At 55.1% G+C, this 57671-nt stretch carries 48 protein-coding genes and 1 pseudogene; 16 read left to right on the top strand and 33 right to left on the bottom strand.

Annotated features, from left to right (window positions below):
* Positions 1 to 217 precede the first annotated feature (217 nt).
* The 3 genes from O4H31_RS17640 to O4H31_RS17630 all read left to right on the top strand — a co-directional run bounded on the left by O4H31_RS17640 (position 218) and on the right by O4H31_RS17630 (position 6180).
* Positions 218 to 943, top strand: coding sequence for a helix-turn-helix transcriptional regulator (locus O4H31_RS17640; protein WP_269347910.1), 726 nt, complete (start codon positions 218 to 220; stop codon positions 941 to 943).
* 286 nt (positions 944 to 1229) lie between these two features.
* Positions 1230 to 2387, top strand: coding sequence for a helix-turn-helix transcriptional regulator (locus O4H31_RS17635; protein WP_269347909.1), 1158 nt, complete (start codon positions 1230 to 1232; stop codon positions 2385 to 2387).
* 760 nt (positions 2388 to 3147) lie between these two features.
* Positions 3148 to 6180, top strand: a complete 3033-nt coding sequence (locus O4H31_RS17630) for a DUF4214 domain-containing protein (protein WP_269347908.1) — start codon at positions 3148 to 3150, stop codon at positions 6178 to 6180.
* A 46-nt stretch (positions 6181 to 6226) separates the two neighbouring features.
* On the opposite strand, the gene O4H31_RS17625 is transcribed toward O4H31_RS17630, so the two are convergent.
* The 8 genes and pseudogenes from O4H31_RS17625 to O4H31_RS17590 form a co-directional block, all read right to left on the bottom strand.
* Entirely contained in the window at positions 6227 to 6799 is a 573-nt protein-coding gene (locus tag O4H31_RS17625) for a TadE/TadG family type IV pilus assembly protein (protein ID WP_269347907.1), read from the bottom strand.
* Positions 6796 to 7329 (bottom strand): TadE/TadG family type IV pilus assembly protein, encoded by a 534-nt coding sequence (locus tag O4H31_RS17620; RefSeq protein ID WP_269347906.1) that lies wholly within the window; start codon positions 7327 to 7329, stop codon positions 6796 to 6798. The genes O4H31_RS17625 and O4H31_RS17620 overlap by 4 nt, the downstream gene beginning before the upstream one ends.
* Entirely contained in the window at positions 7326 to 9077 is a 1752-nt protein-coding gene (locus tag O4H31_RS17615; protein ID WP_269347905.1) for a pilus assembly protein TadG-related protein, read from the bottom strand. Before O4H31_RS17615 ends, O4H31_RS17620 begins: the two co-directional genes overlap by 4 nt.
* 489 nt (positions 9078 to 9566) lie before the next feature.
* A pseudogene (locus tag O4H31_RS17610) lies at positions 9567 to 9808 on the bottom strand (transposase); the annotation flags it as partial.
* A gap of 104 nt (positions 9809 to 9912) precedes the next feature.
* Positions 9913 to 10233, bottom strand: coding sequence for a type II toxin-antitoxin system RelE/ParE family toxin (locus O4H31_RS17605; RefSeq protein WP_269347904.1), 321 nt, complete (start codon positions 10231 to 10233; stop codon positions 9913 to 9915).
* A gap of 6 nt (positions 10234 to 10239) precedes the next feature.
* Positions 10240 to 10500, bottom strand: a complete 261-nt coding sequence (locus O4H31_RS17600) for a type II toxin-antitoxin system ParD family antitoxin (RefSeq protein ID WP_269347903.1) — start codon at positions 10498 to 10500, stop codon at positions 10240 to 10242.
* Between the two features lie 237 nt (positions 10501 to 10737).
* On the bottom strand, positions 10738 to 11085 hold the full coding sequence (locus O4H31_RS17595; RefSeq protein ID WP_269347902.1) for a hypothetical protein: 348 nt from the start codon (positions 11083 to 11085) through the stop codon (positions 10738 to 10740).
* A gap of 98 nt (positions 11086 to 11183) precedes the next feature.
* Positions 11184 to 11378, bottom strand: coding sequence for a Flp family type IVb pilin (locus O4H31_RS17590; protein WP_269347901.1), 195 nt, complete (start codon positions 11376 to 11378; stop codon positions 11184 to 11186).
* Positions 11379 to 12112: 734 nt separating this feature from the next.
* Between O4H31_RS17590 and O4H31_RS17585 the strand changes: the two genes are divergently transcribed.
* Positions 12113 to 12526, top strand: coding sequence for a c-type cytochrome (locus O4H31_RS17585; protein ID WP_269347900.1), 414 nt, complete (start codon positions 12113 to 12115; stop codon positions 12524 to 12526).
* 1753 nt (positions 12527 to 14279) lie between these two features.
* On the opposite strand, the gene O4H31_RS17580 is transcribed toward O4H31_RS17585, so the two are convergent.
* Both O4H31_RS17580 and O4H31_RS17575 read right to left on the bottom strand, forming a co-directional pair.
* Entirely contained in the window at positions 14280 to 15725 is a 1446-nt protein-coding gene (locus O4H31_RS17580) for a mannose-1-phosphate guanylyltransferase/mannose-6-phosphate isomerase (RefSeq protein WP_269347899.1), read from the bottom strand.
* Positions 15726 to 16221: 496 nt separating this feature from the next.
* The gene (locus O4H31_RS17575) at positions 16222 to 17127 is read right to left on the bottom strand and encodes a hypothetical protein (protein ID WP_269347898.1); all 906 of its coding nucleotides are present in this window, start codon (positions 17125 to 17127) and stop codon (positions 16222 to 16224) included.
* Between the two features lie 917 nt (positions 17128 to 18044).
* Here O4H31_RS17575 and O4H31_RS17570 point away from each other — a divergent pair.
* Positions 18045 to 19187, top strand: coding sequence for a DUF4214 domain-containing protein (locus O4H31_RS17570; protein ID WP_269347897.1), 1143 nt, complete (start codon positions 18045 to 18047; stop codon positions 19185 to 19187).
* A gap of 109 nt (positions 19188 to 19296) precedes the next feature.
* Here O4H31_RS17570 and O4H31_RS17565 read toward each other — a convergent pair whose 3' ends face one another.
* From O4H31_RS17565 to rfbC, 10 genes are all read right to left on the bottom strand, one after another.
* Positions 19297 to 21210: an acyltransferase family protein gene (locus O4H31_RS17565; RefSeq protein ID WP_269347933.1), complete on the bottom strand. Its 1914-nt coding sequence runs from the start codon at positions 21208 to 21210 to the stop codon at positions 19297 to 19299.
* Between the two features lie 241 nt (positions 21211 to 21451).
* A complete protein-coding gene (gene asnB, locus O4H31_RS17560) occupies positions 21452 to 23407 on the bottom strand; it encodes an asparagine synthase (glutamine-hydrolyzing) (protein ID WP_269347896.1) in 1956 nt (651 codons plus the stop codon).
* A gap of 24 nt (positions 23408 to 23431) precedes the next feature.
* On the bottom strand, positions 23432 to 24382 hold the full coding sequence (locus O4H31_RS17555; RefSeq protein ID WP_269347895.1) for a glycosyltransferase: 951 nt from the start codon (positions 24380 to 24382) through the stop codon (positions 23432 to 23434).
* 324 nt (positions 24383 to 24706) lie between these two features.
* Positions 24707 to 25018, bottom strand: a complete 312-nt coding sequence (locus O4H31_RS17550) for a hypothetical protein (RefSeq protein ID WP_269347894.1) — start codon at positions 25016 to 25018, stop codon at positions 24707 to 24709.
* Between the two features lie 422 nt (positions 25019 to 25440).
* On the bottom strand, positions 25441 to 25764 hold the full coding sequence (locus O4H31_RS17545; protein ID WP_269347893.1) for a hypothetical protein: 324 nt from the start codon (positions 25762 to 25764) through the stop codon (positions 25441 to 25443).
* 1191 nt (positions 25765 to 26955) lie between these two features.
* Positions 26956 to 27297, bottom strand: coding sequence for a plasmid mobilization protein (locus O4H31_RS17540; RefSeq protein WP_269347892.1), 342 nt, complete (start codon positions 27295 to 27297; stop codon positions 26956 to 26958).
* A gap of 875 nt (positions 27298 to 28172) precedes the next feature.
* Complete coding sequence (gene rfbA / locus O4H31_RS17535; RefSeq protein ID WP_269347891.1) at positions 28173 to 29045, bottom strand: glucose-1-phosphate thymidylyltransferase RfbA; 873 nt, start codon at positions 29043 to 29045, stop codon at positions 28173 to 28175.
* A complete protein-coding gene (gene rfbD / locus O4H31_RS17530; protein ID WP_269347890.1) occupies positions 29042 to 29884 on the bottom strand; it encodes a dTDP-4-dehydrorhamnose reductase in 843 nt (280 codons plus the stop codon). The genes rfbA and rfbD overlap by 4 nt, the downstream gene beginning before the upstream one ends.
* The gene (rfbB, locus tag O4H31_RS17525) at positions 29881 to 30918 is read right to left on the bottom strand and encodes a dTDP-glucose 4,6-dehydratase (RefSeq protein ID WP_269347889.1); all 1038 of its coding nucleotides are present in this window, start codon (positions 30916 to 30918) and stop codon (positions 29881 to 29883) included. Before rfbB ends, rfbD begins: the two co-directional genes overlap by 4 nt.
* Complete coding sequence (gene rfbC, locus O4H31_RS17520) at positions 30915 to 31484, bottom strand: dTDP-4-dehydrorhamnose 3,5-epimerase (RefSeq protein WP_269347888.1); 570 nt, start codon at positions 31482 to 31484, stop codon at positions 30915 to 30917. Before rfbC ends, rfbB begins: the two co-directional genes overlap by 4 nt.
* A 729-nt stretch (positions 31485 to 32213) precedes the next feature.
* Between rfbC and O4H31_RS17515 the strand changes: the two genes are divergently transcribed.
* Both O4H31_RS17515 and O4H31_RS17510 read left to right on the top strand, forming a co-directional pair.
* Positions 32214 to 32663 (top strand): hypothetical protein, encoded by a 450-nt coding sequence (locus O4H31_RS17515; protein WP_269347886.1) that lies wholly within the window; start codon positions 32214 to 32216, stop codon positions 32661 to 32663.
* A 586-nt stretch (positions 32664 to 33249) separates the two neighbouring features.
* Positions 33250 to 35310, top strand: a complete 2061-nt coding sequence (locus tag O4H31_RS17510; RefSeq protein WP_269347885.1) for a PAS domain S-box protein — start codon at positions 33250 to 33252, stop codon at positions 35308 to 35310.
* A gap of 181 nt (positions 35311 to 35491) precedes the next feature.
* Here the strand turns inward: O4H31_RS17510 and O4H31_RS17505 are convergent, their stop codons facing one another.
* The 5 genes from O4H31_RS17505 to O4H31_RS17485 all read right to left on the bottom strand — a co-directional run bounded on the left by O4H31_RS17505 (position 35492) and on the right by O4H31_RS17485 (position 40035).
* Entirely contained in the window at positions 35492 to 35800 is a 309-nt protein-coding gene (locus O4H31_RS17505) for a hypothetical protein (protein ID WP_269347883.1), read from the bottom strand.
* Positions 35801 to 36121: 321 nt separating this feature from the next.
* Positions 36122 to 36736, bottom strand: coding sequence for a hypothetical protein (locus tag O4H31_RS17500; protein WP_269347882.1), 615 nt, complete (start codon positions 36734 to 36736; stop codon positions 36122 to 36124).
* Positions 36737 to 37434: 698 nt separating this feature from the next.
* Positions 37435 to 38019, bottom strand: a complete 585-nt coding sequence (locus O4H31_RS17495) for an isopropylmalate isomerase (RefSeq protein WP_269347881.1) — start codon at positions 38017 to 38019, stop codon at positions 37435 to 37437.
* 201 nt (positions 38020 to 38220) lie between these two features.
* Positions 38221 to 38706 (bottom strand): hypothetical protein, encoded by a 486-nt coding sequence (locus O4H31_RS17490; protein ID WP_269347880.1) that lies wholly within the window; start codon positions 38704 to 38706, stop codon positions 38221 to 38223.
* 39 nt (positions 38707 to 38745) lie between these two features.
* Entirely contained in the window at positions 38746 to 40035 is a 1290-nt protein-coding gene (locus tag O4H31_RS17485) for a WD40 repeat domain-containing protein (protein WP_269347879.1), read from the bottom strand.
* Between the two features lie 333 nt (positions 40036 to 40368).
* On the opposite strand from O4H31_RS17485, the gene O4H31_RS17480 reads away from it, so the two are divergent.
* Positions 40369 to 41307, top strand: a complete 939-nt coding sequence (locus tag O4H31_RS17480) for a hypothetical protein (RefSeq protein WP_269347878.1) — start codon at positions 40369 to 40371, stop codon at positions 41305 to 41307.
* A gap of 221 nt (positions 41308 to 41528) precedes the next feature.
* Positions 41529 to 41828, top strand: coding sequence for a hypothetical protein (locus O4H31_RS17475; RefSeq protein WP_269347877.1), 300 nt, complete (start codon positions 41529 to 41531; stop codon positions 41826 to 41828).
* Between the two features lie 637 nt (positions 41829 to 42465).
* On the opposite strand, the gene O4H31_RS17470 is transcribed toward O4H31_RS17475, so the two are convergent.
* The 3 genes from O4H31_RS17470 to O4H31_RS17460 all read right to left on the bottom strand — a co-directional run bounded on the left by O4H31_RS17470 (position 42466) and on the right by O4H31_RS17460 (position 44554).
* The gene (locus O4H31_RS17470) at positions 42466 to 43119 is read right to left on the bottom strand and encodes a 5-formyltetrahydrofolate cyclo-ligase (protein ID WP_269347876.1); all 654 of its coding nucleotides are present in this window, start codon (positions 43117 to 43119) and stop codon (positions 42466 to 42468) included.
* A 148-nt stretch (positions 43120 to 43267) separates the two neighbouring features.
* Positions 43268 to 43783 (bottom strand): thermonuclease family protein, encoded by a 516-nt coding sequence (locus O4H31_RS17465; RefSeq protein ID WP_269347875.1) that lies wholly within the window; start codon positions 43781 to 43783, stop codon positions 43268 to 43270.
* Positions 43784 to 44245: 462 nt separating this feature from the next.
* Positions 44246 to 44554, bottom strand: coding sequence for a hypothetical protein (locus O4H31_RS17460; protein WP_269347873.1), 309 nt, complete (start codon positions 44552 to 44554; stop codon positions 44246 to 44248).
* Between the two features lie 897 nt (positions 44555 to 45451).
* Between O4H31_RS17460 and O4H31_RS17455 the strand changes: the two genes are divergently transcribed.
* Positions 45452 to 45877, top strand: a complete 426-nt coding sequence (locus tag O4H31_RS17455; protein ID WP_269347871.1) for a hypothetical protein — start codon at positions 45452 to 45454, stop codon at positions 45875 to 45877.
* Positions 45878 to 46699: 822 nt separating this feature from the next.
* Here O4H31_RS17455 and O4H31_RS17450 read toward each other — a convergent pair.
* A complete protein-coding gene (locus tag O4H31_RS17450; protein WP_269347932.1) occupies positions 46700 to 46822 on the bottom strand; it encodes a ribbon-helix-helix protein, CopG family in 123 nt (40 codons plus the stop codon).
* 160 nt (positions 46823 to 46982) lie between these two features.
* Between O4H31_RS17450 and O4H31_RS17445 the strand changes: the two genes are divergently transcribed.
* Together O4H31_RS17445 and O4H31_RS17440 are read left to right on the top strand one after the other, a co-directional pair.
* Positions 46983 to 47468, top strand: coding sequence for a hypothetical protein (locus O4H31_RS17445; RefSeq protein WP_269347869.1), 486 nt, complete (start codon positions 46983 to 46985; stop codon positions 47466 to 47468).
* Between the two features lie 115 nt (positions 47469 to 47583).
* The gene (locus O4H31_RS17440; RefSeq protein ID WP_269347867.1) at positions 47584 to 48540 is read left to right on the top strand and encodes a hypothetical protein; all 957 of its coding nucleotides are present in this window, start codon (positions 47584 to 47586) and stop codon (positions 48538 to 48540) included.
* A 275-nt stretch (positions 48541 to 48815) separates the two neighbouring features.
* Here the strand turns inward: O4H31_RS17440 and O4H31_RS17435 are convergent, their stop codons facing one another.
* Complete coding sequence (locus O4H31_RS17435; protein WP_269347865.1) at positions 48816 to 49163, bottom strand: hypothetical protein; 348 nt, start codon at positions 49161 to 49163, stop codon at positions 48816 to 48818.
* Positions 49164 to 49763: 600 nt separating this feature from the next.
* Between O4H31_RS17435 and O4H31_RS17430 the strand changes: the two genes are divergently transcribed.
* The 4 genes from O4H31_RS17430 (at position 49764) to O4H31_RS17415 (ending at position 53002) form a co-directional block, all read left to right on the top strand.
* Complete coding sequence (locus tag O4H31_RS17430) at positions 49764 to 50072, top strand: hypothetical protein (RefSeq protein WP_269347863.1); 309 nt, start codon at positions 49764 to 49766, stop codon at positions 50070 to 50072.
* 657 nt (positions 50073 to 50729) lie between these two features.
* A complete protein-coding gene (locus tag O4H31_RS17425) occupies positions 50730 to 50918 on the top strand; it encodes an MbcA/ParS/Xre antitoxin family protein (RefSeq protein WP_269347861.1) in 189 nt (62 codons plus the stop codon).
* Complete coding sequence (locus O4H31_RS17420; protein WP_269347931.1) at positions 50918 to 51421, top strand: hypothetical protein; 504 nt, start codon at positions 50918 to 50920, stop codon at positions 51419 to 51421. The genes O4H31_RS17425 and O4H31_RS17420 overlap by 1 nt, the downstream gene beginning before the upstream one ends.
* A 369-nt stretch (positions 51422 to 51790) precedes the next feature.
* Positions 51791 to 53002: a Fic family protein gene (locus O4H31_RS17415; protein WP_269347859.1), complete on the top strand. Its 1212-nt coding sequence runs from the start codon at positions 51791 to 51793 to the stop codon at positions 53000 to 53002.
* A 576-nt stretch (positions 53003 to 53578) separates the two neighbouring features.
* Here O4H31_RS17415 and ggt read toward each other — a convergent pair.
* From ggt to O4H31_RS17400, 3 genes are all read right to left on the bottom strand, one after another.
* Positions 53579 to 55303, bottom strand: a complete 1725-nt coding sequence (ggt, locus tag O4H31_RS17410) for a gamma-glutamyltransferase (protein WP_269347857.1) — start codon at positions 55301 to 55303, stop codon at positions 53579 to 53581.
* A gap of 603 nt (positions 55304 to 55906) precedes the next feature.
* Positions 55907 to 56491, bottom strand: a complete 585-nt coding sequence (gene scpB / locus O4H31_RS17405) for an SMC-Scp complex subunit ScpB (RefSeq protein WP_269347855.1) — start codon at positions 56489 to 56491, stop codon at positions 55907 to 55909.
* Between the two features lie 2 nt (positions 56492 to 56493).
* Positions 56494 to 57399 carry a DUF1403 family protein gene (locus O4H31_RS17400; RefSeq protein ID WP_269347852.1) on the bottom strand — a complete coding sequence of 302 codons (906 nt, stop codon included), beginning with the start codon at positions 57397 to 57399 and terminating at the stop codon, positions 56494 to 56496.
* Between the last annotated feature and the right edge of the window lie 272 nt (positions 57400 to 57671).

Raw genomic sequence — 57671 nt, 5'->3', positions numbered from 1 at the left:
TTTTTACGCATACAGGCCGCAACGCGGCCTGTATGGGCCATCCACTCCCTCGTGAACGTTGATTTTCAAGCCTCATTATGGGCATAATGGCGCTACAGTCTTAGCCAATTTTCATCGCTATCTGATACTTTTTAACAGGCCCAGTAGATCTGATTACAATGGACAATGGCACTCGGCTACATTCCAGAACGCCTGCCTAGTCCAAAGGTATTGATACATGTCAGATCAAGAGCCCTTCATTATACTGCTCGATACACTGCCCTTCAGGCGGGCAGCATACGCCAATCAGCTGAGCGCTTGGGCTGCACCAAATGGCTTTGCTATCCGGGAATGCACCGAACTGAAAATGAATGCCTGCGCGCCCGCTCTCACACTCATCGTTTTAGGATCACAGCGCATTGGAAGCGTCGAGGGGCGCGCGCGTATTGACGCGGCAATGCGCATATCAAACAAGCCGGTGGCCGTGATTGTTGATACTCAATCCGCTGAATGTATCAATGTCGCTTTGGACGTGGGCTTGCATGGCGTGTTGAATGTCTCAGAGACACCTGAAGTTCTCTCCGCAGCGCTTGGCTTCATTATCGCAGGCGGGCGTTATGTCCCACATATGCGTGCCTCTGAGGCTGCTCCTTCAGAAATGTCCTATTTGCCGCAACCAGCGGATACGACTTTGACGCCGATCCAAGTGCTTGGCGAGGAAAGCTTCGACAATCCTGACCTCACCCGCCGTCAGTATGAAGTTCTCTATGGTCTTGCAAATGGCCACTCTAACAAAGAGATCGCCCGAGATTTGGCACTTTCTGAAGCCACGGTAAAAAGCCACGTACGTCAAGTCATGCGCAAACTGCATGTCGACAACCGGACCCAAGCCGCTTTGCTCGCTCGGGATCTCTTAAGTACGCCGAGCGCACAAAACTTCTATACACAAACGCCGCTGACCTGACCCCGTTAAAGCCGCAGACAGCTGCAGCGCGCAGCCTCAAAGAGTGACCAAACGATTTGTCCTGCTGCCCAAGCGGCGTGGCTGTTGGCTTCTGAGAGCAGCGTAAGCGGCGCGGTGCTATACTTGGGATCTGCTTGACGGTTGGAAGTTCCAGGAAAGCAATCATCTGCACCAAATCATTGGCATCACCTATCTCACCACAACTCCTTGGGGCGTATTCCAAGCCTAGCCAGGTCGTTCAGTATTCGGCAGTATAGAAGGACGGGAGAAATGGGGGAGTACCGGAATGCTGGAACCTTCGACAATCACGTCAATTTATGATGCATCATTTTCAGACGCGCATTGGCACAAGGCGCTTGATGTTTGCGGCAAGACGATCTCCGCAGAGGCTGTAATTCTCTACGAGTTTTCTGAGTTGAGGCAAGTAAGCTACGCTCTTCAAGCTACCAGCACTTCCATTCAATTGGCAGCAGAAACTTTGCAAAGATATAACAGGATCGCTGCAGAGGGCCGTGGCTCAAACTTCGACAACGAAGGTCTTGCCGCCGCCCACGGGGCAAACGCCTTCGAAGTTCTGTATGATAGCGATATCTGGAAAATTGATGCGAACTATCGGAATAGACCAGAAGTCAAAATGGTTCTTGAGGAGTTAGGCTGGTTCCGTCGAGCAACCGTGAATTTATCGGATGACCCGAGTGTCTACCGGGGGGCAATTTTTTTCTTCGGCGCCAAGTATGTTAGAAGAATGCCGGTACATACTAAAGCTCTCGCATGTCAAATAGGTCCTCATCTAGCGAAATCAATTGAACTCAACAGGTTAACTTCAGGTCTCCGAAGGAAATACAATGCCGCCCTTTCTGTGCTCGATAAGATTGAGACGGGGGTGTTTGTTGTATTAAAGAGCGGCGAGGTGATCCTTAAAAATAGGGTTGCGGCCGATTTGATCTCAGCGGACCGCGGATTGCGGTTGAAAGAAGATAACTACCTGACATGTGTAACGGAGTCCGCGCAGTTAAAATTGGCAAGCTCGATCAATGATATAAGCCTTACAGCTGAAGGGCAAAATGATGAGGTTTCTAGAATCCTCGAAATCCCCGGCGATAGGACCGACTCCACGCTCTTAGCTATTGTATCACCATTACGGGATGCAAATATCGAACTTGAAAGAGGGTTGACTGGAGCATTGCTTACGACAATCGATCCGCTCCAACCCATCAAAGTTAATACCGATGCGCTGGCACATGCCTACCGCTTGACGCGTGCAGAGAAACGATTGGCAAAGCTTTTAATAAAAGGACTTACCAACAAAGAAATTGCTTTGAACCTTGATGTAAGCCCAGAGACCGTCAAAACCCAACTAAGTTCAATTTATCAAAAATGCAATTGTAAAAATCGTCTTTCTTTTGTTTGGAGGATTTTTCAGTTTTCTCCGCCGATAATATAAGCCCATCTGTACTACCGGCCTGGCTGCGCCTGAATTTGAACAATCGCGCTTTTACTCTTAAAGCAACACGAGTCCGGCAGGTTACCAATTGCGGTATTTGCCAGACCGCCACTCCGGGCTTTGTGACCCTACCTAAACACAATGGCGGAGGCGCGATTCAGAGGGGGGCATAGCCACCGTCGCGCGTGTCCGGAGTGCTTCGGCCGAAAATGCTGCACAAGTGCTGCCAGCTACGCCTGTGGGCAAAGAACTCATCCAAATCTGTGCACCTGTTCGAGCAGCCATACTTCTTGCTCGGCCAGCCTGGGCGACGTTTCTTGGTCCGGAATAGGGCTTCGGTGAACGGGCTGTCATTGTTGCCACAGAAAGCCCCTCTCCGGTTCACCCTTGGAAAATGGGACACAACCGCAGCGCCCACCGCGAGAACCTTCTCCCGCCACGCCTGCTTCTTTATTAAATGACGGAGACCTGGAAAGGCAGGCTGCTTGAGCACCCGCGGAGTTTACCCATCCTGCCCACAAACCCAACCCCTTCCCCTCATTCGACAAGGTTTCCCAGATTTCCTTCGGAGCCTCTTTGAGAGTTTGGCCATCCCCCAGATGGGGGATGGATTTAAGGATACTTATCTTTCAGCATAATAAAGCGGCACTTTGGTGCTGCCAATTTGTTCTGCCTTCTTAAGAAGAGCTAAGGCGCGCAAAAATGCGTTTCTGTTCCTACGAAGGTCTTCCACAAAATCTCTCCAAAAGGGGTGTCTGCAATGGAAAACTACAAGGCGCTAATCACGCAACTTTATATCGGATATTTCGGTCGCGCCCCTGAACCTGGAGGCTTGGAATTTTGGATAAATGCCCTTGAAGGGGGCTTTTCCATACAAGAAGCAGCGCAAGACTTTGCTTCTCAGGCAGAAACGCTGGCACAATACCCATACCTAAAGAATCCTGATAGCAGTGACTTAGGGTCTTTCCTTACCGATGTTTACAACAATCTCTTTGGCAGGCAGCCAGACGCTGCAGGTCTGGCTTTCTGGACGGAAGTCATTGAATCGGGCCTGCCCATTGGCACCGCCATTCATGATATTGTTAACGGTGCGCAGGGCGACGATATCAACATACTAGAAAATAAGGTTGAATTGGCCTTGCGCTGGACAGACCTAGCAAACAATGAAACCGATTTTGGACTTACACCGGAAGGGATAGCATCATCCCGTGCGGCTTTGGCTCTGGCAACGGCTGATCCCGCAAGCGTCGGGCCGCAGGGCGCCGCAAGAGACGCATTAGACAGCTTCTTTAACGATGCGCCGAGCTTGAGCATCACCAGCACAGTGAATTCATTGAGCGAGGGTGCAGATACATCCTCTCGCATTGAAGTTGCGGAAATCACCATTACGGACGATGATCTGGGGCAAAACACGCTGTCTCTGTCAGGCAGTGATGCTGGCTTGTTCGAGATTGAAGGCAATAAACTTTTTCTCAAAGCGGGCACCCAACTCGACTTCGAAACGGCCGCTCAGCTTGATGTTATGGTGGGTGTTGATGACCCTACAATCGGCAGCACACCTGACGACAGTTCTTCGTTCAGCCTAGTGATTACCGATGTCGCTGAAACCCCGGCCGACCCCGTTCAAAGGGTAGACCGCTCCGGATCGACTTCAGATGAAGTCATTACCCTGCCTGGCAATAGTCCGACTGTGATCAAGTCCGGCTCGGGCAATGATATCATCACAGCGGGAGATGGACCCAATGACATCGATGCCGGTGAAGGGAACAACACGGTAACCACCGGCTCCGGCAGTGATACAATCGTTACGGGCAGCGGCAATGACACCGTCTCCAGCGGAAGTGGCAACGACACTGTCACCATTGGGGATGGTGATGATGCAGTACACGCCGGTGGAGGCGCAGATCTTATTGTTGCGGGCAACGGCGGAGGCGATGACTTTATCGATGGGGGATCGGGAACAGACACCGTTTCTTACCCGTCGCTCACATCCTCAGAACCTGTAGGCATCGATTTGAGCGAGATTGATCGGTCAGATGATGCTTTCATCGCAGCAGTCTTAACGCGTGAAGGATTGGCTGCAAATACACCAGTGGGTTTTGCCTATGGGGGCCCCTGGGTTGGAGCAGACGTTCTGATCAATATCGAAAACGCTTCGGGAGGTGCTGGAAACGATACGATCTCGGGGAGTGAAAACGCAAATGATCTGAGCGGGGGGGAAGGAGACGACATCTTGTTTGGGCACGCCGGATCTGACCGCTTGGATGGCGGGGATGGCGCAGATCAACTAGATGGTGGCGGTGGCGCAGACATGTTTGTCGCAAGCCGCGGCAATGACACTATGGTTGGCGGGCTCGGGCACGACGAGTTGCTCCTATCGGGCGCCAACACCGATTACTCTGTTACTTCAAACGGTGATGGCACCTATACCGTCACTGACAGTCGCGTTGATGGAGACGGCGTCGATATCATTTCGAGTGTGGAGCAAATGACCTTCTCGAACACCTCAGTGGGGCTTTGGACCCTCGTGCCCTATTTCGAGGTGGTGGGGACAAATAATTCTGAACGGCTCGAAGGAACCCTAGGCCACGACGTCCTAAAAGGACAAGATGGAGACGATCTTCTTTTGGGGTTTGAAGGGTCAGATGAACTCACCGGCGGCCGTGGGAACGACACCCTCGATGGGGGCCCCACAACGGATGATGACAATTCTCTTCGCGATGCAGCAAACTATATCGAGGAGTATTTGAACGGAGGAACCCAAGGGGTCACGGTTAATCTGGCAACAGGTATTGCAACTGACGCTTATGGCGACACCGACACCCTCATCGAAATAGAACGTGTCTACGGAACAAATTTTGACGACCTTCTGATCGGCTCAGATGAAACCGATACAGGCGAAGCTTTTGACCCTTATGGAGGAAATGACACTATCTATGGGGGGGATGGAGAGGATCGTCTCCACTACCATCTATCTGAAGGCGTCGGTGGCTTCGGCGGCATAACGGCGATATTCGATGCCACCACTGAGGGAGCGGGCACGGTGTTGGACCCCTTCGGCGACACCGATACGTTCACAGGCATTCGAGAACTCAGAGCCACGCAGGTTGCCGACACCATTACGGGCGGCGCTGGACGCCAAATTATTTCTCCCCTTGATGGCGCAGATACAATCGACGGAGGGGCGGGGATAGATGAAGTTCGCTTTGACCAAGATGCCAACTATGGCGGCACACTCGCGCTGAACCTTGACATGGAACTGGTCGACGGTAGCGGATATGCAACCGCGACAGATGGGTGGGGCAACAATGATCTCATCCGCAATGTAGAAGGCATTCGAGGCACAGGCTCTGATGACTTTATTGGTGGAGATGCTCTAGCAAATGTTCTCAACGGCCGCTCGGGGGATGATGTCCTCGAAGGCCGCGGCGGGGACGATACCCTATTGGGCGAAAATGGTGCTGATCTGCTGGACGGCGGTATCGGGGCAGACATCCTTGTGGGCGGCATTGGCAATGACACCCTCACAGGCGGCAGCGATAATGACTGGATGCACGGTGGACTGGATGCCGACACATTCGCTTTTGCCGCGGGAGATGGGAATGACAGCATTGCCGATTTCTCGGTCGGAGAGGACGCCCTGCTTTTGCAAGCCGGGCTGACAATCACCTCTCACACCGAGGCGGATGTGGATGGTAAAGTTGGTTTGGATACGGTCCTCGATCTTTCCTCTGGCGATACCATTACATTGTCAGGCGTCTCTGGCATTACCGATACCAGCTTGCTGTTTTGATCTTAGGAAGCCCATACGACCCCATCGTTATGAGGAGCACTCTGATTCAAATTGCGCACTTTTCCCAACAAAGCTGTGGCGCAAAGCGCATGCGCGTGGTTTGCGACATTTCAACCTGGGTTTCTTCGAGGCCCACGTTCAGTATCGGCTTATGTGTAAAGGAGGTCTCTACCAAGATGACGCGATCACCTTGTGAAAGTGCAGGCAGACGGTCGCGAAACTTTCCACTGGCAAAGTCAGAGTCTGTTAGACTGGAAAGACCTCGGCCTTCAGAGAACACAACATTCAGGACCCTTTCTGCAGGTTTGTCACAATCTTTCACACAGCGCAGCTGTGTAATCCGCAGGCCTACATTTTCGCCGTATCTGGTGAGCTGTCCTGCGACAGTTTGAAGACCTCTAAGGTAGTTTGCATCGATCGGGGTAGTTTGCCGAGAAATGGTATCGGCGATAACGGATGTTGCATCCACGGCGACCCCGCGCACGCGAAAAGACTCGGTGAAAGCCAGCATGCTACAGATACTCCAAACAAGGAGGGGAACCACGATGACGAACTCGATGGACTGACTTCCATCCTCTTTTCTGAAAAACGAAAGGATGTTTGCTCTGAAAAAGTTCATCCGCGAGGCTCCGTAACAAATGCAGTCGTGATCCGAACGCCGTACTCACCATCAGAGTTTTCAGGCAGTTCGCGGCCGAGACCTGTACCAGGCAAGAGGGGATCGAAGAGCCGGCACACGCGAACGAGCATCAGTTCGTTCTGCTGACCGGGAATGAAAGTGTTTGCAGGATCAAAGTCTTCTTCTCGGTCGATGCAAGGAGCCGCCCCTGTTATATTACCCCATTGCGAGACTGACATAGCTTGCATCTGGATGCGAATAGAGCTCATGCACCCCGCGCTGAAAAATGACCTTTCGCAGATCATCTGTTTCATTTCTTGGTAGTTTGGGGGATCCGCCGCACTCAGGCGCACGTCGCGCGCAACCATATTAGTCGCACGGCGCAACATGACTTCTCGTGCGCTCCAAAGTCCGGTTTCGAGCGCCATAAAAAAGAGATACAAAACGACCGGAACGAGGATCACGAACTCGAGCGTAACGCTCCCGCTTTCCGACCTTTGAAAAAAATCCAGTTTGCGCTTATTGATCATTTGGTCAGCCTCAACATGGAGATTGACGCTGCGATCATCTCGAAAGCCGCCTGGATTTCCATTCCTTCAACATCGAAATAGTGCGCTTCTGTTGAAGCACAGTCTTTCAGGATCTCTAGTGAGTTGGATTTAGTTACATCCATACCAATGGTGTAGGTGACAATACCCGCCTGACGCGCCAGGTTGCAGAGAGCGCGAAGTCGCGTATCTTTTTCGTCACGATCTATCTCTACTATTATGTCATTCCACTGGTCCCACATGCTGTAGTACCAGTATCTTGAGTTGTTCAGCTGGCGGGCGCGCATGTTGTATGCGTAATAGAATGGAGACATCTCAGCCCAGACTTCAGCCCATGTAAGGTTTCCGCCAGCATAGGTCTCTGAAGAAAATTGTTCATTGCTGTCGAGAGGGTCGTTGTTCCAGAAAGGATCGCCATCTTCGTTACCCTCCGTATCATTCTTTTTATTCTTTCCTTTACCGTTTCCTTTACCGTCACTTACCTCAGGGTAAGATGCGTAAAAGTACTCTTCACCAAACGTTCCGTCACCATCATCAGCGCCATATCTCTCGTTTGATGAAACATTGTAATATGGACCCCCGTTGCCCGTGAATTTAAAGAGGTCTGATTCCCCTGAGATATATCCTGGACGTAGCTGTTGCTCTTCCGTGTTCTCGCCATCGGTCATAATGACGAGAACTTTCATGTTGTTGTCTGCATTATGCGGATGTGGCCGCCCACTGAATGCAGGATGTACAATGCCCTCTGAGACAAGTGCAGACACTGGTTCTTGAGCAGATGGATCAAGAAGCGCGAGACCCCACTTGGCCCCGATTTCGATAGAGGTCGTCCCATCTGGATAGAGGTTTTGGATATTGGCTTTCAGTTCGGTAGCGTTACTTGATAAGGGCGTAATTTTAAATCCTGGGTCGGTGCGACAGACCCAGTTCCCATAGGTCTTGTTCCCCTGATTAGGGTAAGATCGGTTGGAGTTTCTGAAATGTCCTGTTCGCTGGATTTCAGCTTCGGAAGAGACTGCGAGACTATCAAAATCTTGAGAACTAAAATCCACACAATTAGAGTAACTATGCTCTTGTGTGGCGTTATACTGTCGCAAAAGGTCGGGGCCGACGTTCACCTTCTGCGCATAGGGAATAATTGAAATCGATACACGCCCCTCCTCGGCCTCGCTCAGAACGGCGTCCACAAAATCTGATGCAGCCGTTTTAAGAGCGTTAATTTTAATACCGCTGCCATCTGAGGCAGACCACCCCATGGACCCTGACACATCGAGAACCAGAGAAATTTCAATATCTTCAACGCGTTCTGTCGCTTGGGATTCGATACTCATGCCAAGCTCATCATAGTCGAAAAATCGGAAAAAATAGGTCCCGATACTTTCATCCATAGAGGCATGAACAGTGCGCCCCACAACGATGTCGCCAATTGTTTCGGTGGATGTTGTTACTTTTACTCCCGATGCGTCCAGGCCTGCAGACGTGATGTAGCTCATAACGATTTCTTCCGGCGTAAGAACCTGAGACAAGCTTGCTGCGGCAAGCACAGCGTTATCGAGATGGGTTTGGAAGGTGGTCCTGGTGCGCTCATGGTTAGCAAGATCAACAGCAAGGCCACCAAATACGACCATACCTACGAACAACATCAGGGATAGGAGAAGTATCGCTCCGTTTTCGTCTCTCTGAAACGCGAAAAGCCTACCTGAAATCCAGGTTAGTGCATCTTTGAGCATCGTAAAGTTCTCTATTTCTAATTGGACCTCCATCCAGGTCCAATGACCAAAGGGAGGCTTTATAGCTCTTAAAAAGCATCGTCCCTTTGTTCTATGTAGTTAAATGGGCGGAATTGCGGCATTTTCTGCGCAAAACACGCTCCTTAACCGCTATGGCTAACAACGTCATCCGCATGATCCTATCACACAATAAATCGTAAAGATTGGTGTCAAAGGTCCAGCGGTAGCTGGTCAGCATGCCCGGCATGGTCTGGTATTTCTATGAAATGGCTGGTCTCGTCCTGGCAATATGTTGGCGCATCGGACGGTGTTTGGGCGCAGGTGGCTATAAGCGATCGTCAGAGTTCTCGCTCCCATCTTCGCAATTACTTGGAGGCTGAAGCAATGCCTGCTGTGATTCTTACACGAAACAGCCCAACATTCGGCAACTGCGAAGAGCACCCTTCTTGACCCCGACAATAGGAACTCGTTCATGCTCTTGCCCTTGCGTTCCAGCACGACATTGTCCAGCATGGTATCAGCCAGCAGGCGTTTGAGCTTGGCGCTCTCATCCTCGAGCGCCTTCAGCTTAGGCGCCTCAGACACCTCCATGCCATCATATTAGCCTTGAGTTTGCAGAATGTCGCAACACTCAAGCCATGCCTGTGGGACTCCTCCGCGGTCGGCACTCCGGCTTCTTGATCCTTGATCATCCCAATGATTTGCGCCTCGGTGAAACGGCTCTTTCCCATCTGTCTGCTCCTTCAGTGTTGGTGCAGACTCTACATCACGGTGAGAGATCTCGCGGGGGAGGGCAGGTCAGTCCCAATCAGATTAATTGAACTTCATATTTGTATCAGTTTTTCTTTGCGCTTTCGCTTCCAGAAATCCACTCTGTGCCGCCGTAAGCAACTGCGAGCACGAAAACTGTTGTTGTATTTTTGTCTATCTCGAAGACTACGATACCTTTGCGTCCAGCCGGGACTACCCTTACGGCGACGCCAGATTCGCTTTGAGCGGTTCCCTTCTCAGGGTTCCCAGCAAGACTGAATGCAGTTTCTTGAATTTGTATTAGCTTATGCGTTGCTTCAGTGTTTCCTGAATGGTCAGCGATAATTTCGGCAATTGTCTGCAGATCAGTGGCCACCTCAGGGTGAAACCTTATCTTGTATGTCACTAAAATCTAATCCACGTTTATGCGCTGAAAAGCGCTGCGGAAGAGTTCTTCACCTGAAGCGAACTCTGATCTTGCCAATTCCATTCTCTCGGAAATTGCAGATGAGACGGCTTGTAGTGCATTTTCTCGTTGCACCTCGTCTTCAATAAGTTGCTCGATTGCAGCGGCAACAGCTGAGCTTGCGGTAGCAAATGCCCCTTGTTTGACCTTGGCCATAAGGAACTTGTGATGACGGTCAGTAAAGCTAAGCGTAGTTTTTACGGTCATTGAGCAGCCCCTTTTCGTGAACAAGTCATACCACTGGATGGTAGAAAGGGTCAACGTCATCGAGGCAGTTTCAGCGCGCAAAAACTATGAGCCACGCTCAGGAGGGAAGTCTTATGCGTGCGAACTCGCCGTCGCGCTGCGCCATTTTTTAATGTCCGTGAGGCGGACTTCTTCGACGGGGGAGAAGAGATTGCCGAAGCCAACTTCTAACCTTCTACAAGCCAGCCATACCTCGGATCAACCGCCTGATCCCACTGTGTTCATTTTGGTCGTTGTGCCTGCTGTTGCGTCTAATGCTGCGGTTTCAATGGTCGAAAGCATTAGGACTGTGAGGAAAATGAGAGCGGCAGTTAGGACAATCCACTCGAACGTTACTGCACCACTCTCACCGGGTAGAAAGTCGAATTTCATAATTCTGCTCTTCTTATGTGACGGATCGGACCCATAAAATGCCCAGCCTTGAGGGAAAAAGCTTTTGGAGGCTAATTTCTCTACTTTTGAGTGAGTTCGCTCGGGGAAAGCTTCATAAAGGCACAGCTTATTACTTTGAAAAGTTACATTTTTAGCCAAAGTATCAAATATCAAAGGCCACGCTACTTGAATTAGCGTGGCCTTTCAGGGAAGCAGGCGCTCCTTGGAGGGAGAGACGCCCTAGCATTGAGAGATGCCAACCCTGAGGTTTATTAATTTGCTTCCTCTGGCGCTACTGATGCAAGGTCAGCCGCAATTCCTTCGACAAGGGTTTCAGTACCGTCTCCAATCGTGTTGAAAGCCACAACCGCCAAGCCGACAATAGCTGCGGTGAGAACAACCCAGTCTACTGTAACGGCGCCGTCTTCATCACGGGAGAAACGTTTCATCTTAAGAGCAAAGTTCATGGTGCATTCCTTTTCTATGACCTTCTGTGAATCTTTATAGCCTGGGGTCATGTCGAAATATTGTCGCGCAAGGGAAATGTGTTGTTAATATTGTGGCATAAACTAGGCAACCCATCCTTGATGCAAAGGAAGGCCTCTACAGGATCTCATGCTGAGCATTTTCGCCGTAGAGAAGCATTGTGTGAGGGATACTTGAGCTGCGCATCTTGTTGAGCTCAGGGCATGAGGCGCCGCCTAGTCTCTTAGACGTTTGCCTCATTCATTTTCTGCTGCTTCATTTATAATCAACCGGGGACAGCATGACACTGTTTGTGTGGTTTCTCATCGGATTGTAAAACACCTCGATGTAGTCGGAACACGTCCTGCCCCGCTGCGTAGCGGGCGTCCTCGGTGGGGAACGATCCCCGTGTTCTTATCGTTTTTTGGCTTCCACAGTTCAGGCCTTCGATCACGTTCGAGGTACAGAGGGATCGCCAGATGAAGGCGAAGAACCCTTGGCCAGGCCGGTGCGAAGGAGGTATGTTTCCCGCCCCATTTTTCCTTGAAGACATTTGATAAAGGCATATCCGTCGTCATTCATGCGTTACCGCAGTCCAAAATGGCCAGCGTTTTGCACAGCGAGATGTCGACGCGCCAAGCAAGCAACACAAGAAAACCCAACGCCAAGCGCCCTTCGCCCAAACACCCTGGATCCTTGAGCGTATTTGCTTATAACCGATCCATAAGGAGTAGATATGTCATCATTCAAACCCCCTTTATTCCTACTGGCCGCCATCGGCGTTGTGATCGCGGCTTGCACAGTACCCTCAATGCCTGAAGCGCCTGATGGTGCCAAATTCTACGCTGAAAACTGCGTTTCGTGTCATGGAATGTCAGGGCGAGGAAACGGGCCTTTAGCTAAAGAACTCGATGCATCCCCTACAGATTTGACGCTTCTGGCCCGCAAGAATGGCGGGAATTTTCCGCGTGCATGGGCATTGAGCTATATTTATGGCCACCCAGAGCAGCGCGACTTGGGCCGCGTTATGCCACAATTTGGCGGGGCAATGGCAAACGATACGGTGCCCGTCGAGATAAATGGCATTCTAACGCCCACGCCGCGGGACCTGGCGGGGTTGCTTGTCTATCTGGAAAGCATCCAGCGTTAAAATGCGCGGCATCCCGAATGCCTCTATTGTTCGTTGAAAGGCTGCAAATTTAGGCCCTGCTTCAGTCGGGCGGCTTTACGCGAGTCTTTTTCGATAGCGCTCAGCCACGCTCTCCCCCCCGCCAGGGCATCGCGACAGAAAAGGTCTAGGGACACCTGGAGAACTCGGTTCTTATGGGTGCAATGCGCCTCAGAATCTAAGACAAAAGCATACCGGCTGAGGACATTCGCACTGGCATGTGGCCACGTGGCGTTGGCTTCTAGGCCTTGATAAAGCATCGCGCATTTCAACGCATAGCAATCGCTCCCAGACAAAAATGTACGCGGCCCCGATAAGAGGCTTGTTCGATACTTCCCTCCAACCCACCGATCAAACCACTCAGAATACCTTTGGCGCGGCTCAAGCTGTGGACTTTCAACAGCACCAGCCATCTCAGGCAAAACAAGGGTAAGACAGATCGCAGCATGCCTGTTCTCACCTTCTATGCATTGCTCAAGAGAGGCCAAGAATGCGTGCATAAGGCTCCCTACCGAGAATGTCTTTGCCCACACCTGGGGCATATCAAAGTGGCATCAACCCAGGTTTCGTTATCTGCCTGATAAAAGCCGTGACCGAAAACCCAACAGAGAGGTCGAAGCAACCAGGATTTTGCTCCCTGCGCCCTGTCAGACTCTTTCCAAGTTAGCCGCGCCATCTTCTTCTCCCCTATGGCTAAGCGAGCGCCGAGATCAAAGCGATGAAAAGCACAATACACGCTACCTATTCATAACCGCTATTGAAAACCACTGACGCCATAAACCCCACCGCAGAACACCCAATCGTCACTCGGATCTCTCCTTTTGTTCAAGGCTAATGCCCGCCCGATCCGCAAGCGCACGGATCACAAGAGCGGCATCTGACATAATGTTGCCTGCCAAACGCGGACTACAAGAAATATCTTCCGCCCTCATGTCTTCCAAACACCCTAGAACCTCTGCTAGCGTTGCTTGCTCTAGAGGCGCCTCTCCAAGTGTCATGTTTGTTCGCTTTGGCACCTCTTTTTACATGCCCCCATTCAATCATAGATGTTTCTTGCAAAGATGCCCCGGCGGGTTTCGAATGACCTGGGCCAAAAGCCTATCCAAGCTACAAGCACTGACGCAAACGTGGGGGGAGCTTGGTGCAACCCACAGTTTGAGCGCTAACTTTCCTTTGGACGCTCAAACGGTAAACTTGTATAGAAGCCTAGACTGTCTAAGACATCCGGCGCTTTGGAAACATATCAAAGAAGTCATTAAATGAAGCTCCTTATCCTTATGTCGGCCTTGCTCCTTTCAGCTTGCGCCTCCTACGAAAAAGGGGAACTCCCCCTGATGCGCGATCCAGCAACCGGCGAAATGCGCCCCTGTGGGCACATCGGCGTTTTAGGAGACTGCAAGCACTACATGTGAAGAGGTCTTAGGTTCAATGCCGACCGGCTGACCTTCAAACTGACCGTTTCCAGTAGATACAATAATGTTACCATTCTCCAAGGCACGAACAAAAGCGCCCTGAATCTGAATATATTTACTAACTAAAATAGTTCGGACCATCGGGAATTTCCTAACAACTAATAGCGCTTACTATACCCACCGGAGCGAACTGCGTAAAGCTGCCAGCGACGCTAAACAGCGCACGTCTCTCGCTAAAATTTATGGGCAGCCCTTGGTTCCTGCTCTCCACAGGCTACCCCTAGAAACGCTCAGAGAGGATCAGAAAGAAATCCACTTTGTCGTCAGCCCTTCGCACCCTGTCCGCGCGCATAGACATCCTCATAGCGGATAATATCATCCTCGCCGAGATAGCTCCCCGTCTGAACCTCAATCAAAACCATCGGCACTTTGCCGGGGTTCTCCATTCTATGTGTGGCCCCCAAGGGAATATAAACCGACTGGTTTTCACTCACCAACTTTACCTCATCCCCGATGGTTACCTTGGCTGTACCCTCCACCACGATCCAGTGCTCAGAGCGATGGTGATGACTTTGCAGGCTAAGCGCAGCGCCAGGGTGCACCGAAATCTTCTTAACTTGAAACCGTGAACCCACCACAAGACTTTGGAACCATCCCCACGGGCGGTAGTCGCGCGGCAAGGTCTCCGCCTGGGTAGCCCCCTTAGCCTTCAAAGCAGCGACCGCTTTTTTGACGTCCTGTGCACGGTCTTTGTGGGCCACGAGCACCGCATCGGGCATTGCCACCGCAATAATATCGCGCAGCCCAATGCCAACAAGATGTTGTTGCGGATCTTCTGCACGCAGCAATGTATCATGACAATCAATCGCCGTCGCCGACTGCGACACCACCAGACCAGACTCGTCGGGCCCGGTTTCGCGCCAAACGGCATCCCAGCCCCCCAAATCCGACCAAGCGCCTCCGTAAGGCACCACTGTAAGATTTTCAGCCCTCTCCATGATCGCATAGTCAATTGAGTCTTCCGCAACCTGCGCCCAAGCCTCCGGCGACAGCCGGGTAAAGCCGAGATCTTGCTCAGCCTGGTCCATGGCCGCCCGCACGTGAGCCAGCATGTCAGGCGCATAGGCTTCAAAAGCTGCGATGATAGATTTTACCGAGAACAGGAAAATACCTGCGTTCCACAGGTGCTGCCCCCCCTTCAACATCGCTTCTGCAGTGGCACGGTCGGGTTTTTCCACAAAACCTTTAAGCGGTTGCGGCTTTGGCGCAAAATCTACGCTTGGACTGCTCATCTCTAGCCAACCATATCCGGTTTCCGCACGGTCAGGGCGAATGCCAAAAGTCACAAGCTGGCCCTCTTGGGCCTCGGCGGTCGCTGACTGCACGGCTGCGCGGAAGGCCGCCGTGTCAGGGATGACGTGATCAGAAGGTGCCACGAGCATCAGTGCCTCGGGGGCACGCGCAGCCAGGCTCAAGGCAGCTGCCAAAATAGCAGGGGCAGTGTTGCGTCCTTCTGGCTCAATAAGAATGTCCGCGGGCGCAATCTCTACTGCGGCCAACTGCTCTGTGACGACAAATCGGTAATCTGCCCCCGTCAGGACCACCGGTGCCGCAAAACCCGCTCCGCTCAGCCGCTGCGCAGAGGCCTGAAACAGGCTATTCTCTCCCATTAGCTTGGCGAACTGTTTAGGGTAGCTTTTGCGCGACAAGGGCCAAAGCCGGGTTCCAGAGCCGCCAGCCAAGAGCACCGGGTGAACAATATGGGTCATGGAAATATCCTTAGAACTGGCAGATTAGGAGTGATTGGCACGCGGGCCAGCCATAAATCAATCATAGGTTTCCTACAGCCCCCTTTCCAACCAGTGGAAGCTTTTAGGTCCTTGACGTCAGTGCTGGACGCCGGGATCGAGAGAAGAAAATGTTGCAGGACCTGGCTCAAAAGTATGACCGGAAACCTAAAATCATCCCTGTGCGATTGCCTCACCGAAGGGCGCGGTGCCGCCACACCCCCCCAGAACAGCGCATAGAAAAAGCCCTGCAAAATACAATTTCATGATCGACTGCCCTTATTCGTTTTTCGCAACATTCCGGTATGGGCGCTTATCGTGTCAACGTTGGGCCGCCCGCACGCCGCTATGGCCATAAATGGTTGCGCAAAAGCAATACCACCCTCGCCTAATTTGGCTGGGCACGCTCTTCGCTGCCGCTCTTGTCGTGCTTGAGGCGAAAGGACCTATTGTCTGCATAAAAGCCCCGAAAGCAGGCTTAGCAACGTCCCATAACCGCCATTCTCGCCCACTTGGGGGCGACGGCGGCTTTAGACGCTGCGTCCACGATCCCCGTCGAGGTTGCAAAATGCCTTGTCAGGGAGATCAAAGACAAAGGGTCACGGCAGTAACGGTTGATGCAAATCCGCAGGTTTTTACTTGCGTGCTCGGTAACATGTGCCCATGCGGCTTCGCCCAGAAAAACCTCCCCGCCATGGGTCTCGTAAGCCCTTACCAAGTCATTCAGGGCAAAAGGCCCCCTCGCATCGAAGACCACCAGCCGGGGTATGCAGCCTAAGGCGCAGCACTCAGCTGGCACCGAAAGCTCGTCGCCATGGTCCCATCGATCAAGGGAGACATCCCGAGCACTGCTCTTGATCTGGTAGGAATAGGGGCCCCGAGCATAATCTCTAACCTGTCCAGAGCCGCCTTCTTTCATTGCCTCTGGCAACATCTCATCTGAGTTGGCGCATGCACGTAACGCGATCCTGACAATAGCCGACCGCAACTTGTGGATTTCACCCTGCAGCTGTTCTTTAAACACGGCAGGCGTGCTTTCCCTCACGCCGATCGGGGCATATATCTCGGCTGCCTTGAGTTTAAATTGCCGCACCGCGTGCAGGCAAAAAAGAAGATCTTGATAATCCGCAATGGTGGATTTCGCTTCCCCCTCCAGGGCGGCCCAATCCACACGACCTATAGGTTTGGAAAACCAATTGCTGGGGAGGTCTTTTAAGCACTGCTTAGGGCGCATGCTGTCCGGCAGGCTTTGAAGCTGCCCCTCTTCTAAAAACTCCGCCTCCATAAGAGCAATCAGATGTATCAGGGTTGTTCGCGCTCTGCTTTGCATCGCCTTGGCATCGGCCGTCCCAAAAGCGTGGACGGAATTGCGATGTTCGGACATGGTTTCTTCCCCTAAAAGGTGAGCCAATAGTGCACCATACGCAACGAGCTCGCTATCTGAAGAAATAAGCGCCTTAAGTGCTCCTAAAGGAGTATAAAGACGCTTCCTTGGAACGACAGCTTTTTCACGCAGGCCAGTTATCTGTCTCGGCCTTAGCGGCCTGCTGCGTCTCAAATTTTGCCCGCACTACGAGAGTTCGGATAGGGGGGCGCTCAAGGTGTTAATCAAGGCTAGCGACTGGTTCGGTTCGATCGAACGCTTCAACCACCTGGTCGCATTACGAGATCAAGGTCTATTTAGCATCCGCGTCGCGGCATCGATGTATGGGGCGTCAATGCGCGGCTATGGTGCATGCTCGTTCGCGCCGTCGGCCCCTAACTGCATTCTAGCGGCATTTGCTCCCCAATCACCGCTTTCTTCTTTAGGTGCGCCATTCGAGAAACCTTATCGTTTTGCGCGGCGTAGCCTCGAGTGGTCCACGCCAGAATGGCGCGATGCCGCCCAGCCTACCTGCTGCAGGAAAAGTATATTGATTCTATGGTCCGACAGTGTGGGGAACGCCTGACCATCAACTGGAAATTCCAAATCTTACTGGCATTTTGCACGTTATAAGGTTTTAAGGGCTCCGTAATGCCCTAAGCGGTTTTACCTCGTGCGCTCCAAGGGCACACTGGAACAGGAAATGGGGCAACCCATTTCCTGTTCTTACTTCCGCTCACAGCTAGAAACGAGAGCAGCGGCAAGCGCAAAAACGCTCACCGGTTGCACCTCATTGAGATCACTTGCCTGAACGCTGGTGGCACAGTAATGAAGCCTCCAAATAGCACACAGCTGCTCCGGCTGCTATGCGCACTCAGCCTTATTGGCTATCCTTTCTCCATGAGAACAGCATCCCACCTGCAAGAGAGCGATCCTACATGAGCTATACCTTGAGCGACTACAAATGGGGCCACGGCGAGAAGGGTCATGCAGGAGGTATCGTAAACTGGAGCTTTGCCACCACCGGGGTCGCCTTCACCGGACAGATCACAAACCCCCTTTACCAAGGGCTCATACGCGATGCGTTTCAGGCATGGGAGAACGTTGCAAACATTGATTTTGTCGAAGTGGTTGATGGCTCACAAAGCAATTTACGCTTGGGGTGGGATGCGATTGATGGAGCCTATGGGGTGATCGGCAATGCCAAGTCTCAACTGAGCAAAACAACGACATCTCTTTACAGCGTCACAGAAGCCGAAATCCGGTTTGATCTCGCAGAAAGCTGGTCCACAAGCAAAACCCCTACGACCAGTGACTTAAATTTTTACGCGACGGCCCTGCATGAAATCGGCCACACCATGGGCTTACTACATACAGATGATCCTAACACCCTCATGTACCCAACCTTGGAAAAGGTATCTGGCCTGACAGCACATGACATCGAAGGAGCCCAGATCATCTATGGGGCAAGAACAGCTGGAAGCATTCAAAGCGATATGTTCACCGCGACAGAAGGGGCAGATGTTATAGACGGATTTGCAGGGCTTGATACCGTTCGCTTCAATGGCACCTCAGAGCTTTACGCGATCACCGATGACAACCAGCTCAATATTAGCGTCCACGCCTCAGGTTCCGGCATTACGCACACCCTAAAGAACGTTGAGCGGCTACAGTTCGATGACGGGTATCTCGCGTTCGATACCAGCGGTACGGCCGGCACGACGTTCCGGTTATATCAAGCAGCCTTTGATCGCGCCCCCGACCCTGAAGGCCTGGGGTTTTGGCTTCGGCATTTCGATGCAGGGACAATTACCCTACAGCAAATGGCGAGATACTTTATCGGATCCGAAGAGTTCGAGGGGAGATACGGAAACCCTGAAAGCCTGCAAGATGACGCCTTTCTCAGCTCGCTCTACAACAACGTTCTCGACAGAAACCCCGATCAAGCAGGCTTTGATTTTTGGAGCGAGCAGCAAGAAAACGGCCTCAGCCGGCCTATGATCCTTCAGCATTTTACCGACTCCCAGGAAAACATCCTCAAAGTCGCCGGCGCTGTGGACGACGGTATCTGGTATGTCTGATGGGCCCGCGAGGCCAAAGCCGCCCCCTATGCATTCCCTCCAATCATGAGACCGCCCGAGCAGGGTCGTGCGGTGACTGCCCTTCCCCTTTTACAGGAACGCGCCCCCCCTATTTCTCTAGCGCCTCGATAGCCGTCTGAAGATGCTGTGATATCTGCGCCGCTCCTTCGACGTTCAGATGGTCCCGGTCTCGAAATAGAAAATAGCCATCTTGGTTTGGACTACAGACCTTCGAAGTCGGGGGACAAAGCTTTGAAAATATATCTATAAACTCAGCGTTCTCATGCTTGCCTGCAAGACGGCTGAGGTCACGGTGTACAACATCGGTCAGCTCCTCCAGCCTGCTGCGGTCTATTGAACAACTAAGCTCATCGTCAGGAACACAGGCACGTATGTCTTCAAACATGAACATGGGGGGCGGGCCTACCAAGAGCAGACCAATGCCAAGACGCTCCAGTTCGTCCGCAAAGAGGCCGACCTCCTCAATCCATCTGCCAAATGTCTGGCGGACACTCAACGGATCGGTGCGCGAGAAGTAAAGGCGCGATAAGACGACAATATCTCCAGGCTTCCAGTTGCGCTGTACCTCCTGAAAAAGTTTCAAGCGGGGCGCGAAGCCGCCGGCCTCAACCACAGGAAAACTTTTTCCAGGCGTCTCAACCAAATGGACGCCATAGCCGTAATCCTCCCGCAGCCTGAGCAAGGCACCTTGCAGATGGCCTGCATGGCTATCGCCCATTGCCCAGAGCGTTCTTTCCTCGCGAGCCAGGGGGGCAAAAGTGCAATTTTCGAACGTATCGGGCTTTAGCTGTCTGCCGCGTCCATCCACGACGCAAGTGGGATTAAAGGGCAGACCACTGCCCGGCAGGGCCAAGAATTCCGGGTGCATCGCAGCTTCGATACGAGAGCCCCCCGAAGATTTGCGATAAGAGTTCCCCGCTGCAACAAGAGCAATCACACATAGGACAGATGCAAAGGCCCCTGCAAAATGCCAAAGCTTCGGTTGGGGCGTTTTAACCCTTTGAAAGGGCTGTTCCACAAAGTGGTAGGATAAGATAGCGGCAAGAAATGCGCTGCATATGCTCACCACAGGGTTCGCCCAGAGACTATAGGGGGCCAAAAGGCCAAACGCCAAAAATGGCCAGTGCCAGAGGTACAAAGAATAAGAAATATTGCCCACGTATCGCGCGGGCCTATTCGTCAGCAGACGGGTCTGATCCTCATTCTTGACGCCGACAAAAAGCAACGCAGTGGTCAAGGCCACGATCAAGATATGGCCAACGAACGCACCGCCCAAAGGCACGATGAAGACCATGGTCATGGCGGCAATCAAGATCGGCGCCGGTAAGAACCGCCCCGCATTTTGCAACATGTCAGGGCGGTGGTAGAGAATTGCGGCAGAGGCCACACCGATCCCCAACTCCCAAAAGCGCAAGGGCATCATATAGTACGCAGCCATGGGGGCGCTGGCCTGATAAACGACAAACCCTAGCAACGACAGCACGCTAAGCGACAGGATAACGAAGAGAAACCGCGGCACATCCTGGGTCCAAGATGGCTTGTAGGCAAACCAGAATAAAAGCGGGAACAAGAGATAGAACTGCTCTTCGACCCCTAGGGACCAAGTATGGGTGAAGCTGTTGTATCGGATCGATGGCGAGAAGTAATCAAGCTCTTGAAAATATAGCGAAAAGTTAGAAACGCCAAACAGTGCTGCGGCGCCTGTGCGCAAAGATGCCTTAGGCGCCGAGTCAATGAGCAAGAGGATAGCGCAGGTGAGACCGATGCACACCAGCATAGCCGGAAGAAGCCTTTTGATCCGCCTTAAAGAGAAGGCCGCGAAGAAGGCCCCAAACGATGCGCTCGTCCTGGAAACAAGCGAAAGCGTTATGACAAAACCTGATATAACAAAGAAAACATCTACGCCGAGATAGCCTCTTGGAAACCACTCCTCAAAGGCATGCCCAGCAATAACCGCCATCACCGCGACGGCACGAAGCCCATCGACGTCCGGTCTATATATACTTTTTTTAATTTTATCCTGCCCGGGTTTGGAAAAACTAACCCCAAAATGCTACGGTAAAATATTACTCATGTCAGCTATCACATGAAGGCGCAACTTTTCCGCTCATGCTGATCACCACGCTATAGGTTAGCTTCAAATGGTATCGCCATCACCGCTTTTGGCCAGAATGGCGAAAAAGACAAGCTTTCACCTTTCTTTGCAATCAAAGGCTTTCAGAACCGAACGGCCCCTTCTCTCCCTAAACCGGCCCAGACAGATGACTGTTTTTTCTCTGCCACGATAAAAACATAAGTATATTCCACAGTTGCAGACCGAAGTTAAAACGGCCCGAGAGATGCTCGGCCCATGTTTGCCTCACCAGATTAACATCTAAATAACCGCTATCATGCAGGCGTGACACAGACAGCAAATCTTCGGCCCAGTCCCGCAACGGCCCCCGCAACCAGATGCCCACCGGCACCTCAAATCCCATCTTGGGCCGCTCAATCAACGCCGCAGGAACATAGCGATAGAGCACCTGCCGCAGCGCCCACTTGGACTTATTGTCCCGCAGCTTCATCGACATAGGAAGACGGCCTGCAAACTCCACGACCCTGTGATCCAATAACGGCGCTCGCGTCTCCAGAGAAACATGCATCGCCGCCCGATCTACCTTCGTCAAAATTCCATCTGGAAGATACGTGAGCTGATCTAGCAGCATCATCCGCTCAGCAGCGCTTTCGTCCTGCGTTGGAGGCGCAAGCCCATTCAAAAAGCACTGAGGCTCCCGCCCCTCTGGCACCAGATCTTCTGGTCGGCGCCAACGGGAGACCAGTTTCTGGTGCAAGTCTTCAATCGACGTACTGGAAACATAATCTGCCATCCTGTGCGTCCATTGCCCATTTGGCTCTTTTCCAACCGGCACCCGACGCAACGGCGCTAGCGCCTGATCCCAAAACCGTGCCGGAATTGCCTGCGTCGCAGCCCCCAAGGCGCCACGTAAGGGCTTTGGCACAACACCCAACTGCCGCATCAAAGCCGCACCCTGCCGGTAGCGATCGTAGCCGCAAAACAGCTCATCCCCGCCATCCCCCGACAGGGCGACCTTGATACTGCCTTTGGCGAGCTTGGAGACCAAAAAGGTCGGGATTTGTGAGGCATCTGCGAAAGGCTCATCATAAATGTCGGGCAACATTGGTACGACGTCTCGCAGGTCTGCATCTTCGACATAGAGCTCGGTATGTTCAGTGCCAAGATGGGCCGCCACATGCGCGGCAAACGCGGCTTCGTTATAGCGCGGCTCGCGGAACCCCATAGTGAAGGTTTGAATGGGCCGCTCTGACTGCGCCTGCATGAGCCCCACGATGAGCGATGAATCGATGCCACCAGACAAGAAAGCCCCAAGCGGCACATCGGCCAGCATCTGGCGGCTGACAGCATCGCGCAAAAGCGCATCTAACGCATCAATCGTCTCCAGGGGGGTATCTTCTCGTTTTGGCTGCTGTGCCGCCTCAACGGCCGACCAGTAGGGCGTCACCACAACGTCGGGATGATCAAGAGACACTTGCGCCAAACACCCAGGCGTCAGCCGGGAAAGACCCGCATAGATCGCGGGCGTGCCGCTGACATGTCCATAGCGCATAAACTGCACGACCGCGTTTCGGTCGATCTCGGCGCCACAAGAAGGATGGGCTTGCAGCGCGCGCAGCTCCGAGCCGAACAAGAAGGTTCTATGAGACCCCTCCCCTTGCCAGCCATAATAAAGCGGCTTCTCTCCCATGCGGTCCCGGCCCAAGATAAGCTGGCGTGTCTCGCGGTCCCAGACGGCAAAGGCAAACATACCAATGGCGCGCGAGACCGTTGCGGCCACCCCCCAGGCATCAAATCCCGCGATCAGGGCCTCTGTGTCAGAATGTCCCCGCCAACCCGGCGCACGGCCGCTTTGCTCAAGCTCCGCGCGCAGGTCCAGATGATTGTAGATCTCTCCGTTGAACACGAGGACATAACGTCCTGAGTTTGACGCCATCGGTTGATGCCCCGAGGGGGACAAATCAACGATCGACAGCCTGGCATGGCCCAGCCCGACACCGGCGGCGGCGTCCACCCATAGTCCACTTGAATCAGGTCCGCGGTGGGCGAGGCGCTCCGTCATGGCCGCCAACCGCCGTTCGCCCTCCGCACGCGGGGGGCCGAGAAAACCTACTAATCCACACATACCTGCGGGCGCCTCGTCTATTCGTTATTTTTCCACGGCAGACTGCGGTTGCACACCCCAGTGAGGTTCTTGCCGTGTTTCGATGGCCGCGATTGTCTTTGATTTACCCTGTCGCAGCGCTTGGCGCTGATAAGCGCGGATAAAATCGCGCAACTCAGGATCATCCAACTGGCGCGCCCCAGTCCACCAGGCCCGCGCATATCCATACAGCATCGCAGCCCCCCCCACGACATAAGGCGACCGCGTCATCCGAAACAGCGCCGTGGCTGTAAAATAGAGTGGATCAGACCCCATAAAGTACTGACCAAACCCGTGGCGCGCACGGCCCGTTAGAATATTGTTCTCACTGGACCCCATCGGCCGCAGATGATGGAATTGTAAATCAGGCTCATCCCAGCTGCGCACCATCCATCCACGCTGGCGCGCCTTGTGGCAGTCGATCCCATCCCACATCACCTCACGAACAAAGCCACCAATGTCTTCAAAACAGCTTGTGCGGTAAAATTTTGTCATGCCCACAGACATCTCATCGCCGCATTTTTCACTGACCCAAGCCCCCCCCGTGCCGCGGTAATAAGGCTTGCCGCTCGCACTGCCCAAGCGCGGGTTCGCCTGCATCCGGTCCATCAAAATCTCGAAATACCGCGGTGGCAGATCAAGATCGACGTCCAACTTACAGATATAATCAAACGCATCTAACGAGAGCGTCCGAAGCCCCGCGTAGAAGGCTTCAATGACACCCGGGCCGACAGCCCGATGCCCCCGGTCCGGCTTTTCGACAACCTTGATCCAAGAATATTGAGCACTGTATTCAGTAAGAACCTCCCTGGTCCCATCCGTCGAACCATCGTCGACGATCACCCACAGCATAGGGAGCTCAGACTGTGCAATCACGCTATCAAGCGTCTTTTTGATGAACCTTGCTTCGTTGCGACAAGGAGAAATCAGGGCATAGCGGCGGCCAAATCGGCTCATAAAAATTAAGGCTTTCTTACAAATGAGTCCTGCCGGCCCGTCATAGCCCCTGCGCCAAACACTATTTTTTCCGAACGAAAGATCGGCCCAGATCAGATACTCTGTGGTTTAAATCTATGGTCTCAATACTGGGCAAGAACTTCCCCGCAATGCAAGAATTCATTGCATCAATGTCTTTTAGCGCATCTCTCAAGCTAGGCTGCCGCACCTAGAGAAAACCGTCGATTCAGCCGATCGCCGCCCCGGACAGCAATGCCGCCTCAAGACGGTCCGAGAAGGCAGAGCGGGCAAGGCGCCGGCATAAAAAACATCATACGAAGTCCATCATCGCACGAATTTGCGCACCTCCAGGGGGCCGTTTTCCATGAACACCGTCGCCTCCAACATAAAGCGGTCGAACTTCTCGGGGTTCGTCAAAACGCGCTTGGGGAAGGTCACCCTCAAATAGTCGAGGACCGCCTGCGCCGCTTTCATGTTCATATCCGTATTCTTCGTCATATGATCTTTGCCGGTGCGTGTTTCACTTGTGTAAGTTGCCAAGCGGTAGAGCTTCGAAGACGGCTGTTGAAACGCCGGTGCCCCACTGGATTGTGAAGAATCCCATTCTCGCGCAGCCTCAAAGAGCCAAACAAACACCACCCTCTCTCCCGGGGTCCCGGGCACTTCACGGGCGCGCCAGCAGCTGCAGCTACAGACGACCCCACGTGATCGGCAGCTCACTCCTTGTGAGCGCCCATCATTCAACGCCTCCGACCCGCCCCAGCCTTTAGCCCAGAGTGCCCCCGGCGCTCATAAGCTCAGCGAGATTGCGTTGTCGTTCTCTACCATCGGCTGCAACGCGCTCGGCGGGAGCTGCAACTGATCGCAGACCGCGTACAAAAAGTGCGCATAGCTGTCTTGGGATAACGCGCCCAGTCCTGTGATCTCTCCAGATGGCGCGAAGACAATCCTCCCCCCGGCCCCGGCGACACTAAAGCCCCCCTCACGACCTCTTCCAATGGTGATGTCGTGCGGGGCAAAGGCAGTCCGTGCCGCGCTCCGCAGCGCCCGGAGCATATCTATGGCGCGAAGGCGTCTTGCGAGAGCTGCGCTTTGATCCAAGCGATATCCTGGGAGAGCGCCTGCAGCTCCTGCCCCATCAATATCTGCTGTCCTGTCCCAGGCTGTGCTTCTTTGAGCGTCAGGGCGGCCTGTTCGAGCGCGCGGCTGTGCCGCTCCATCACCGTGCGAATGCCGCTCAGCTCCGAGACCAGCGCCGTGATCTGGCCAGCCACCTCCCGCTCGGCCGGCTGCCCCAACACCTGCTGAAGAAGAATGCAAAGGTCTTTCATCAAAACCTCGAGAGGCGCTGTGGTCTGTGTGTCGTAGAGTGCTGTGGTCATAAGAAAGTGTCTCCAATCTGGCTGTGATGCGGCGCAAGGCCGAGCGGTCAAAGGTGGCGAGGCAGGTCCCGATCAGGCCAAGGGCCGTGGTACGCACCAAGTGCTTGCGCAGGCGGCGCAGGCTTGTCGTGAGGCGGTGCGCTACGGTTGCAAAGCGGTGCGGTGCTTGTGCGGGTCGGGACGCGTCGGGATGGCATGACGGCACGTCGAGCTGCGGCACCTGGACCCGCGTCGCCCAGTCGGGCTCGGCCAGGGCCCAAGCGCTTTTCCCATAATGGGAGGCATTCCAAGCCGCGCGCCGCCGCCACTGTTGCGACAAAGCATTGTCCACCGACGGCTTGGGCGGGACCCCAGCCTTCGGAGCCTTTGTGCCCAGACATGTGCCGCGCAACACAAGCGGATGCGGGTCTGTTTCTGAAACCAAAGCGATCGCTCCCCCCGGCCTTGGCTCGAGGTCATATTTTGCTGCCGCCGTAACCTTTGCCATCAAAGACAGAAAGCTGGACCGGTTCCGGCCGTGGCGGCTGCCGGCGATCCTCTTTGCCCCCTGCAACATAAAAAGCTTTGGCTCGGAGGAGGTGAACTCAACCGCGTGCCGCCGCGCCGCCGCCACCCGCTTTTCCAACCAATCTGGCCCTATGACGGCGCGCGCTTTGTCGGGCGACCGCGGGTTCTCCCAGCCAAAGGCATCGTTCAGAAAATCGCCCAAAGCATCCCAAGCATCTTGGCTCCCCTTCATCGGCGGATGCGGGTTAAAACTGCGCAACTCTCCGGCTTCCATCCGGATAAAACGCGGCATCACAATGTTGATTTCCAAGCGACCCGTGTGCGTATGTGTGCCCGCAAAAACCGGCGGGCGGTTTTGCTCCGGCACCCCAGCAAAGGCCATTTCCAAGAACAGGTCGATAGCTCCCGCCACCGGGCCGCGCGCAGAGCGCTCTCCCGCGTTGAAAGCTGCGACGTCAATATCAGAGGCTGCAAATGACAGAGTCGCCACGCGGTATTTTTTCTCGAACCGCAGCGCGGAAATCGCGCTCTGTACGATGCTGGGCCGGCCCAGCAGAAGCTCAGGAACAGGCTGCCTGGTCTCCAAGACGCGCCGCGATCCGACCGTCTTCATCACCTGAGTGTCAAGAAGATAAGAGCTCGGCTGATGCAGGTCTGCAGAGCTCTGATGAGGCGACCAACCGATCAACATGCGGATGTCCGGGCAACAAAAGGAACCGGTGCCAGCATCACCAGAAGCTGCTCAATCCGTTGCAGCTGAAACAAGACCAACAAGCCGTCGCTCTGCTGTGCATCCTGATGCTGTGCAATCTGCTCCAACAGAGTCACCCCCTCATCGAGCAACTCAACCAACTGCAGGACCTGCACCGCTGAGGCCCCTGCCCTGGCGCCAAGCCCTACATGTCTGAGATAGTCCGAAAGACTCCGACCGGCGGCAGCCGCCCTTTGCATCAGCACCTCTTTCTCTGCGGAAGACACATTAACCTTCAGCCGTTCAACTCTCTTGGTTTTGTCACAGGGCGGCATAATAGCTCTTTCCAAATGGGGCCCAACCGGGGGGCCTTGATCGTCGGCATGTCTCAAAGACTATGTTCTGGTAAAACTGATCCAAAGAAAAAGCGCGGGCAGTACGCCCAAGAGATGTGGATAACCCATTTGGGTCGCCCACCGACGACGTCCGTGTCGCGAACAACACGGGACGGGCCGCAAACGGCGGACCGGTGCGCATCTGTTGGGTACGCGCACTGGGCAAAAGGCGGCTCCAAGCAGAAACGTTGAAAGGCCCACGGTTGGCCGAAACTCTTATATAAAAGGCGCCAAAGCCTGATCCCCGGACAACATGAGCCGGGCAAACCAAAATCGAAATCCATGGCATCTTGAACTGAGACGCGCGTGCAGTGGCAGCAGACAATGCGCCCGGACAAGGCAGCCGTCTCCTCTTCAAGCGCGCGCGCAGGGGGGCGCCGACGTGTCGCATAAAAACAAACGCCTTGCCCGCGGCGCCACCGCAGCCGGCGCAACGTTCATAAAGATTTTGGCAGCAAATAGAGAGCGTGAATGGGAGACCCTAGGCCCTCCTTCTCGGATGCGCCGATGATCTTGGCCTGCCGCGCCAGGCTTTTGGCATGGTGTGACGGCGCAAAGACGCGCGTCTTGGCGACAGCAAGGATGTGCCCGAAGGCGGCCTCGACAATGACAGCCTCCAGAGCGGCGGGGGCAAGCTCCCCCGGCTCGGAGGTCGGCGCAAAGACGCGCGTAGCGATCTATCGCAAGCCTTTCTCTCCTTCGCAAAAGCGGGATCGATAGAAGGCATCGCAAAGTTTCTATGGCCCGCCGGCCCGCCCCATGGTGGAGGGGTAAAAAGCTCCACGCGCCCCTGTGTGCAAAAGACCCTGGCAGAGCTACTTCAGCAACTGAAGGAGATAGGCGCCATAGCTGTTTTTTGCGAAACTCTCCGCCCGGTGACGCAGTTGCTCGGCGTCGATCCATCCCTTGTTGAAAGCGATTTCTTCGGGGCTGCCAACCTGAAGCCCTTGCCGCTCTGAGAGCGTGCGCACGAAATTGCCCGCATCCAACAGGCTGCCGTGGGTCCCCGTATCGAGCCATGCGAACCCCCGGCCCATTTGCTGCACGCAGAGTGCGTCGTCTTCGAGATACATCCCCAAAAGCGAAGTGATTTCCAACTCGCCCCGGGCTGAAGGTTTTACAGCTTGCGCCCGCCTAGAGGCAGTTCCATCCAGAAAGTAGAGCCCCGTTACAGCGTAATTCGAGGGCGGCACGCGGGGCTTTTCAACAATCGCCCGTACGCGACCTTCGGCATTAAAATCCACAACCCCATAGCGCCCCGGATCAGAAACCCGGTACCCAAACACCGTACCCCCCTCTTCACGGTCACCGGCAGCAGCCAGCGCTTCAGGCAACCCATGCCCAAAGAAAATGTTATCACCTAAGACCATTGCCGAAGGCGCGCCGTTCAAGAAGTCCTCGGCCAGGATGTAGGCTTGCGCCAGCCCATCGGGGCTGGATTGCTCAATATAGGTAAGGTTCAAACCCCACTGGGCGCCGTCGCCCAGGCTGCGTTTGAACTGATCCGCATCCTGAGGCGTGGTAATGACGGCGATCTCGCGGATGCCCGCCAGCATCAGCACAGACAGCGGATAATAGATCATCGGCTTATCGTAGATCGGCAGCAATTGCTTGGATATGCCCAAGGTGATCGGGTACAGCCGGGTGCCAGACCCGCCGGCCAGCAGAATGCCCTTGCGTGCGCTCATGTCAGTTCCTTCACGATATCCTCCAGCGCCAAACGCCAGTCCGGAGGGCTGATACCGAAATCCCTCTGCAGGGCGCTGCAATCAAGACGAGAGTTCAGCGGCCTTTTTGCCGGCGTCGGGTAACCTGAGGTCGGAATGCCAACCACCTCAACCGCCCGATCCGCAGTGGCAAATGTTTCGCGCGCGAAACATTTCCACGAAGTCGCAGGTGCCCCCGCGTAATGATAAGTGCCGCCGCCTTGCCCTGCCTTCATCGCGCCCGCCATCTGCAGCAATGTTTCCGCGATGGACAGCGCCGGGGTAGGCCCCCCGATCTGGTCATCAACCACCTTCAGCACATCACGGCGTTCGCTCAGCTGCAGCATCGTGGTCACGAAATTCCTGCCCGTCGCAGAGAACACCCACGATGTCCTCAGAATTGCATGGGGCCCGCCGGCCGCACGCACAGCCGCTTCGCCATCTGCTTTACTGCGCCCATAGGCATTAATCGGAGCGATGGGATCGTCAGGGCGCCAAGGGCTATGTCCGCTGCCGTCAAAGACGTAGTCCGTCGAAACATGCAAAAAGGGGATGTCCAGTTCAGCGCAGGCGCGTGCCATAGCCCCAGGAGCCTCGGCGTTGATGAGCCTGGCCAGAGCCTCTTCTTCCTCAGCACGGTCTACGCCCGTATAGGCCGCAGCGTTGATCACCGCGGAGGGCAGTGTCGCACGGATCACCGCGGCGCAGGCTTCGGGATGGGTTAGATCGGCCGCAGCCCGGTCAAGAAATTGCGCGTCATATGCGAGGCTGCGCAGCGCAACGGCGAGCTGCCCGGTGGCGCCAAAAACAAGCAAGCTCATGCCCGGCCCAGCCTTTGCCCGACCCCGTCGCGCGCCTGCAGCGCCCACCACCAGCGGGGATTGTCGAGGTACCAGGTCACTGTGCGGCGCAACCCCTCTTCCAGCGTGACAGAAGGCTGCCAGCCCAGTTCGGTGCGTATGCGGCTGGCATCAATGGCATAGCGTGCATCATGACCAGGTCGGTCCGCGACGAAGGTGATAAGGTCAGCATAAGCCTGCTTAGCGGGGCGCAATTCATCCAAAAGAGCACAGATCTGATGCACCAAATCGATGTTGCGCGCCTCAGCGTTGCCGCCGATATTATAGCGGCGCCCAACTGCCCCTTTGGTGAGAACCGTCAGCAGGGCTTCGGCATGGTCTTCAACGTAGAGCCAGTCGCGTATATTCTCGCCCGCGCCGTAGACTGGAATTGGCGTGCCCGCCAACGCGTTGAGGATAACCACCGGGATCAGCTTCTCAGGAAAATGATAAGGCCCGTAGTTATTGGAGCAATTGCTCAGCAGCACCGGCAAACCATAAGTTTCACCCCAAGCGCGCACGAGATGGTCAGACGCAGCTTTGGACGCCGAATAGGGGCTGTTGGGCGCATAGGGCGTCTCTTCGGTGAAATACCCCTCAGCCCCGAGGCTGCCGTAGACTTCGTCGGTGGAGACATGGTGGAACCGAAACCCATCGGGCCGGCCGCGCCCCTCCCAATAGGCCCGCGCCGCCTGCAGCAGCGTATAGGTGCCGGTCACATTCGTATCGATGAACGCGCCCGGTCCGTCGATGGACCGATCGACATGGCTTTCGGCTGCCAAGTGAAGCACCGCATCGGGGGCATGGTCGGAGAAAATGCGGGCCAAAGCCTGTTCGTCCCGGATGTCCGCATGCTCAAAGGCATATTCAGGCCGATCCGAAACCTCCGCGAGGTTGTCGAGACAGGCGGCATAGGTCAACGCATCGAGGTTCACCACTGCATGTCCCTGCGCCAAGGCAAGTCGCACCACGGCAGACCCAATAAAACCGGCACCGCCGGTGACAAGCAACTTCATGCAGGGGGCTCCCAGCTAAAATGCGGAGCAATCTCGGACAGCAAAGGCGCGTTGGCGTCTTTCTCAGACAGGATCGGCGCTTGTCCTTGAAGCCCCCAGTCAATGCCAATCGCAGGATCATCCCAGCGGACCGCCGCATCGCAGTCCGGTGCATAGGTATCGGTGCATTTGTAGATGATTTCTGTCATCGGCTCGCGGGTGATGAACCCATGCAAAAAGCCTGCCGGGATCAACAGTTGCCGCCCATTTTTAAAGCTGAGGTCCACGCCCACCCATTGCCCGAAACTTGGCGAGCCATGGCGAATGTCCACGGCAACATCAAACAGCGCGCCACGTCCACAGCGCACCAATTTTGCCTGCGCATGCGGCGGGGTTTGAAAGTGCAGGCCCCGCAGGGTGTTTGGCGCCTCAGAAAGAGAGTGGTTATCCTGCACAAAGTGATAATCAAGCCCGGCATCGGCCAAGGTCTTGGCATTCCAGCTTTCGCTGAAAAAGCCGCGCGCGTCGCCGTGGCGGGCGGGCGTGAGGATCAAGACCCCAGCCAGGGCGGTTTTTTCAACCTGCATCGTAGAACCTCTGATCTTACAGCAGCCTTCGGGCGCGGTACCGGCCCCAACGTCGCTTTGCCTCATGTGCGGTTTGGCCGTCTCACGGCCTTCCTACAAGAGCTTGGCGGAATAAATTGGGTCGGCACATTTGTGCACCTCATACGAGGCATTAGGCTGCTCAGCATTTCGATAACTTGCGCAACAGCTTAAGCTTGCTGATCAATTGAACGCAACTACATGCTCTTTGCTGAGCCGCGGCAGGTATTTTTGCTTGCCTTCGATTTTGGTCCTATCGTGCTGTATTTGGCGGTATAGGGACCCATCTACGTGTTTTGTGTGAACCCGGCAAAGGATCAACCTACGCCAGCTCACTTCAAGTGTGTCTTCCCCCTCGCCGAAAACCCTCAACAACGTACGGATCGCTTCTCTCAGTCCTGTAAATGGGTACCTTTAAAAGCGTCTTTGGCTTTTCAATGAAGAATAAGGTTGTGGGGAACCGGTGATGTTTGAGTGCCGTTCTGCGCAGCACGTCTGATCTCAAAACCCTGAAGCTGGCGAGACCAACCGTTTGATGTAACAGTCCATATCTTGGCATAGTGCCAAGATCACCTTTCTGGCAGGTAGAATTTCCTGTGCCGGAAATCCGTAAGGAGCGCAGCGATACCCCGTCCAAAGCATATAAACTTGCGCCGTGCTTTCTTCCTACTGATGCTGCTCAGTGTCTTCTGGTTGCCAAAAGAGAGGCGGATGACCGTCTTTCTTACCGGCTACAGCTACTGGGACAACACACCCCCCAAGTCTGCCATTATTGGGCGGCCCATAATACATGACGTCGCGGCCGGAATAGGGACCTACAACGATCCGGTGACCTTGGCCGTTGGCTGGCGAAGAGACGGAAGCGAAATCTCTGAAGACTTCAAACCAGGTACACGGTTCTATATCCCGCGCCTGCGCAAATACGCGGTCGTCGAAGACCTCTGCGGAGATGGGGAAAAACCCCAAGCTGGACCCTGCCATGTCGGGTGGGAGGGGCATCCATGGTTAGATGTTTATGTCGACGGAAGCGCACGAAACGCCCAAGAGGCCGATCGCTGCATGGAAAAACTGACGGGCATTCAGCCCGTGCTCACAAACCCAAGAAGAGGGTACCGCGTCTCACCGGGGCCTATCGTAGAAGCCGGATGTAAAACTTTCTGAGCCCCGCAAAGATGTTGGGGGGGCCTCCCGGTGAAGTGCAGTTTCAAGACAAGACGCCTAGGCCGGCTTTGAGCTCACAGCTCGATCAGAATGGCCCGATCGCCCCACATGAGCTGTCGGTGCTGTAGAATGAATAGCGTCCAGGGATCACAGTTTATACCCCTTCGCCTGGACCGTCCGCTTGCGCCGGCCGGATCTCAATGGATGGCAAGGGCCGCTACCAAGCAGCCGGGCGTCCTTGGGGAAATCGAGCTCATCAGTCAGCTGTTCGAAGCCCTCTAAGCCAGGGTAACTGCCTGACACCCTCCCTTCCTTAGTCAATCAATGCAACAGTTCCAGTTGGCGCGACATCGGTTTAGGCTATCAGGCGGCGATCTCAGCAAGCTTAGCTGCGCGTTGTCTTAAGAACCGCTCTGGGTTGATTCCTTGAATTCCAGCAAGATGGGAAATCTTGGCATCTGCGGCATTATTCACTGAGGGTGCCGCATGTCCCCGGCGGCAATATGTTCATACGACGCCGGTGATGCCCAATCTCCCCACCGGGCAAAGATCATCGCCCTGCGTATCGGAAACGTAGCACGAATGCGTGATCGACGTTAGCATGCATCTGCATAGGCACGGTTGCATCAGCGGTCTGTCAAACTGGGCGAAGCATTCGGGTCCGAAGATCGCGACCTTATTTCGGGATAGATTCTGTTTTGATGGGCAAACTGTAGTGTGCGCAGAACACCATGAAGCCGAAGCGATGTTTCAATCAATCGTCGACAACAGCCCGTTCGGCGTTTGGGTCGTGGATCAAGACGGCCTTGTCGTCTTCAGCACTCGAAGCGCAGAGGCCTTGTTGCTGCAGAGAAGGACAAAAACCACCGGCGCGCAAATCGCAGAATTATTACCGGCTTTGTCGGTGTCTAACGGCGGGCTGACCATCACCGACCTTAAGATCGGGGACTTCGAAAATATCATCTCCCTCCCATCGGATGACGGTGCGCGCTATGGGGAAGTAAACCTGAGTCAGTTTAAGGACGCTGCGGGTCGGCCATTTACCATCGTGAACGTCAACGACATCACGAGTCGCGTCAAATCTTGGTATGCCTTGAGAGATCAGGAAGAACGCTGGAACCTGGCGCTTGAGGGAAGCCAAATTGGTGTGTTTGAGTCGGACCTTCGCACAGGCTCGGGCCGTGCGTCTGACGCTTGGTATCAGCTGCTCGGCATATGCGATGCGAACGGAAAAGATTCCGATCGCGAGTGGCGCGAACGGATCCATTCTGACGACCGGGAAGAGGTGGAAGCACTTGACGCCGAATGCATCGCAGGGCGCGTTGAACGATCAGAAGCCAAGTTTCGGATGCGCGTGGGCGACAACGATTGGCGCTGGATGCGGTCCATCCTTAGAGTGACGGAACGAGATGAGCAGGGCGATCCGGTGCGCGTGCTCGGCACGATGATTGACATCACCCCGCTCGAAACCGCGCTGGCGCTGGCGGATGCCCGCAGGGCGGGCCTGGAGATGCTGGTGTCCAACGCGCCGGTTGCCATGGCCGTCATGTCTCTTGATGGGACGTTCTTGTTGCTGAACGATCCGTGTTATTCGCTGTTCGGCTATGCCGCCGGGCAGCTTGAGCAAAAGAACGTCTGGCAGCTTTCCGGACAGAAGACGCTGGAAAATCTTAAGGCTGAAGTTGAAACGCTTCTGGACGGAGACAGCAGCATTTCCCGCGTTGAGGAGAAATACGTACGTCCAAACGGCGAAGTTATTGATATTGCTATCAGAATATCGATCTATCGTCCGGAGCATGTCAGCGACAGCCGTCTCATCGTTCAGATGGTCGACATCACCGAGACCAAGAGGCTGGAGGCCCTGAAGAATGATTTCGTGGCCACGGTCAGTCACGAATTGCGCACCCCGCTTGCCTCGATTCATGGTGCCCTGCGTCTGCTCGCCGGGGTCATCGGAGAGGGCGCGCCCGAAGAGGTGGACAGGCTTTTGGGAATGGCGAGTAGAAACAGCGAGCGGCTGACCCAAGTGGTCAACGATCTGCTCGACTTCCAAAAGCTTACGGCAGGGCATTTCTCGGTCGAGATCACACAGGTTGATGCCCTAGACATCGTCCGGCAAACCGTCGTCGACAATGAGCCCTTTGCAAACAAGTTCAACGTATCTGTCTTGGTAGATGCGCCGGAACATGACATCATCATTCATGCCGACGCCCAACGTTTAAAGCAGGTGCTCACCAACCTTCTCTCAAATGCGGCCAAATTCTCTGACTGCGGCACAACGGTCGACGTCAAAGCGGAGATCGATGAAGAGGCATTCCTGATTTCCGTAACCAATATGGGTCGCGGTATTTCCCCTGAGTTCGGCAACCGGCTTTTTGAGCCTTTTTCGCAGCAGGCCGAGCATCTAACCCGTGATCGAGAGGGCACCGGTCTGGGGCTGGCAATCTCAAAAGAGCTGGTCGAAAATATGGGTGGTGAAATCGGCTACAGTTCACAAATCAATGCGCAGACCACGTTCTGGGTTCGGCTTCCTCTGGCTTTGCCGACGGGCGCAAGTGCAAGACCCCGCCCATCAAGATCAATAGAGGCCCCGTCATCTCCAACATCCAGTTCACCCAAACGGAATGGGATCACCCGATCCATATGATGGAACCCGGCCGCCCCCGCGATGGGGCTGGAAAGACAGCCTTGAGGGCCACCTGCCAGGACAGCAGCCCCGTACTAATGTAAAGCGCCGCAATCAACCACCCGCCCCAGCCTAGATCGCCGAGGCCAATCGGCCAGCTATCCAATGTGGAAGACCAAATCGCGTGCACAGAAAGCTTGGATCACAACTCGATCAGAATGGCCCGATCGCCCCACATGAGCTGTCGGTGCTGTAGAATGCTGCGCAGACTGCCAGCGCCATCTACGTCTTGATCAAGATCGACACCTGGCAAAACCGTAACCTTGGCATAGACCCTCCCCCTCAACTGAGAGATATGAGGGGTCACCACGCGGACAGGAGTGTCTGGCCTGAGCGTCCGGCGGATACGCTCTGCCTGTTTTTCATTATGACAAACGATCAATTCCGGGAGATACCGAAGCTGGCTCTCAGGCTTTGCCCATCCGAAATAGAACTTACCGAACCGGACCATAACGACTGCCCTTAAAGGTTATGCCACGCGCGGCCCGCCTCTCGCGCTCCTGAAGCGCGCTTTGTCGGGCCCGGGCAGAAATCTTATAGAGTGGCGAATACGAGCACTGCGGCAATTGAGCTGTATCCGACCATAAGGATGAGTTCATTTTTCCAGTAACGTGTCATTTTTGGCTCCAATAGCGCGTTTCTAAGCTCATTGTTCACCACAAACATGGCGGAAATTGGCGGGGATAAGGGCAATAAAGTGCCGCACCGCAATGGTCTCCCCCTTTCCTCCTCCAAAAAAATCGCTTTGGGATCGTTTTGGGTATGAGGGCTTCTAAGCCCTCTCCTGCTCAAGCGCCGCCAGCTGCGCCATCTCTTTAAAAAAGACCGCCAGATCGATCCCCTTGCCCCCCAATTGCTTAAGCGCATTCTGGATCACATTGTAGGCTCGGCGGTCCGAAGAGAGGATAACGAAAGGCTCTTCCGGCGACAGCAGCTGTGCCAGCTTGCTCGACATAGCAAAGCCAGCCCCTGCATAGATGCACGTGAACACAAAACGCACCCCTGGCATATCCAACAGCGCAAGCACAGGCGCCAGGTCTTTGGGATCATCCGCCACGGTCGGATACCGAGGCCAAGAATGCCGGGGATCGGGCCATCCGATGTCACGCGGCGGTTCATTGGCCTGGGCTGCGAAGGACTTCAGGTAGTCCAGCAGGGCCTCCCCCGCCTTTGCCAAGCCAAAAGACTCTCCTGCTGGGGTGTCTTTATGATAATACAAAGCCGCCGCCCGGCCAAATTCCATCATATAGCCACCGACGTCAAAACGCGCGCCCGCCATCACCTGATGCCGGCTTGCCATACCCTTCTGCGCGGGCCTCTCTGTGGGCATGTAGACCGAAGGGTCTGCATTAATGGTCTGAGCAATTTGGATCGGTGTGCTGCGCATAAACTGTCCTCTTTTCAAAAGAAACTAGGGCAACCTTATGGGCCTGCATAGCCAACAGCCCCGCACTTTATGTGGATAACCCAAGAATGCCCGCTATGGATCGCCGGATCGGAAACCCAAGGGCCCTCGAGAGGCGCCAAACGGGCACCGCAGGGATCTCACACAGGGAGTAACGCCCCGCTGTAACAGTCCAACTCATTGTAAATAAATGATTTATTCAGGTCGGAAAACGCCAAAATGGTCGTTTTACACCCCCTGTTACAAACATATTGAATGATTTCAGCACCTTAGACTTTGTAACGCATTACGCCCACATATGTCTTAATATTGGCGCACAATGATCAATAGACCTGTCTGTCTCGCATATACACTTTTTCTATATTTCTGTTACAGATAGATAAATATATATAAATGAGATAGATTTCATACACTTACAGGCGTTACTTAAAGTGTTACGGGGCCGTAACGGCGTTACAGCGTTGTTTTTAAAGGGGATTTTTTCAGATGACCCCCTTCAGAAGCCAGATCTGCCCCTCCGCCGGTCGCAAATGGGCTTTTTGCTCCCAAGCCCCACTCTTGGCGACAAGACCTACAGACAGTCTCCAGCACATCTCAAGGCACCCTCACACAAAAACCTTCCCAGCAAAAAGTCGCCCCAGCCCCGGCAAGCCCAGCCTGTGCATGCCCTGCTTCAGACCTTACCCTTTGGGGCGCCTCTCACGCAGCGCCAGCAAACCGGCGATCAAAATCAAAATTGGTCCCGCCATCTCCAAAAGCCAATTGAGACGGACCGCCTCGACCTCAATTGCAATCAGGCGATCCATATGGTGAAAGCCTGCAGCACGGATAACCACGAAGCCCAATACGATCACACCACCGGTGAGGGCAATGCCGGTGCGGCGCAAGGTTCCGCGCAAAGCAACACAGGCAACAGCAGCTGCGGTCAGCATCAAGAGAAGAATCCCGATGATAAACCCTATCTGTATAGGTCTGCGCGCTTCATACCATCCTTGCATCTGAGACAGACAGCGCGCGGCATCGGTCAGTAATGTTTGCAAGTCCAACTGCTTGTTGATCCCCAAAAGCAGCAGGCCGCCTCCCAACACGCCCCAAAACACCCGTTCACGCTGGCACGATATTTTGGGAAAGGGCGCGATACTGGCCACCCGTAGAGCCAACAAACCCGTCACCGCGTAGAGCGCTACGATCAACCACCCGCCCCAGCCCGGATCTCCAATACCAATCTCCCAACTGTCTAAAGCGCACGACAAGATCGATTGCACAGGCCCTTCCTTTCTTCACACCGAGTTTGTCCACCGGTGAGGCACGCCGGTGGGCAAGCCCCTCCACGCGGCAACTTGACCGTCATGATCCGAAGCCATCCTTATTTGAAGCGCGCCCATCTGGCACCGCAGCTATCGCAACCTAAAGGACGGGAGTGATTCCTCCAAAATATCCTTAATTGGCCTGCCCCAAAAACGCGGTTAAAGCCCCTCACATCGGGTCCGAGACTTAAGCCCCCGCAAAGCGGCCGACGAGCCGGATAGATCAAAGCGCGACATCACTTTCCCCCCCAGCAGGACATCTACACGAGACCCGCTGCGCAGGGCAGATGTAATTGCCTGCATCTGACTGACGGGCCAGGGTTCACCCCCCAGCATAAAATCCTGGGTGCACCCCTGTGCGCCGCAGGTGGCCGGCATCTGCAGACCGGGGCCCCCGTCCACTTGAAAATAGAGGACGGCCCCCTCCCCCACGAACTTGAGATCTGCAGGACGGGTATCGGGTGTGAGTGAAATATCTATGAAGCCGCCATTGCCACAGCCGATATCCAGTCGATGACCTTGCGGGTTTACAGCGAAAGCACTGCCGTGATCATCACCCGCGCTTGGGTGCCGGAGCATCCATTCCGCGCGCGCGCCTGTCGCCAGAAGAGCAGAAACCAGAACCAATCCTAAAATTTTGATCATACTATCCTCCCAATCAGCTTGTCCCTTCGGGCACATCGTTCAGTCGGTTTGCACCTGTTCCGCTGCGACCTCCGCCTGACGATCGGCTGACAAAGAGGACATCATGCGTTGGTAAAGCGCCGTTCCCCGAGGCATGTCATCCCCGCGGTAACCCAGCATATCTGGCGAGCCGCCGATGAGTTCGCCGCCCAGCGAGAACACCCCATGAATGCCCACGAGTTTATCAGCAGGTTCGAGAGGCGCATCAGAACCATCAAACATCAAACGCCGGGGCATCGCGCCCATAGAAGACAGAAGGAGCACCGCATCACCGGATGGAGCAACAAGTCCCGCAGATTGGCCGAGGATCGACGCCGGCAACCTGGCCAATTCGGCGCCCGTCTCGCGCTCGAAGACAATCAGGTCAAAATTGCCGTTGGGCATCGCAAATACATGATCCCCATCATCCGTCGCGAGCCGGCCCCAATGCACGCCAAGCCCCGAAGGCTCATCTGGAAAGCGGTGTACCAACTTGGCGCCTTCGCGTGCGATGCTCCACAGCGCCACCGGGGGCGGGGTGCCCTGCGCAACATCGGCGGAGACAAAATGCATAACGCCGTCTCGGCCGCCATCAATGGGACTGAGAAGCGTGAACTCTCCAAATTCCATGCTAGCGACGCGTTGCCAGTCGGCCGTGTCCCACAGATGAGCAACGGTCGGCGATGCGCCGAGTGTCAAAAGCAATGATCCATCACGTGAAAAAGCGGCGCCACCCGAGTTTGGGAGTGTGCCCGGCGCATGGCCCGGCAAGCGCGCGATCTCCTCCCCCTTTGAGGCATCAAAAACCACAGCCACACCCGCCACCGGGGCCATCTGGACAAGAAAGCGGCCGTCAGGAGAAAAGGCAGGGGCCTGTACTCTCCAGGCACCGCTGGTCAGAGCCTCGATCGGTAGGAGTTCGGCCAGCTTCTTTGCGCTTCGCGGATCCCAAAGCGTCAGCCCGCTTTGAGACTGGTCGCCGTCCGGCGAGGGGAACAGCCCGACACTTGCAAGGCGCGTCCCCGTCCCGTCAAACTCGAACACAGACAGGACGGGCAAATCAAGACGAACAGAACGAGATACCGCCGCACGTAAAAGAGCATCATAGGCCTCATCGAACCGCGCAAGCGCATCTTCCCCCGGCGCTGCTGGCAATCCCTTTAACGCCGCAACAATGGCTTTAACACGGTCCCCCGCGCCGAGCGCTTTATGCGAAGCTGCGGCAAAATCTCGTGACTGATAGTCGGCCAAATCTTCCGCCAAAAGGGACGTCCCGGCAAGGAAGGCAAAGGCTGCAAAAAGAAGACGCATCGGATCTCTCCTCGTCCTGTGCACAATCAGGCGTGAAACTTTTGTTTCTGTCAACCTTGGCGATTGGATGGATGGCCCATGCCAGTGAAGATACCTTTGGTCTCGCACCGCGCCCCATTTGTCTAAGCATCCTCTCGGCGGCTCCCCCATAATTCGACAGGCTGGTCCTGCGCCTCCCCGGCGGCTCAAATCCAACATTGCTTTACTAAAAAATAACCCAGCCATGGCCCGCGCGTTTGCGGGCACATTCAACCCTGCGAAAAATACTCATTTATAAACATACGCTTAGATGAGCGCTTCCAAGGTTATCCACATCAATTCGAGCCCCAAAATTTGCGCCATGCAGATCCGGCGCGCATCTTCTTCACACCAAGGGCGCCTTACAGCGCTTTCACTGCAAACGCCAAATCGGCGAAACAAAAAAGAAGAACGACAATGAAGAAACTCAATATGCTCGCCACCGGCGAAAACCTCTCTGATATCAAAGCCGCAGCAAAAAAGCTGGCCGCCCAGGGCGTCACAACCAAGGCCGCAGCTCTTGCCGAAGCTGCCGCGAAAAATGGCGCGCCCACGTGGGCCGAGCTCAAATCCCGCGGCTGGTCGCTCGATGAGGAGGGCGATATCGGCGCGGCTGCCGCCTGCAAGATGCCGGGGGACAACTTCAAAATCCAGGTCTACTCTGCCCTCATTGATCTCGACGAATATATTGATCTCGATGAAACTTGGAGCGTGAACGTCAGTCTTTCGACGCGCTACACCCCCTACCTCTACGTCAGCTTCGTCTCCGCTTATGAAGGCTCCAACTTCGATCTGGACGAGGGCCAGAAGGAGGCCTTCGAAAAAGCCATTGAGACCGGGTCAAAGGCCGATGCCATCGTGGCCCAGGCCGCCCTGATCGAAGATGTGATGGGGTGGTTTGACAAAGATTGGGTTGAGATGACCGCTGCAGATGTGTGCAACCTGCGGCGCCTTGAGTTGGGCATCACAGATGAGGACCTCTTTTGGCGCCGCCCTGATATTGGCGGCTATGGCAACGGTGAGCAGTGTCTCAAGGTCTATGACGCCGGTGACGGCACAATGTTGGTGTGCATCGAAGATTCCAATCTTTTTGAAGAGGAAGAGGACCCTTACGGCTACATCACCTACAAACAGTACGATGACGTTGAGCACACGCCGGACAATTATGCGCGGATGGAAAAGGCCTTTCTGATCGCGGCGGACATCCAGGTCCCCTTTGCGGGCAGCCGCTCACATATGGATCAGCCCTGGTAAAACAGGGGCTCTCCACGTTTCTGCAGCGCCCTCTGCCCCCGCTCTTGCTTTTTTTTGGCAGAGCGGGGTGTGCCCCTGCCCCGATGCATCAGCACTGCGCGCACAGACCGTGACGTTATCCACATAAGACGCCCCCTCCGAACCTATCCCTCTCAAAACCAGCGCGTAGCTCCCCCTTAGACACCCCAATAAGGAGCCGGCGCAAATTGCCGAACATGCCTATGCCAGATCAGACCAAACCAAAGCGCCGCCGTTCAAAGGCTGAACGCCAGGAGAGCGCCGCAACCTCCCGCACCTATGATGCGAACAAACGCGCACAGGGCTTGGTGCGTACCAGTCACTGGGTGGCCAAAGAGGACATTGCTGCCGTCAAATCCTTCATTGCCACCCGCGCGCAGCTGCGGCGCGACCGCCTGGCGCAGACACAAGTTTTTGCGCAGCTTGAAGCATTGAAGCCCTTCAAAAAGACCACGCGCGGCTCAAAACACGATCCCCGCCAGACAAGTTTCGACTTCGGCTAAGAAAGCCTGGCACCTTCCCCAAGAACCAGTTTTGCCGCCCGCACCCATGTCATAATTTGCCCGCATTCCCGAAATAAGGGAACTGTATGAGCCAGACCGAAGCGATCAACAGCAGCAACTTGAACCGACGGGGGCGGCTCGGGCGAAGCCTGCGCATTGCTCTCTCAGGGGGGCTATTGGCGCTAACGATCTTTCTCGCCGGAAATCACTTGGCCGCTTTAGACCAAGCCTCTTACATCAGGTCTTCCCGCGCTCCCGCTGCAACGCCTATTGTAAGCACGGACCTAAGCCGCACGACCCAACTGGCCAACCTCTTTTGCACGGATAAGGGCGTGTCTAATCAACACGCACCCTAACCGACCTTACCTGCATGCGGGCCCTGCCCCGCCTGTGGCCAATCCCAGCACGGGGCATGACGCCGCCAGCTCAGCGCTGACATCACCCCTCAGATCAACGCCATCACCAAACTCGGTGAGTTCAGGTCAGTTGAGGCGTAAGTCGACAGCAACCCACCCTAATTGCCAGGGTTGGCGTAGACTTAGGACAACTTAATGGTTCAGACGGCGGCTCCCCGCGTCAAAGACTATGGCAGGTGGACACAGTCATGATGTACAGCACCACCAGTTTACAGGCAGGTTTAGAGACGATCACGAACTGACCCATCAGAAAGGACGACTCTGTCCATCGGAATATCCCACGGCATGGGGAAAATTGTCGGAATGAGACAATTGGAAAATCCCACGCCGACAACCTTTGGCAAAGGATCGAACTGCGCCAAGGTCCGGTCGTAATATCCACCGCCATTGCCGAGCCGAAAACAGGCGTCGTCTACACCCAATAAGGGCGAGATCACGATGTCCGGCACCGCTTCTGCGCCGTGCCTGGGTACCGGAATGTTCCAAACGCCGCGCGCCATCGCACAACCTGGCTGCCAAGCGCGAAAGCTCAATGGCGCGTTTTTTTCCGCGACAGCCGGGAGCAAAATAGTTGCGCCCGCAGCATGCGTCTTGGCCATCCAGTCGCGCAGGTCCGGTTCGCCCCGAATGGGCCAGTAGACAGCGATCCTCATACCCTGCTGCGGAGCAACGAGGGTCTCGAGCTTTGCCGCCAAACTTCGAGTCTCCTCAGCACGCTGCTGAACAGATAAGTGCCGCCGGGCCTCTAGCAGACGGGCACGCTCCGCCGCCCGAAACCGGGCCACATCCCGCATCCTTATTGGATCGACAGGGGTCCCGTCGATCAGCAGATGCGCCATGCACGGAGCCGATCCGCCTGGGTCACCATCCTCCATGATCAGTCCTTCCCAGACCCGCCATCATCAATGTCTGATAGAAGATCGGGTTTTAGGCGCCGCCGCGCAAGAGCGTCGGTCAAGTCGGTTCGCGTGACAATACCTACGACACGGCCCGGGGGATAAAACCGGCACGGCATCAAAGGCCTCACCCGCGCCACCGCGCGCAATAGCCACCAGCAATCAATATTTCCCCAATGTCACGACCATCGGGTAACCGGCAAACTCCGACTTCGCGATCATAGCTACGCCGTCCTTCCAAGCTGCATCGAAGCTGAACGCCTTTAACGATCCTGGTGATTTTCTGCGTTGCGCGATCGCCAGATGCACTGCCGCGTTCAGCACAGTCGAGATTGGCAATCCGGATCGGGATAAGACCAACAACAATGGTATCGCCGTCCCGAACGCGGGTCACGGAGTCAATAAGCTGGGTGCCAGGCGATGCAGCCGAAGTTTCTCGTGTTCCATGACGCCCCTTCCATGCGTTACCGCCGGACCATGCACTTCCCCCTCTTAGTATGCGCGGTTTGCTGGCATCTTGCCGAACGGCGATCTGATGCTCAGGTCGCAGCGCGATCGCCGATAGCAAGACTGCGCAGCCAATTATCGGCAGAAAAAATGACCAACCGATTTTGCGGCGGCGGAACTTCGTGACCTTCAACATGCTGTCCAGTTTGCCGGGCAAATCGGGCAGGAATTTGGCCGAAGAGGCTCAGGAAAGTTCGGTTTGAAAGCGCTCGGCACCCCTGCGATGCAACTCCCCCTTCCTGAAGGCCGCCGCTTCCAAGTCATAGCACTCCTGGGCTGCCCGTCGGTGGCGCAGGGCGTAGTATCTGTTTGCGGCTATTCTGCGCAAGGCGCCGCCGGCGGCTGGGAACCTGACAGGTTGTTTCATTGGCATGCCGAGCAGACCAATGAAGGGCTCCGAAAACTTGACTGATTTTGAATTTTGCAGGACCCTAAAATTGTATCGCTCACTTTGAAGCGGCGGTCCTTTTAAGGGAGTTCTGACGTGAAAAGTCTCATTCTCGGATGCGTTGCCGTGATGGCGTTTTCAAGTTCTGCTGCTGCACAGGACCTCATGGCAGTTTATGACGCTCGGCTTGATCCGCATGATCTTGTCAACTCAAGCGGCCAGCCATTGGGCAGTGTGTGCGCTGCGGTTCAACAGGACCGGGCTAATTACCACAGGTTCAGAAAGCGCGGGCAGGTCGACGAGACTGACCCGATCTTTGCTGACAAAACAATGCGAGCGCGGATCGCTGGGAGTTGCGCCATCATGCCGGGACATGAACATCTGCGAAAAGCCGTCTTCAGCGGCATTGGGTACGGTATTGTTGTGCGCGTACAGGTGGTCAACGATGCCGGGACGTTGAAGGTCCTTGTCAGTGAGCGCGCCGGGTAGCTGTTCCAGTGCGAAAACTTTGATGCACATCGATTGGTTCGGGACCGGGCTGCAAACGCTAAATCTCATGGCTGTGAACGGCAGCAAGCCTGCGGGGCCCAAGAGCCGCCTGAGACCTTTAAGCGCTTGACTGTTCGGCGCACATTCGACACCTTTACTTTATGAGCGCGACAGACCCCATCATTTTGAGCTTCCGAATATCGAGCTGATTCAGTTCGTAACGTTCGGGAGTGGCATGGTGCGCAATGGGCCTTATACCCCCTTTAGATGCCAGATTAGCGTCAGCGCGGCGGTTCGAGTCCGCCCGCTCCTACCATTCACCTTGCGTCAGATGACGCACCCAATTCCTCATACTCTACAGTCTTAGTCTACGTCACACTCTTCCGGCGCAGCCGGGGTGAGCGTGGCCTGCTATGACCTGCTCCCCGCGAAGGTTGGTGGCACGCCTATTTGGGTGCCCCCGGGGAATGGCACGGGCTACTTATTGCCGACATTGATTACATGATATCACATAGGCCAGTCGATCCTTCCCAACGACATTACGAGCACGCACTGCGATGATCCCAAAAAGCTCAGCCTCCCGAGCACACCTTTTGCTGCGCGCCCCGACCTGGCAAAATAGAGCCATCGCCCGGACACCAGTAAACTTCCAAACGGGCTTACAAAGCACTCTTTGGCCATGAGCCCCTGACGCCCACTCCCCTACGTAAGTTTGGTTTCCCGCGAAAAACTGTTTCCAAAGAGCCGCGCTCTAAACGCCCTCGTGGGTCTTGGCTCAGCAAAACCACTCCAAACATCGAACATTCTTGGATTTACACGCGCCGCAGGCCTGTCGCGCATCATTCATGTGGATAACCTATGGGCCAAGCATATCCTAGGACAGTTGCGGCGCCTAATTTTGTCATGACATTAGAAAAGGACTTCGTCATGACACTCAACAACTGCACTTCCGAACTGACAGTTAAGGCATATCTTTTCAAACTGGCCCATGAACTGGCCTATTCTGAGGCAGAGATCAGGGCCGGCCTTGAGTACGCGGACCGTGCCACACGCCGCAGCCACCCTCTTGGGAAATGGGATAAGGCAGGCCGCTTCTATGCTCTGGAACGCACCCTCAGCGTTACCACCTGCCGCTCTCCCAGCCAGGCTTGGCCCTATTCTCAGATGGTGGCCGCACGGACCGCAGCTCATTGTGCCGAAGTCTATAAAGCCGACAACGCAACCCATGTCGGTCGCATCGGCCGCGCGTACAACAAACTTCTTGCAGGGGAAGATAAAGAGGCCGTGCTGCGCCTTCTGAAAAAAGGTATCCGCAAGCGCGAAGCTGAACTGGCGCGCGCGCTGCGCAAGTAGCGTGCCCAGTGGCGCGGCCAAATCGGAGCTGCTTCAAGGTCTCTTTGCAAGCCAAGCGACAGCACCTTACGGTCCCGTCCCCGAGCCCGAGACCGTAGAGGGCGCTCGATACCCTCAGCGCAGGTACTGCCCCGAGAAGACAGATAGCTTTACAAAGACCGGAAAGCTCCGCCAGGCACACCGCCCGGCAATCTGCATCGGGCAGCTGACTCACATATTGATTACATGATATCATATAGGAGGGAGGCGTCAGTTCTGCCTTCTCCCTCCTCGACGCCGGCCACCCTGCCCTATCGGCCCAGGCGTTAAAAACATAGAAAGCCCGAGGCTAATTATGGCGCTCCCCATACTTTACGCTAAATTATGGGTTTCCCAATAATTAGGGGAAATTGAGAGCGGAAGAGACCTTCGCCAGCTACGTACCGGCAAGAAAAACGTCGCAGTTTGATCACCACCACCACCACGCTCCAGTGATTTTAGTCTCGGCCTATTTCATTCCAAAGCAGCCTCTTAAGGCCATGAGGTGCATTCTGACCTCTTTGTCGATGTAGCCGATTTCGTCCCGTCCGCCAAAGCGCTGCGACCGCCGCCCAAACGCCCCGCCTCTCATCTGACGATGACAGATGCTCAAGTCCCACATCCCAGAACACCCACCACGTCCTGATGATGATGATCTCTTCACCATTCTCTATCACTCCCTGCAGACTGCGAGACCAAATTCCGTATCGCCGAGACGCTCTTTTGCCGGCCCCGCTCTGACGTCACCTCTCAGGTCAGTGCTGACATCAGCGCTCATGTCAGCTGAACCCGGAAAGCGGGGCGTTATTGATCCCGCCTGCCTGCAGCCCATTCCTCCACTATGCGTCGGATCAGCTCTGGCCGGCTGGGCAGATCCTCCTCCACCCGGCGCGCTTCGTCGAGGGCCTCTATCAGCGCTGTTGGCATCCGAACCATCACCGGCTGGGTATCTGTTTTAGGGCGACCACGTGATTTCATAATATTACTTATTGACAGATTGATTTCTTAGTATCATATATAAACACATGGACGGCGGAGGCGCAACTCCACCGCCCATGCTCACCATTCTGACTACGAGGATCTCATCATGGCTGCTAAAACCTCTACCACCCCTACCCGCGCGGCTGAACCGCTCAATCGCTTGATCCGGCTCGATCGGCTGGAATTCCGCAAGCTCTTGGACCTCTATTTTGGAGCCCTGCGGGCGGATTGGATGTATCACGAAACCCGGCAAAAGCTCGGCACCAAGGCAGCGACGGATCAAGGGCATGCCGCGGCTTCGGCTTGGAGCGCCTGCACAATGTCGCTTCTCCTCCTGCAGGACATGCGCACCGTCGACCCCGATCTCCGCGCGGCCGTCGACGTTCTGCTCAAGACCTGCCCCGATCAGATGCCAAGCAGCGGTGACCTCATGCGCTGCGGGACTGAAATGCTCGCCCTCGCAGACAAACACAAACACAGCGGTTCAGACCTGCTACCGCTTCTCGATGAGGCCTTTTGCTTGCTTGAAGCCCATCACGGCAATCAAGCGCTGATGTCAGCGCAGCAGGCTGCCGGTTCCGGGGCGGCTTAATCCGAGCGCCTTAATTGTGGGGCTCACGCGGCCCCCACCCCCAACTTTACGCATCTTCGCACACCGGGCGCTGCGCTCTGTGCCATTGGTCATGTCTTTTTCTTCGGAGTCCTTTATGCCGCTTAGCAAATTCACCTATCCCTTTCCCATCGATGGTTCGTTCCAGCACATCTTCAAAGGTCCCCGCCCCACGCATTGGCAGGAGGCTGCCGCGCAAAAAGGCTTTGAGCTCATCGGCCGCGCTAAAGATCGATTGCACGTCGTGCTCGGCTGCAAGGTTTGCGGAGCTCCAACCCTAAAACGCGTCAGTGTTGTCCTCGGCCACAATCCAGAATGCCCGCATTGCATCCAAGCGCGGCGATCGGCGGCGGCCCGGGCCATCGGAGCCGAGCTAGTCGGGGCGGACCCCAAAGGTAATCGCCATTATGGCTTCTTCCGGTTTGGCTGCGGCCATACTGATCGGCGCCAATATCACCGCGTCGAAGCAGCGGCAGCGGGCGGGCATCAGGCAAGCTGTTCTGCCTGCATTGAAGACCGGTACGCAAAAGAAGCGCAGTGCCAAGATTGGGAATTGGTCGGTCCCGCCCGGCGCAAGGGGCTGAACTATCGAAACTACCAACACACTTGCGGTCATCGCCAGGAGGTGGCCGTCGTCAACATGCGCCACGGCGATCTGGATTGCGCAGGATGCGGTGAAACCTGGGCGTCGAAGCCCAGCGAAATCTACATCCTCGCGTTCACGGTCCCTAACCTCTCGGTGATCAAGCTCGGCTACAGCAGCAACTCCACGTTCCGCATGCGACAAGTCCAACGTGATCCGGATCAGACGCGCGGCTCTCTCCTGCGCAAGATCGACGTTGAGACTGGGCACCGTGCGATCTGCGTCGAAAAGGCCCTTCACAGCCATATTCGCCGCAACCGCCCCGATCTCATCGTGCCGCCGGAGCTCTTCCGCGACCACATCCGCACCACGAGCGAGGTCTACCATCGCCACGGCAAGCCATACATTGAAGCGCTCCTGGATGCTGTCGAGGGTGGTTGGGACCCGCGCGTTCAGAGCGCTGCCGCCTGAGTGGTTCAAGAGACCGCTGACCGGCAGCCTTTACGAGCCCCAATATTCCCAGATTTTTGAACACGCAAAGGCCTTGAACGGAGGACCCCAGCTGGGGTCCTCCGTGAAAAGAGGTGGAAGGTAATACAATGACACCCCTAACCTGACCCCAACAAAAGTCGCCGTTCAAGTAGTGCCCACACCTAACAGTTTGCGGTGCTAAAACCGTCTCGCACGCGCATTTGTCCAAGTGCCCCGTCTCGATGTCCCTTCAGGCCTAAACGTCCGTAGCACCGTTAATGGCAACCAAGTACTTCATAGTCCCAACCGTCCGTGCGCTTCTCGGAAGCTTCCCAACGTGTAGCGGAGCCGCTACGCGCAGGGGACCGCAAGGCGCGTGCAAGATTGCGCGCTGACATCGCCTCGCGACGGAAAGTGCCATCCCAAATCTCATCGTCAACCCACGCATCGCCGACCTTGCGGCGTGCAAAGCGCATAATCGTGCCGGGAAAACGTTCGATCGTGCCGTCGCTGTTTTCGATAAGGGTATCAATCCCGTAATCGTGATAGCGCGCATAATAATGCCGCTTAGGTTTGGTCTGCTCTTCGCTCGTTTGTGCCTCTCGATTGCGCCAAGCGTTCACTCGGCAGGTTCATTGTCACCTTAGACTATGGCGCGGTCTACAAATTACAAAACCCAACCTCAGGTTATCCACATAAAGTGCAAAGCAACCTTCGCTCCGCTTCTCAGACCGTAAAGGAAATCTCTCTCCAAGCAGCAAGCGCAGCACACATCACGGCCACGAGGGCCCTCTGAACATGGCGACCTGAAGGAGAAATAATTTTGGCCGCAAACGGGGCGTAAACTTCACGCCGTGGCGCTCGGCCGCCGCCACGCGGTTAAAATATATGGCGGGTGAGCCACTAGGTTGAGGACGCTCGGATCCACATCTTTTGGCTGCAGAAGACAACTTAGCATAAGATAAATCGAGGAGTGATGCTCGCCGTTGCTCTGCCGTTTTTTAGAGGCACAGCCTGCGCTCAGCCTTCCCAACGCCAATAATTGTTGGCACAGTGTTGCGTGAGGGCGGGTTGAGTGCTCCCACCTTCTGCGGTCGATGTCACGAAGGTGGGAATGATCATGGAGGCCTCGAACTGCCGCCCCGCCTATCGACACCTATTGGTAAATTCGGGAGGATGGTATGAGGGCCTTAATATCCGCTATGTGCCTTGTCGTCTTTCTGATGACCACCCATGCTGCTAAATCGTCAGAAAGGGAAATGGCCGAAATTTGCGACGCCATTCACTATATTGGAGATAAGTCACTTGAGGCGGCCGCAAGTGGGTTTTCCCGCGATGATATGATCATCGCAGTGCGAATGAATACCGAAGGTGGTGACCCTGAAATTCTCGCAATCCTTCACCCGGCCTTTGATCGCATCATTGAATATGCATTTTTCAACAACAGGTTTGGTCTCTCAGATGCAGCGCAGAGAGAATGCCAGATCGTTGAACAGCTTCTGCTTGAGCTGGTCGAGAAAGAGCCAGAATAGGCGAAGTTATCTAAGAAAAACAACTCAAAGCAACTTTGCTCTTAAAGCTGGCTCCGCACGCTCTCGCCAACTGGAGCCGAACCTATCTCGGAGTACGCAATGCGCATTCTGGAGGGTGATCCCCCTCCCCTGCCGCGGATCCCCAAGCCGAGACAGCGATCCCAGCCGCCAAGGTCTGGGCCTCCGAAGAACATGATATGAAGCATCGGCGAACTTATCGGAATCTCAATAATTAAGGGCATTTACTGTGGAAGGGTTGAAATGAACGATGGGAATGCGCGCATCCAGTGTCACCCACATCGAGATGCAGTGTTGGGCGTGCGGCCACACTGTAATGTGCAAACCCGATGACGTGCCGGCTGGGAACCCGCGGCACCAGTTTGAGCGTCGAGCCATTTGCCGGTGCGGCACAGGATGGCCCCACCTGCTATAGTTTCCTAGGGAGGGACCCATGACAATAGGATGTCGCTAAGTCGGTATATTGGACAAATCCGGCCTACTATGTCGGTTTTTTGGACATTTGCCGGAACTGAGCTTCTAATTGCAGGCCATTACCGTGGCGGGCGAGAGCCAGAGCATGGCTTTGCATTTTTATAGATATTCGCGCCCGCGTCACCATTTCTACCATCCCCGGGGGACATCTGTTACCATCCAACCATGTTTACAGATGATGTGCTTAAGGTGATTGAATCGCGGTTCGTGTCGGCCCAGCTGGCCTATGCATGGTATCAATCAGAGCCCTTACCAGGGCTAGGCGGCCGCACTGCAATGCAGCTTGTCCAAGACGACAGGGCACGGGAGGTTTTAGAGTATCTCGATGCGGTGGATGCAGGTGTCTACGCGTGATGACTGCTCAAGCTCTGATCGCGATCTGTGGCATATTGGGTAGCATCGCCGCGCTCTATCTTGCTAAGAGGGCGCACGATCGCTCCTTTAGGGCGACCGAGCCCGACGAGGAGCTGGTAAAACGCTTTGTCGAGAGCGCCCCTGTGTACCGCCTCAAAGACATCACGTCAGCAGAAAACTTTGAGGACATCGCAAGAAAGCATCAAACACTAGGGTCCCGCGACGCCCCATCCGCCTACGAGCGATTGCGGACGATGTATGTGTACCAAGCTCGACAAAAGGGGTGGTACGTGGGTGAAGGCAGCGTGGATTACAGGATCGCTAAACGCATGTTGGAAGATGGATGGATCGAAGCTGATGTTGCCAGCGCGATACGCAAGCGCAGCCCAAATATCGAAGATCGATACCGCGATCCTGATGAGTACGCAGAGCGAACGGCCAATAACGCGCGGGGCGAACTTAAGCGCAAAGACGAAAACTTCCGAAGATGGCTAGGAGGCTGATGAGGCTATGGGAGAGGCCACTTTTGGCTGCAGAGCCCGTCAGGTCAAACATAACAGCGTAGCCGGAATGCCGGGTGCCCCATGATCTAACGACCTAAATTACCAGAATCTCATAGGACATTGTCTGAATCTAGGCAGGCAGGTTACGCAGGATGAGCAAGTTTGTAAGCCGTCGACGATTTCGGACAAAATTTCGCTTTCACCTCACCCGGATTACCACCCGTTTCCGGCTGGAATCCTGACAGCCTTGCCATCGTATGCTTGGCGTTCCGGCACTCACGATCGGCAACCCATATCGGCAAATTTCTTCACTTTCTTCGCCTTAACATTTAGATTGAAAGGGAATTCACGAAGGAAAGATCGGCAAACATGTTGGAAACAACTGGCAGAATCGAACCGTGTTTCTTCGAGGAGTACATCCCCGCTGAGCTAGCTGACCTTTCAGTCGACCTCCAGAAAGAAGCTGCGCAACTGGGACAGGGGTTGCACCCGGACAGCGCGGCGGAACTTGCGGACCTCGTGCGCGTAATGAACTGCTACTACTCGAACTTGATCGAAGGTCACAACACACGCCCCCGAGACATTGAACGCGCGCTCGCCGGCGCCGAACTCGAAGAAGAGACCCGCCCGCTTGCCCTGGAAGCGCGCGCGCATGTCATTGTTCAGCGCGCAATCGACGAAATGCATCGCGCTGGCACCCTGCCCCGGCCCACGTCCGTTGAATTCCTTGAATGGGTACACAAAGTTTTCTACGATGAAATGCCTGAGGAGTTTCGGGTGATCGAACATCCCGATGGAACACGCGAACCGATCATTCCCGGGCACATGCGCCAACAGGGCGACAAGGAGGTAGCCGTCGGGCGCCACATGCCCCCTTCCTCATCACGCGTAGCAGCTTTCATGGATCACTTCGATAAGCGTTTTCAGATCGCTGCACGGTCGTCGAGCGGTCGGATCATCGCGATCGCGTCGGCACATCACCGGTTGAATTATATCCATCCGTTCCCGGATGGAAACGGACGCGTCAGCCGTTTGATGTCGCATGCCATGGCTCTCACGGCCGGAATTGGAGGCCAAGGCCTGTGGTCGGTTTCCCGTGGGCTTGCGCGCGGACTGGCGGATCGCGGTGAATATAAGCGTATGATGGATCTCGCGGACAGCCCACGACGTGGAGACCGCGACGGGCGCGGCAACCTTTCCGAAGCCGCTTTGAAAACGTTCTGCGCGTGGTTCCTAAAGGTATCTTTCGATCAAATCACGTTCTCCACAAAGCTGTTTGACCTCTCCGGGCTGGAAAAGCGCTACCGGCGTCTCGTGGAGGATACCATTGATGACAAGCGCGCACCTGATCTGATCGCGGCGGTGCTTCGACATGGGGCGCTTGAACGGGGCGACGCGCAGATTGCCCTCAAGACGTCTGAGCGCACCGCGCGGAACACTCTTAGCAAACTTACGGCTGCGGGATACCTCGCCTCCGCTTCTCCGAAGACCCCGGTGAGATTGGCGTTTCCATTGGACTATCGAGAACGGCTATTCCCCAATCTGTTTGCCGACGGAGACCTGCAGACACCCCCTGTCTAATCGCAAAAGACGCGCGTACCCCCGCGCGTCGGCCATATTAGTAAGCGCGTATTCACCCAAACTGACCTTTGGCTTTTTCGGCCGCCCGATTTACTGGAAACTCTAAGCTGTTCCCGCCCCGTCCTATACCCACCCGTTAAAATAAGACGCAATCGCGCGCTTACGGGATCAAAACCGGCGTAGATGATTGTCAAAACACGTGGTACGCAAAGTTATCTAAGAAAAAATACTTTGTAGTAACTTTGCGCTTAAAGCTGTTACGACTGAAATTACTCAACCCTGAAGTGAATAGACACCGCTGTCGAGGTTTCAGAACCCCGTCGCGGTCGCGGCGCCGCAATGCAATGGCATCCATCCCAATCTTCTCTAAATCCCAAGAAACGCCCATTAAGACCTTCACGATTGCTCCACACAGGGTTCTTGAACCCACCGTGCTTTCTCTAGATTACGCAACACCAATAGAAATATTGTGATATAAAACAAAAGGTTGCCGCGATTCATCCCGGCAACTCTTTCGTCAAGGTCCTATAAGTGAGAATGTGCCGGGCGAAACCGCCGGGGCCAAGTTCTCAATAGTCAGTGACCCAGGGTCGCCGCATCGACGCGCCGGGGGTCTGATGCCCCAAACAGATAGCCGCTTTCTTTGTCCACGAGAATCGATTGGGTCGAGCCCATCACCGAGTTTTCGCTGACCTTGTGACCGCGTTGCTCAAGCAAGCCCACCGTGTCGAGACTGATCCCGTCTTCAATCCGGATTTCATCGGGAAGCCACTGGTGGTGGATACGCGGCGCGAAGGAGGCTTCTGCGATGTTCATCCCATGGTCGATGACATTCATGATAACCTGCAACGTGGTGGTGATGATGCGCGAGCCGCCGGGTGAGCCGGTGACCATGAAGACCTCACCGTCCTTCATCACGATCGTTGGCGACATGGAAGAAAGTGGCCGTTTACCACCTTCCACTGCATTGGCATCTCCACCGATCAATCCATAGGCATTGGGCACACCAGGCTTGGCCGCGAAGTCATCCATCTCATTGTTCATCAGAATACCGGTGCCGTCAGCAACCATCCCGGACCCATAGGAGAAGTTGATCGTATAGGTATTGGACACCGCGTTGCCGTCCTTGTCCACGATCGAAAAATGCGTGGTCTGGTCGGACTCGTATGGCGCGAGCTCTCCCGGCCTGATGCTGCTCGACGGGGTCGTCGCATTCAGGCTGATGTTCCCGCGAATATCCTCGGCATAGGCTTTGGAGGTGATCTCACTTAAGGGCACATCTACGAAATCACTGTCGCCAAGGTATTCCGAACGATCCGCATAGGCCCGTTTCATCGCTTCGACCATAAGGTGGATCGTGTCGGCCGTGTTATGACCAAGGAAAGAGATCGGATAGTCTTCGAGAACGTTGAGAATTTGGATGATATGCGCCCCGCCAGAACTGGGTGGTGGCATGGAGACAATCTCGTACCCGCGGTAGGTGCCGCGCACCGGGTCACGCAGAACCGGCTTGTAATTCGCCATGTCCTCCACTGTGATGCGCCCGCCTGCCGCCTGCACAGCTTCGGCGATTTTAGTTGCGGTCTCACCTTTGTAAAAACCATCCGGCCCCTCATCAGCGATCTTCTGTAGAGTATTGGCAAGGTCGGTCTGCACAAGAGACTCGCCCGGCTCGTAGTAACCGCCACCTTCTTTATAAAAGATGGTCTCAGAACTCGGCCATTTCTTCAGCCGGTCCTCAAGGCCTTTGAGGCTGTCAGCAAGGCCGGGCGTGACCGCGATGCCATCCCGCGCCAGCGCGATGGCCGGCTTAATCACCTCGGCAAGCGTCATGCTGCCGTAGTTTTCTAATGCCATCTGCATGCCCGCCACAGTGCCAGGCACGCCAACGGCCAATCCTGTGAACCGCGAAAGCTCGCTGTCGGCGTTGCCTTCGGCGTCGAGATACATGTCCCGTTCGGCGGATGAGGGTGCCATTTCACGATAGTCTATGGCCTTGGTCTCGCCGGTCTCCGCGTCATGAACGATCATGAAACCACCGCCGCCGATATTGCCCGCGCGTGGCAAGGTCACAGCCAACGCGAATGCCACAGCAACGCCTGCGTCCACCGCGTTGCCGCCAGCTTCGAGAATATCGAGCCCGATCTGGGCCGCCACGGCTTCTTGGGCCGACACCATACCGCTCTCGGCATAGACGGGATGCACACGGTCATTGCCAGAAAAAATCGCGGCTTCTTGGGCATGAAGCGCAGGGGCTGCCGACAGTGTCAGACATACCGCGCATGTGATAATCTGTCTCATCAAATTCCTCCCAGTTGCGTTTGCGTGGGTGGAGGTTGGCTGTTTCCTTTCAAGAGTGCAACGGGAAGGGCAGAGCTGACGCATTCCGCGCGGTAGGATACTAAGACTGCGCTTCCTGACATCCGCGACGAGGCTTTCCCGACAAAGAACGCTCAGTCGGAACCTTCAACTTCAAACCAGTTAGCTCTTGGAGAGCAGAACATCGTGATCGCTAGGCAAACAACTGCTGCGAGCCGGTTCCTCTTTTGAGAACCATTTGATGCGCTTGAAATCATCACTGCTCACCGTTGCAGAGGCTTCAATCTCGACGCAAACCAACTGGCTGGCTCCGTCGATCAGAACGTCAATGTTGCGCTGACCAACCTATCTCGGGCCGATGAGGTCAACAACATGCGCTCAAGAGACCCACCCTCAAGCTCTGGAATGAGGTGTCATGATAGATAGTCTGCTGGATCACGCATGGACCAGTGCTTCCCTTCCGAGCATTGCAGAACGCATCTCGTATGAGAGGTCAGGTTCCTTGCCCCTGGTTGCTTATTAGAGACCCCACCATTTGCTCATTAGTAGCCTCACCATTTGCGCCCTACGTGAACTTTTGGTGGATCAACTTGCCAAGCCAGCATCCTCTAGCTCGCCGCGGTCGGGCAAATCACGGAGGCTTTCCATCCCAAACGCCATCAAGAACTTCTGCGTCGTCACATAGGTGAAGGGTGCCCCAGCCCTCGGACTACGCGGACCCGTGGCGATCAACTCCTGCGCCCTCAACCTTCCAATCAGATCCCGGCTGATGTCTTTGCCAAAAATATCCTTCAACCCATCCCGCGTCAGTGGCTGGTGATAGGCAATTGATGCGAGTACTGCGACTTCGAATTCGTCCAAATCCAGATGCTGGTCGCCCACATCGGCCGCCGCGCGAATGGCATCAGCAAATCGCGTCCGCGTTCGCATCAACCAGCCGTCTGCTACGGCAACCAACTCATAGGGGCGATCGTTTAAATCGGTCTGAATATCCTCAATCAACAGATCAACCGAGGCCTCCTGCCCCACAACGCGCGCCAAGTCCCCGCGCGGCACTGGCGAAGCGCTTGCAAAAATCACCGCTTCAATCCGGCCCATCCATTCACGCCAGCGCAATTCCGGGGGCAGATCTTCTAATTCAGTGTTCAACACTGAGGTTTCCTTGGCCATGCTTATACCCCGTACAGTCGGAACGTCGATCTGCCAGTCAGTTCCCGCACGACGCCCAGTTCCACCAAACGGTCACACAGACGGCGCGCCGCGCGATCCGTCATCGGCATCAATGTGCCCTGGATTATCGGGCTTAACATGACTGACGGTGAAACCGCATCGTGGCTCAGGAACAAAGCTAACGCAGCGTCTGATCCTTTGGCCCGCAGTTTTGGCGCAACCGACCGCAACTTTGCAACGCGCAAGTCTAGGTCCGCCGCCAAACGGATGGCAGTGTCGCAAGCAGCAACAATCGCACGATGTACAAAAAGCCTAGGTTCACCCGCCCCAGCCGCAATCGCGCGGATATCCCTGCGCGCCATATGCGCCCCCAATAATGGCACAGGCCGTTCCCAACCGGACGCACGGGCCAGAGCAACATCCGCCAACATCAATGCTCCCGCTTCTTCTCGTGGGAATCGGGGCAGCAGCTCTGCTAAGATGTCGCTTGCTTGTCCCACCGGTGTTCCCGATAGAGTTCCAAGAATGGACACAGCCTGATGGGCCAGCGCTGTTGGTAGCGCATTCTCCACCCGCCCCTTCCATCCACTGACACCCAAGTTAATCCGCGCCAGCTTACGCCACCCCATAAACATCTCGCCCGCAGGTCCCAGCCGATCTCCTGCCCGCGCTAAACACACCGCATCGCGGATATCGGACCCGGATTCATTGCGACCCTCGAGCTTTAAGCAAGCCACACCAGCATCCAGAGCCATTCGATCCTGCAACAAGGCACAGGGCAGTGAGCCGTTTGGGTCGCGTAACACCGCATCTAGCGTAGCCAGCGCCGCGCCAGATAAAAAAGCAACAGTTTCAGGGGTTTCATCTCTTTGCAGAGTGATCCAACGGGGCAGGAGCTGTAGGCTCATGGTATCGCTTATAATAAGTTAAACGGACGGGTTCATCCGGACAGACTAAACCTACGCGGCGCTTACCTCCAGATAATAGCGCATGAACCGCCGCATCTTGCTGGTCCAATTTGTGTCCAATAATCTTGCATTATCGGACATAGTGGAATATGCTGCAGCACAGTCTTATTACTGGTGAGTTTTCGGGGGAAACATTGTCGGATGACCGGAATTCATGAGATTCAAGCACTTCTCTGAAGAACCGCCCGGGGTTCATGAGATTCTGTAGCGGT

Origin of the sequence: Sulfitobacter dubius, from assembly GCF_027214245.1 — a bacterium.
GTDB lineage: Bacteria > Pseudomonadota > Alphaproteobacteria > Rhodobacterales > Rhodobacteraceae > Sulfitobacter > Sulfitobacter dubius_A.
This window is presented reverse-complemented; position numbering and strand designations above follow the sequence as displayed.

Bases quoted from the DNA above. Each gene is read 5' to 3' on its own strand.
- O4H31_RS17575 (WP_269347898.1), bottom strand. From the start codon at position 17,127: ATGTCCGAACATCGCAATTCCGTCCACGCTTTTGGGACGGCCGATGCC.
- O4H31_RS17425 (WP_269347861.1), top strand. From the start codon at position 50,730: ATGTTTACAGATGATGTGCTTAAGGTGATTGAATCGCGGTTCGTGTCG.
- rfbD (WP_269347890.1), bottom strand. From the start codon at position 29,884: ATGAGCTTGCTTGTTTTTGGCGCCACCGGGCAGCTCGCCGTTGCGCTG.
- scpB (WP_269347855.1), bottom strand. From the start codon at position 56,491: ATGGCCAAGGAAACCTCAGTGTTGAACACTGAATTAGAAGATCTGCCC.
- O4H31_RS17615 (WP_269347905.1), bottom strand. From the start codon at position 9,077: ATGCTCAAAGATGCACTAACCTGGATTTCAGGTAGGCTTTTCGCGTTT.
- rfbB (WP_269347889.1), bottom strand. From the start codon at position 30,918: ATGAAGTTGCTTGTCACCGGCGGTGCCGGTTTTATTGGGTCTGCCGTG.
- O4H31_RS17590 (WP_269347901.1), bottom strand. From the start codon at position 11,378: ATGAACTTTGCTCTTAAGATGAAACGTTTCTCCCGTGATGAAGACGGC.
- O4H31_RS17460 (WP_269347873.1), bottom strand. From the start codon at position 44,554: ATGTGCATCAAAGTTTTCGCACTGGAACAGCTACCCGGCGCGCTCACT.
- O4H31_RS17585 (WP_269347900.1), top strand. From the start codon at position 12,113: ATGTCATCATTCAAACCCCCTTTATTCCTACTGGCCGCCATCGGCGTT.
- ggt (WP_269347857.1), bottom strand. From the start codon at position 55,303: ATGAGACAGATTATCACATGCGCGGTATGTCTGACACTGTCGGCAGCC.
- O4H31_RS17400 (WP_269347852.1), bottom strand. From the start codon at position 57,399: ATGAGCCTACAGCTCCTGCCCCGTTGGATCACTCTGCAAAGAGATGAA.
- O4H31_RS17625 (WP_269347907.1), bottom strand. From the start codon at position 6,799: ATGAACTTTTTCAGAGCAAACATCCTTTCGTTTTTCAGAAAAGAGGAT.
- rfbA (WP_269347891.1), bottom strand. From the start codon at position 29,045: ATGAGCGCACGCAAGGGCATTCTGCTGGCCGGCGGGTCTGGCACCCGG.
- O4H31_RS17440 (WP_269347867.1), top strand. From the start codon at position 47,584: ATGCCGCTTAGCAAATTCACCTATCCCTTTCCCATCGATGGTTCGTTC.
- O4H31_RS17545 (WP_269347893.1), bottom strand. From the start codon at position 25,764: ATGACCACAGCACTCTACGACACACAGACCACAGCGCCTCTCGAGGTT.
- O4H31_RS17505 (WP_269347883.1), bottom strand. From the start codon at position 35,800: ATGGTCCGGTTCGGTAAGTTCTATTTCGGATGGGCAAAGCCTGAGAGC.
- rfbC (WP_269347888.1), bottom strand. From the start codon at position 31,484: ATGCAGGTTGAAAAAACCGCCCTGGCTGGGGTCTTGATCCTCACGCCC.
- O4H31_RS17415 (WP_269347859.1), top strand. From the start codon at position 51,791: ATGTTGGAAACAACTGGCAGAATCGAACCGTGTTTCTTCGAGGAGTAC.
- O4H31_RS17490 (WP_269347880.1), bottom strand. From the start codon at position 38,706: ATGATCAAAATTTTAGGATTGGTTCTGGTTTCTGCTCTTCTGGCGACA.
- O4H31_RS17430 (WP_269347863.1), top strand. From the start codon at position 49,764: ATGACCACCCATGCTGCTAAATCGTCAGAAAGGGAAATGGCCGAAATT.
- O4H31_RS17515 (WP_269347886.1), top strand. From the start codon at position 32,214: ATGACCGTCTTTCTTACCGGCTACAGCTACTGGGACAACACACCCCCC.
- O4H31_RS17540 (WP_269347892.1), bottom strand. From the start codon at position 27,297: ATGCCGCCCTGTGACAAAACCAAGAGAGTTGAACGGCTGAAGGTTAAT.
- O4H31_RS17555 (WP_269347895.1), bottom strand. From the start codon at position 24,382: ATGAGCCGATTTGGCCGCCGCTATGCCCTGATTTCTCCTTGTCGCAAC.
- O4H31_RS17500 (WP_269347882.1), bottom strand. From the start codon at position 36,736: ATGCGCAGCACACCGATCCAAATTGCTCAGACCATTAATGCAGACCCT.
- O4H31_RS17600 (WP_269347903.1), bottom strand. From the start codon at position 10,500: ATGACCGTAAAAACTACGCTTAGCTTTACTGACCGTCATCACAAGTTC.
- O4H31_RS17635 (WP_269347909.1), top strand. From the start codon at position 1,230: ATGCTGGAACCTTCGACAATCACGTCAATTTATGATGCATCATTTTCA.
- O4H31_RS17470 (WP_269347876.1), bottom strand. From the start codon at position 43,119: ATGGAGGATGGTGACCCAGGCGGATCGGCTCCGTGCATGGCGCATCTG.
- O4H31_RS17420 (WP_269347931.1), top strand. From the start codon at position 50,918: ATGACTGCTCAAGCTCTGATCGCGATCTGTGGCATATTGGGTAGCATC.
- O4H31_RS17580 (WP_269347899.1), bottom strand. From the start codon at position 15,725: ATGACCCATATTGTTCACCCGGTGCTCTTGGCTGGCGGCTCTGGAACC.
- O4H31_RS17570 (WP_269347897.1), top strand. From the start codon at position 18,045: ATGAGCTATACCTTGAGCGACTACAAATGGGGCCACGGCGAGAAGGGT.
- O4H31_RS17630 (WP_269347908.1), top strand. From the start codon at position 3,148: ATGGAAAACTACAAGGCGCTAATCACGCAACTTTATATCGGATATTTC.
- asnB (WP_269347896.1), bottom strand. From the start codon at position 23,407: ATGTGTGGATTAGTAGGTTTTCTCGGCCCCCCGCGTGCGGAGGGCGAA.
- O4H31_RS17445 (WP_269347869.1), top strand. From the start codon at position 46,983: ATGGCTGCTAAAACCTCTACCACCCCTACCCGCGCGGCTGAACCGCTC.
- O4H31_RS17475 (WP_269347877.1), top strand. From the start codon at position 41,529: ATGCCAGATCAGACCAAACCAAAGCGCCGCCGTTCAAAGGCTGAACGC.
- O4H31_RS17455 (WP_269347871.1), top strand. From the start codon at position 45,452: ATGACACTCAACAACTGCACTTCCGAACTGACAGTTAAGGCATATCTT.
- O4H31_RS17450 (WP_269347932.1), bottom strand. From the start codon at position 46,822: ATGCCAACAGCGCTGATAGAGGCCCTCGACGAAGCGCGCCGGGTGGAG.
- O4H31_RS17640 (WP_269347910.1), top strand. From the start codon at position 218: ATGTCAGATCAAGAGCCCTTCATTATACTGCTCGATACACTGCCCTTC.
- O4H31_RS17485 (WP_269347879.1), bottom strand. From the start codon at position 40,035: ATGCGTCTTCTTTTTGCAGCCTTTGCCTTCCTTGCCGGGACGTCCCTT.
- O4H31_RS17465 (WP_269347875.1), bottom strand. From the start codon at position 43,783: ATGTTGAAGGTCACGAAGTTCCGCCGCCGCAAAATCGGTTGGTCATTT.
- O4H31_RS17620 (WP_269347906.1), bottom strand. From the start codon at position 7,329: ATGATCAATAAGCGCAAACTGGATTTTTTTCAAAGGTCGGAAAGCGGG.